The 57,671-nt window shown below is 62.2% G+C and carries 50 protein-coding genes (2 of these 50 cut by a window edge); 19 read left to right on the plus strand and 31 right to left on the minus strand.

Annotation, left to right across the window (positions count from 1 at the left end):
- Window positions 1–362 carry the final stretch of a pseudouridine synthase gene (locus tag BW33_RS15370; protein ID WP_047599867.1) on the plus strand. 529 nt of this gene lie to the left of the window's left edge, so the window shows 362 of its 891 coding nt (coding positions 530–891); its start codon lies off the left edge, out of view; it ends in the stop codon at window positions 360–362.
- Window positions 363–438: 76 nt separating this feature from the next.
- Here BW33_RS15370 and BW33_RS15375 read toward each other — a convergent pair whose 3' ends face one another.
- Together BW33_RS15375 and mobA are read right to left on the minus strand one after the other, a co-directional pair.
- On the minus strand, window positions 439–660 hold the full coding sequence (locus tag BW33_RS15375) for a YgdI/YgdR family lipoprotein (RefSeq protein WP_007908660.1): 222 nt from the start codon (window positions 658–660) through the stop codon (window positions 439–441).
- Between the two features lie 78 nt (window positions 661–738).
- A complete protein-coding gene (gene mobA, locus BW33_RS15380) occupies window positions 739–1,341 on the minus strand; it encodes a molybdenum cofactor guanylyltransferase MobA (RefSeq protein WP_047599868.1) in 603 nt (200 codons plus the stop codon).
- A gap of 82 nt (window positions 1,342–1,423) precedes the next feature.
- Between mobA and moaB the strand changes: the two genes are divergently transcribed.
- Both moaB and BW33_RS15390 read left to right on the plus strand, forming a co-directional pair.
- Window positions 1,424–1,963: a molybdenum cofactor biosynthesis protein B gene (gene moaB, locus BW33_RS15385; RefSeq protein WP_047599869.1), complete on the plus strand. Its 540-nt coding sequence runs from the start codon at window positions 1,424–1,426 to the stop codon at window positions 1,961–1,963.
- A 22-nt stretch (window positions 1,964–1,985) separates the two neighbouring features.
- Entirely contained in the window at window positions 1,986–3,173 is a 1,188-nt protein-coding gene (locus BW33_RS15390) for a molybdopterin molybdotransferase MoeA (protein ID WP_177327493.1), read from the plus strand.
- A gap of 57 nt (window positions 3,174–3,230) precedes the next feature.
- Here the strand turns inward: BW33_RS15390 and BW33_RS30005 are convergent, their stop codons facing one another.
- Window positions 3,231–3,539, minus strand: coding sequence for a hypothetical protein (locus BW33_RS30005; RefSeq protein WP_177327492.1), 309 nt, complete (start codon window positions 3,537–3,539; stop codon window positions 3,231–3,233).
- A gap of 318 nt (window positions 3,540–3,857) precedes the next feature.
- On the opposite strand from BW33_RS30005, the gene yegS reads away from it, so the two are divergent.
- Window positions 3,858–4,775, plus strand: coding sequence for a lipid kinase YegS (yegS, locus tag BW33_RS15400; RefSeq protein WP_047599871.1), 918 nt, complete (start codon window positions 3,858–3,860; stop codon window positions 4,773–4,775).
- Here the strand turns inward: yegS and BW33_RS15405 are convergent.
- The 3 genes from BW33_RS15405 to BW33_RS15415 form a co-directional block, all read right to left on the minus strand.
- Window positions 4,759–5,418, minus strand: coding sequence for a response regulator (locus BW33_RS15405; RefSeq protein WP_007969079.1), 660 nt, complete (start codon window positions 5,416–5,418; stop codon window positions 4,759–4,761). The two genes, yegS and BW33_RS15405, sit on opposite strands and share 17 nt — an antisense overlap.
- Window positions 5,415–6,308, minus strand: a complete 894-nt coding sequence (locus tag BW33_RS15410) for a sensor histidine kinase (RefSeq protein WP_047599872.1) — start codon at window positions 6,306–6,308, stop codon at window positions 5,415–5,417. Before BW33_RS15410 ends, BW33_RS15405 begins: the two co-directional genes overlap by 4 nt.
- A gap of 492 nt (window positions 6,309–6,800) precedes the next feature.
- Entirely contained in the window at window positions 6,801–7,271 is a 471-nt protein-coding gene (locus BW33_RS15415; protein ID WP_047599873.1) for a hypothetical protein, read from the minus strand.
- A 454-nt stretch (window positions 7,272–7,725) separates the two neighbouring features.
- On the opposite strand from BW33_RS15415, the gene BW33_RS15420 reads away from it, so the two are divergent.
- The gene (locus BW33_RS15420) at window positions 7,726–8,661 is read left to right on the plus strand and encodes a chemotaxis protein CheV (RefSeq protein WP_003226705.1); all 936 of its coding nucleotides are present in this window, start codon (window positions 7,726–7,728) and stop codon (window positions 8,659–8,661) included.
- A gap of 192 nt (window positions 8,662–8,853) precedes the next feature.
- Window positions 8,854–9,660, plus strand: a complete 807-nt coding sequence (locus tag BW33_RS15425; RefSeq protein WP_047599874.1) for an MOSC domain-containing protein — start codon at window positions 8,854–8,856, stop codon at window positions 9,658–9,660.
- 72 nt (window positions 9,661–9,732) lie between these two features.
- Here BW33_RS15425 and ppnP read toward each other — a convergent pair whose 3' ends face one another.
- The 8 genes from ppnP to BW33_RS15465 all read right to left on the minus strand — a co-directional run bounded on the left by ppnP (window position 9,733) and on the right by BW33_RS15465 (window position 19,099).
- Entirely contained in the window at window positions 9,733–10,017 is a 285-nt protein-coding gene (gene ppnP, locus BW33_RS15430) for a pyrimidine/purine nucleoside phosphorylase (RefSeq protein ID WP_003226701.1), read from the minus strand.
- Window positions 10,018–10,131: 114 nt separating this feature from the next.
- Window positions 10,132–10,674: an exonuclease domain-containing protein gene (locus BW33_RS15435; RefSeq protein WP_047599875.1), complete on the minus strand. Its 543-nt coding sequence runs from the start codon at window positions 10,672–10,674 to the stop codon at window positions 10,132–10,134.
- 70 nt (window positions 10,675–10,744) lie between these two features.
- Entirely contained in the window at window positions 10,745–12,706 is a 1,962-nt protein-coding gene (locus tag BW33_RS15440) for an acetyl/propionyl/methylcrotonyl-CoA carboxylase subunit alpha (RefSeq protein ID WP_047599876.1), read from the minus strand.
- Between the two features lie 118 nt (window positions 12,707–12,824).
- Window positions 12,825–13,622, minus strand: coding sequence for an enoyl-CoA hydratase/isomerase family protein (locus BW33_RS15445; protein ID WP_047599877.1), 798 nt, complete (start codon window positions 13,620–13,622; stop codon window positions 12,825–12,827).
- Window positions 13,619–14,776 (minus strand): citronellyl-CoA dehydrogenase, encoded by a 1,158-nt coding sequence (gene atuD, locus BW33_RS15450; protein WP_027613409.1) that lies wholly within the window; start codon window positions 14,774–14,776, stop codon window positions 13,619–13,621. Before atuD ends, BW33_RS15445 begins: the two co-directional genes overlap by 4 nt.
- 30 nt (window positions 14,777–14,806) lie before the next feature.
- The gene (atuC, locus tag BW33_RS15455; RefSeq protein ID WP_047599878.1) at window positions 14,807–16,423 is read right to left on the minus strand and encodes a geranyl-CoA carboxylase subunit beta; all 1,617 of its coding nucleotides are present in this window, start codon (window positions 16,421–16,423) and stop codon (window positions 14,807–14,809) included.
- 3 nt (window positions 16,424–16,426) lie between these two features.
- The gene (locus BW33_RS15460) at window positions 16,427–17,296 is read right to left on the minus strand and encodes an SDR family oxidoreductase (protein WP_047599879.1); all 870 of its coding nucleotides are present in this window, start codon (window positions 17,294–17,296) and stop codon (window positions 16,427–16,429) included.
- A 12-nt stretch (window positions 17,297–17,308) separates the two neighbouring features.
- Window positions 17,309–19,099, minus strand: coding sequence for an acyclic terpene utilization AtuA family protein (locus tag BW33_RS15465; RefSeq protein WP_047599880.1), 1,791 nt, complete (start codon window positions 19,097–19,099; stop codon window positions 17,309–17,311).
- A gap of 183 nt (window positions 19,100–19,282) precedes the next feature.
- On the opposite strand from BW33_RS15465, the gene BW33_RS15470 reads away from it, so the two are divergent.
- The 3 genes from BW33_RS15470 to BW33_RS15480 all read left to right on the plus strand — a co-directional run bounded on the left by BW33_RS15470 (window position 19,283) and on the right by BW33_RS15480 (window position 21,889).
- A complete protein-coding gene (locus BW33_RS15470) occupies window positions 19,283–19,906 on the plus strand; it encodes a TetR/AcrR family transcriptional regulator (protein ID WP_047599881.1) in 624 nt (207 codons plus the stop codon).
- Window positions 19,907–19,998: 92 nt separating this feature from the next.
- Entirely contained in the window at window positions 19,999–20,796 is a 798-nt protein-coding gene (locus BW33_RS15475) for a substrate-binding periplasmic protein (protein ID WP_047599882.1), read from the plus strand.
- A 79-nt stretch (window positions 20,797–20,875) separates the two neighbouring features.
- Window positions 20,876–21,889, plus strand: a complete 1,014-nt coding sequence (locus BW33_RS15480) for a GNAT family N-acetyltransferase (protein ID WP_047599883.1) — start codon at window positions 20,876–20,878, stop codon at window positions 21,887–21,889.
- A 133-nt stretch (window positions 21,890–22,022) separates the two neighbouring features.
- Here BW33_RS15480 and BW33_RS15485 read toward each other — a convergent pair whose 3' ends face one another.
- Window positions 22,023–22,577 (minus strand): RNA polymerase factor sigma-70, encoded by a 555-nt coding sequence (locus BW33_RS15485; RefSeq protein ID WP_047599884.1) that lies wholly within the window; start codon window positions 22,575–22,577, stop codon window positions 22,023–22,025.
- A 367-nt stretch (window positions 22,578–22,944) separates the two neighbouring features.
- On the opposite strand from BW33_RS15485, the gene BW33_RS15490 reads away from it, so the two are divergent.
- A complete protein-coding gene (locus tag BW33_RS15490) occupies window positions 22,945–35,943 on the plus strand; it encodes a non-ribosomal peptide synthetase (protein WP_047599885.1) in 12,999 nt (4,332 codons plus the stop codon).
- 191 nt (window positions 35,944–36,134) lie between these two features.
- Window positions 36,135–36,947, plus strand: coding sequence for an alpha/beta fold hydrolase (locus BW33_RS15495; RefSeq protein ID WP_047599886.1), 813 nt, complete (start codon window positions 36,135–36,137; stop codon window positions 36,945–36,947).
- An 83-nt stretch (window positions 36,948–37,030) separates the two neighbouring features.
- Here BW33_RS15495 and dsbG read toward each other — a convergent pair whose 3' ends face one another.
- From dsbG to dsbD, 3 genes are read right to left on the minus strand one after another with little or no spacing between them, the layout of a single operon-like run.
- Window positions 37,031–37,801: a thiol:disulfide interchange protein DsbG gene (gene dsbG, locus BW33_RS15500; protein WP_047599887.1), complete on the minus strand. Its 771-nt coding sequence runs from the start codon at window positions 37,799–37,801 to the stop codon at window positions 37,031–37,033.
- The gene (locus tag BW33_RS15505) at window positions 37,777–38,646 is read right to left on the minus strand and encodes a TlpA disulfide reductase family protein (RefSeq protein WP_047599888.1); all 870 of its coding nucleotides are present in this window, start codon (window positions 38,644–38,646) and stop codon (window positions 37,777–37,779) included. The genes dsbG and BW33_RS15505 overlap by 25 nt, the downstream gene beginning before the upstream one ends.
- The gene (gene dsbD, locus BW33_RS15510; RefSeq protein WP_047599889.1) at window positions 38,647–40,380 is read right to left on the minus strand and encodes a protein-disulfide reductase DsbD; all 1,734 of its coding nucleotides are present in this window, start codon (window positions 40,378–40,380) and stop codon (window positions 38,647–38,649) included. It abuts the gene before it with no gap.
- Window positions 40,381–40,533: 153 nt separating this feature from the next.
- Between dsbD and BW33_RS15515 the strand changes: the two genes are divergently transcribed.
- The 5 genes from BW33_RS15515 to BW33_RS15535 all read left to right on the plus strand — a co-directional run bounded on the left by BW33_RS15515 (window position 40,534) and on the right by BW33_RS15535 (window position 45,000).
- The gene (locus tag BW33_RS15515) at window positions 40,534–41,214 is read left to right on the plus strand and encodes a response regulator (RefSeq protein ID WP_007969056.1); all 681 of its coding nucleotides are present in this window, start codon (window positions 40,534–40,536) and stop codon (window positions 41,212–41,214) included.
- Window positions 41,214–42,536: an ATP-binding protein gene (locus tag BW33_RS15520; RefSeq protein ID WP_047599890.1), complete on the plus strand. Its 1,323-nt coding sequence runs from the start codon at window positions 41,214–41,216 to the stop codon at window positions 42,534–42,536. Before BW33_RS15515 ends, BW33_RS15520 begins: the two co-directional genes overlap by 1 nt.
- A 114-nt stretch (window positions 42,537–42,650) precedes the next feature.
- Entirely contained in the window at window positions 42,651–43,136 is a 486-nt protein-coding gene (locus BW33_RS15525; RefSeq protein WP_047599891.1) for a GNAT family N-acetyltransferase, read from the plus strand.
- Window positions 43,137–43,279: 143 nt separating this feature from the next.
- The gene (locus BW33_RS15530; RefSeq protein ID WP_047599892.1) at window positions 43,280–44,692 is read left to right on the plus strand and encodes an aspartate aminotransferase family protein; all 1,413 of its coding nucleotides are present in this window, start codon (window positions 43,280–43,282) and stop codon (window positions 44,690–44,692) included.
- 83 nt (window positions 44,693–44,775) lie between these two features.
- Window positions 44,776–45,000, plus strand: coding sequence for an MbtH family protein (locus tag BW33_RS15535; RefSeq protein WP_003226665.1), 225 nt, complete (start codon window positions 44,776–44,778; stop codon window positions 44,998–45,000).
- 141 nt (window positions 45,001–45,141) lie between these two features.
- Here the strand turns inward: BW33_RS15535 and BW33_RS15540 are convergent, their stop codons facing one another.
- The 8 genes from BW33_RS15540 to BW33_RS15575 are packed head-to-tail and all read right to left on the minus strand — an operon-like array spanning window position 45,142 to window position 51,402.
- On the minus strand, window positions 45,142–46,056 hold the full coding sequence (locus BW33_RS15540) for a metal ABC transporter substrate-binding protein (RefSeq protein WP_047599893.1): 915 nt from the start codon (window positions 46,054–46,056) through the stop codon (window positions 45,142–45,144).
- Window positions 46,057–46,956: a metal ABC transporter permease gene (locus tag BW33_RS15545; RefSeq protein ID WP_047599894.1), complete on the minus strand. Its 900-nt coding sequence runs from the start codon at window positions 46,954–46,956 to the stop codon at window positions 46,057–46,059. It abuts the gene before it with no gap.
- Window positions 46,956–47,801, minus strand: coding sequence for a metal ABC transporter ATP-binding protein (locus BW33_RS15550; RefSeq protein ID WP_047599895.1), 846 nt, complete (start codon window positions 47,799–47,801; stop codon window positions 46,956–46,958). The genes BW33_RS15545 and BW33_RS15550 overlap by 1 nt, the downstream gene beginning before the upstream one ends.
- Window positions 47,798–48,727: a metal ABC transporter substrate-binding protein gene (locus BW33_RS15555; RefSeq protein ID WP_047599896.1), complete on the minus strand. Its 930-nt coding sequence runs from the start codon at window positions 48,725–48,727 to the stop codon at window positions 47,798–47,800. The genes BW33_RS15550 and BW33_RS15555 overlap by 4 nt, the downstream gene beginning before the upstream one ends.
- A gap of 35 nt (window positions 48,728–48,762) precedes the next feature.
- Entirely contained in the window at window positions 48,763–49,338 is a 576-nt protein-coding gene (locus BW33_RS15560) for a DUF6162 family protein (protein ID WP_047599897.1), read from the minus strand.
- Window positions 49,335–49,676 (minus strand): hypothetical protein, encoded by a 342-nt coding sequence (locus tag BW33_RS15565; protein ID WP_047599898.1) that lies wholly within the window; start codon window positions 49,674–49,676, stop codon window positions 49,335–49,337. The genes BW33_RS15560 and BW33_RS15565 overlap by 4 nt, the downstream gene beginning before the upstream one ends.
- Window positions 49,673–50,215 carry a hypothetical protein gene (locus BW33_RS15570; protein ID WP_047599899.1) on the minus strand — a complete coding sequence of 181 codons (543 nt, stop codon included), beginning with the start codon at window positions 50,213–50,215 and terminating at the stop codon, window positions 49,673–49,675. The genes BW33_RS15565 and BW33_RS15570 overlap by 4 nt, the downstream gene beginning before the upstream one ends.
- Window positions 50,212–51,402 carry a PepSY-associated TM helix domain-containing protein gene (locus BW33_RS15575; protein WP_047599900.1) on the minus strand — a complete coding sequence of 397 codons (1,191 nt, stop codon included), beginning with the start codon at window positions 51,400–51,402 and terminating at the stop codon, window positions 50,212–50,214. The genes BW33_RS15570 and BW33_RS15575 overlap by 4 nt, the downstream gene beginning before the upstream one ends.
- A 407-nt stretch (window positions 51,403–51,809) precedes the next feature.
- On the opposite strand from BW33_RS15575, the gene leuC reads away from it, so the two are divergent.
- The gene (leuC, locus tag BW33_RS15580; protein ID WP_047599901.1) at window positions 51,810–53,228 is read left to right on the plus strand and encodes a 3-isopropylmalate dehydratase large subunit; all 1,419 of its coding nucleotides are present in this window, start codon (window positions 51,810–51,812) and stop codon (window positions 53,226–53,228) included.
- The gene (gene leuD, locus BW33_RS15585; RefSeq protein WP_047599902.1) at window positions 53,225–53,839 is read left to right on the plus strand and encodes a 3-isopropylmalate dehydratase small subunit; all 615 of its coding nucleotides are present in this window, start codon (window positions 53,225–53,227) and stop codon (window positions 53,837–53,839) included. The genes leuC and leuD overlap by 4 nt, the downstream gene beginning before the upstream one ends.
- A gap of 114 nt (window positions 53,840–53,953) precedes the next feature.
- Here leuD and BW33_RS15590 read toward each other — a convergent pair whose 3' ends face one another.
- The 4 genes from BW33_RS15590 to soxR all read right to left on the minus strand — a co-directional run bounded on the left by BW33_RS15590 (window position 53,954) and on the right by soxR (window position 57,024).
- A complete protein-coding gene (locus BW33_RS15590; RefSeq protein ID WP_047599903.1) occupies window positions 53,954–54,904 on the minus strand; it encodes a LysR substrate-binding domain-containing protein in 951 nt (316 codons plus the stop codon).
- A gap of 24 nt (window positions 54,905–54,928) precedes the next feature.
- Window positions 54,929–55,804 (minus strand): alpha/beta fold hydrolase, encoded by an 876-nt coding sequence (locus BW33_RS15595; protein ID WP_047599904.1) that lies wholly within the window; start codon window positions 55,802–55,804, stop codon window positions 54,929–54,931.
- Between the two features lie 208 nt (window positions 55,805–56,012).
- Window positions 56,013–56,471, minus strand: a complete 459-nt coding sequence (locus BW33_RS15600; protein ID WP_047599905.1) for a VOC family protein — start codon at window positions 56,469–56,471, stop codon at window positions 56,013–56,015.
- A 103-nt stretch (window positions 56,472–56,574) separates the two neighbouring features.
- Entirely contained in the window at window positions 56,575–57,024 is a 450-nt protein-coding gene (soxR, locus tag BW33_RS15605; protein ID WP_047599906.1) for a redox-sensitive transcriptional activator SoxR, read from the minus strand.
- Window positions 57,025–57,119: 95 nt separating this feature from the next.
- Between soxR and BW33_RS15610 the strand changes: the two genes are divergently transcribed.
- Window positions 57,120–57,485 carry an antibiotic biosynthesis monooxygenase gene (locus BW33_RS15610; RefSeq protein ID WP_047599907.1) on the plus strand — a complete coding sequence of 122 codons (366 nt, stop codon included), beginning with the start codon at window positions 57,120–57,122 and terminating at the stop codon, window positions 57,483–57,485.
- Here BW33_RS15610 and BW33_RS15615 read toward each other — a convergent pair.
- Window positions 57,482–57,671, minus strand: the 3' portion of a protein-coding gene (locus BW33_RS15615) for a sigma-54 interaction domain-containing protein (protein ID WP_047599908.1). 914 nt of this gene lie beyond the right edge of the window; 190 of the gene's 1,104 nt are visible here — the last part of the coding sequence; its start codon lies off the right edge, out of view — the gene reads right to left on this strand; its stop codon occupies window positions 57,482–57,484. The genes BW33_RS15610 and BW33_RS15615 overlap by 4 nt on opposite strands.

The raw sequence follows: 57,671 nt of genomic DNA on the forward strand, positions 1-57,671 counted from the left end.
TGCCGGAACTGGAGTTTCCCCTTGTGCACAAAAGTCGCCTGATCGATGGCGAACCGTTCTTCCGCATGCAGGAAGGTCCGGGTGTCGCCAATACTGAAACGGCGGTGGAAGTCCGGGAAAAGAACGGTGATCTGTGGCGCTACGGCCTGTATCCGGTGACTGGCAAGAAGCATCAGCTACGGGTACACATGACCGCGCTGGGGGCGAGTATCTGCAACGATCCGTTCTACCCGGATGTGTTGAAAGACGTTGAGGATGATTACGCCAATCCGCTCAAGCTGCTGGCGCAGGGTTTGCGGTTTATCGACCCGGTGACCGGCGAGGAGCGCGAGTTCGAGAGCCGGATCACCTTGCAATGGTGACGCCACTCACTATCCAGCGCCCATGAAAAAGCCCGCATCAATGCGGGCTTTTCTGTATCCGGCGTCGACGTAAAGATTACAGCTCTTTAACGGTACGAACCTGATCCTTGTTGATGCGGGTCTCTTTGCCGTCCAGTTGCTTGAACTCGTAGAAGCCCGAATCGTCATCGTATTTCGGGGTGTCGACGGCCTGGATTTCGCGACCGTCATTCAAGGTGATCACTGTTGGCGAGGAGCAACCAGCGAGCGTTGCCAGGCCCAGTGCGAGCATGAAAGTGGCGAGGGTCCGTTGAGTCATGAGTGTGTCTCCGAATGGGAATACTTTTGGTTACTGAGCTTGAGACGTATACAAGGCGTGAGAGTTCCTTGAATGCTGTCAGTCTGACACAGTGTTATGCGCATTTAACAGTTCGGGGGTGTTCAGGTTGGCCAGTCGCGGGTCATTGTCCGGGCATGGCAGGGCTGTCGCGCCAAGGTTGCGCATGACCCGGCCGGGGCTGCGTTCACCGGCGTTCCAGGCGGTTTCGAATGCGGGCAGAAGGGCTGCCGGGATCACACACAGCAGCGGTTCCCAATGGTCGTCGTGACGCAACATTAAAGGTTTTTCAGGAAACCGGCCGGCGGTTTCACGCATGTCCTGCAACAGCGCGGCATCGATTCGCGGCACATCGCAAGGCAAGACCAGCAGGTGCGGGCGGCGGGCGGCCTTGAGTCCGGCAAGGATACCGGCCAGGGGGCCGGGAAAATCGCCCTCCTCATCGCTGACCAATTGATCGGCGTAGGCGGCATAACGCTCGCGATTGCGATTGCAGGAGATGATCAAGTCGTCAGTCAGCGGTCGCACCTTGCGCTGCAGATGGGCAATCAGCGGCTCACCCTGCCATTCGACCAGCCCTTTGTCTTGGCCGCCCATGCGCTGGCCGCGTCCGCCTGCCAGGAGCAGAATGGAGCAAGGGGGCAATGGCGTATTCGAGGTCATGGCAGCTCTCCAGCGGGGCGGCGAAAAATTCAGGCGCTGTGATATAACACCGGGCTGTTTCTCCTACAACTGGACGAGCCTAATGAAAGCCAAGGCCGATGTACCTTTTGCGCCGCTGAACATTGCGGTGCTGACTGTCAGCGATACCCGAACCCTGGAAACCGACACCTCAGGCCAGGTCTTCGTCGACCGTCTGACTGCTGCCGGTCACTACCTGGCCGAGCGGGTCCTGCTCAAAGATGACCTGTACAAGATCCGTGCGCAAGTTGCCCACTGGATTGCCGAGGACGTGGTGCAGGTGGTGTTGATTACCGGCGGCACCGGTTTCACCGGGCGCGACAGCACGCCTGAAGCCGTGGCTTGTCTGCTCGACAAGCAGGTTGACGGCTTCGGTGAACTGTTCCGCCAGATCTCGGTGGCCGATATCGGTACCTCGACCGTGCAGTCGCGGGCACTGGCCGGTCTGGCCAATGGCACGCTGGTGTGCTGCCTGCCAGGTTCGACCAATGCGGTGCGCACCGGTTGGGACGGCATTCTCGCCGAACAACTGGATTCGCGGCATCGCCCTTGCAACTTCGTCCCTCACCTGAAACAGGCGGCGCCTTGTGAATCCCGTGGGTAAGCCGGGCAAGACCGGCAGCCTGATGCCTGTCGAGGAAGCGCTGGCCCGCCTGTTGCAAATGGCCGAGGCCACGCCGATTGTCGAGCGCGAGTTTCTGCCATTGGCTGAGGTGGAAGGGCGGGTGCTCGCCGAAGACCTGGTTTCGACTCTGGATCTGCCGCCCTGGCCAAACAGCGCCATGGATGGTTATGCCCTGAACCTGGCTGACTGGACCGGCGAACCGCTGCCGGTCAGCCAGAAAGTCTTTGCCGGGCAGGCGCCTGAGCCCTTGAAGCCCGGCACCTGTGCGCGGATCTTCACCGGTGCGCCAGTGCCTGCCGGGGCAGATTGTGTGGAAATGCAGGAGAACGCCGAAGTTCAAGCCGACGGCAGTGTGCGTTTCATCGAAACCATGAGCGTCGGCCAGAACATTCGTCCGCAGGGCCAGGAAACCACCGTGGGTGAGTTGATTCTGGCGGCAGGTACGCGACTGGGGCCGATCGAGCAAGGTCTGGCGGCGTCGTTGGGTTGTGCCGGGCTGAATGTGGTGCGCAAGGTCCGAGTGGCGGTGCTGTCCACGGGCGATGAGCTGGTCGAGCCGGGTCAGCCGTTGGGAGCGGGGCAGATTTACAACAGCAACCGGGTGGTGTTGTGCAGTTGGTTGCAGCGCCTGGGTTGTGAAGTGATTGATGCCGGTATTCTTCCGGACGATCTGGCGACCACGCGGGCACGTCTGGGCGACTTGCAGGGTGTCGACCTGATTCTCTCGACCGGAGGCGTGTCGGTCGGCGAAGCGGATTTTCTTGGCATTGCGTTGAGGGAAGAGGGCGAGCTGGCGCTGTGGAAACTGGCAATCAAACCAGGTAAACCGCTGACATTCGGCCATTTCCGCAAGGTGCCGGTCATCGGTTTGCCGGGTAACCCCGCCTCGACACTGGTGACCTTTGCTCTGCTCACGCGGCCTTACTTGTTGCGGCGTCAGGGTGTACAGGATGTCGAACCTCTGAAGTTTACGGTTCCGGCAGATTTTGTCTGGCCTGTGGCCGGCAATCGTCGCGAATATCTGCGCGGTCGTCTCGAGCAGGGACGGGCAATCATCTACCGCAATCAAAGCTCCGGTGTGCTGCGCAGTGCGGCTTGGGCGGATGGCCTGGTAGAAGTGCTGGAAGGTCGTACGCTGGTAGAGGGCGAAGAGGTCGGGTTCATTCCACTGAGCGATCTGCTCGGCTGATCCGCGCCGGGTGACGGCAGGCTCGACCGATACTGCGTCGATGCCTGCATTTCTCTTTCAATGGCTCATCAGTGTGACCAACTGATCGAACCGGCTATTGGCAACCCATCCCAGCAGTCCCAACACCACTGCCGTTGCACCTGCCGAATAGGCGAGACGGTGCTTGATGGTCTTTACATCCCCACGCACTTCGTCCATATCGCGACGAATGTATTTGAGGTGGGTTTCCAGTTCGGTCACACGCGGTTCCATATCAACTTCTCCAGCGCTTCTGGCGTTTTTTTTGAAATCGGATTTGTGACTGGTGCGACTTTCGTTGAGAGGGGCGACCGGGCTGGTGTGAACTCTGGCTTCATGGTTTGGCATCGGAATGTCCATCGGCTATTGCAAATGTAAGCGCGTCGGCCTTCCTGTCCTTCCAGCTGTCACCAGCTCCGAGGGTGTATCCACTCATTACCTGCACATCCTTGTGTTGTTAAATCGAAAATTGATACCGCCTGCACACGGTGAATCAATGAGCGGGCCCGGTCAATTGAGCCGATTCCTCACATGTTGTAAGAAAAAATACCGCCGTGTAGGACGCGAGAGATCAGTCGCTTGAATTAAATGGAAGTATTGCGGCTTTTTTGCGTGCGCCAGTGGTCAAGATGTTTCATACCGATTCAATCGTGGGGAGTAACCGTTATGAGTGAACGCAGGGCGCTGTTGATTCTGCATGGCAAGCAGGCACTCAATGAGGCGGTTCGCGCCGCCGTCGAAGCAAAACGCGAGCAAGGCTGGGAGCTGGCGGTACGTCTGACCTGGGAGGCCGGTGACGCTCAGCGTCTGGTGGAGGAGGCGTTGGCGGATGGCTACCGGCAGATCATCGCCGGGGGCGGTGATGGCACATTGCGCGATATCGCTGAAGCCCTTGCCGCGCATGCGCACAAGGCCAGTCTGGTGCTGTTGCCACTGGGCACGGCCAACGATTTTTCCCGTGCGGCGGGGATCCCGCTGGAGCCGGCAGAGGCGCTTGAGCTTCTGGATGTACCGCCGCGTGACATTGATCTTGGCGCCGTCGGCGGGCAGATTTTCCTCAACATGGCGACCGGCGGTTTCGGTAGCCAGGTCACGGCCAATACGTCGGAGGATCTGAAAAAAGTGCTGGGCGGGGCTGCCTATCTGTTCACCGGTTTATCGCGCTTCAGCGAGTTGCACGCGGCCTACGGCGAGCTGCAGGGGCCGGACTTTCACTGGAGTGGCGAGCTGCTGGCGCTGGGGATCGGCAACGGCCGTCAGGCGGGTGGCGGACATGACTTGTGTCCGCAGGCACTGGTCGATGATGGCCTGCTGGACATCAGCATCCTGCCGGCACCGCAGGAGTTGGTGGGCACACTCAAGACCCTGCTCAGCGACGGTTTCGGCCTCGACAATATGTTTGTGCGAGCCCGCTTGCCCTGGGTCGAAATCAAGGTCGCCGAAGGCCTGAGCATCAATCTTGACGGCGAGCCGCTGGAGGGCGAAAGCCTGCGCTTCGAGGTGCGCCCGGGAGCCTTGCGGGTGCACTTGCCCGAGCATTCGCCGCTGTTGGGCGGTGGCCGGTTGATCAATCGTCCAGGCTGATGATCTGCTCGCGCACCGCGAACAGCACCAGGCCCGCCACATCGTAGATCTGCAGGCGCTTCATGATCTGCGAGCGGTGGGTTTCGACGGTCTTGATGCTCAACCCCAGGCCGTTGGCGATCTCCCGGGTGGATTTGCCGCGAACGATCAACCGCAGGATTTCCAGCTGGCGTGCCGTCAGATTGTGCGAATCGGCCACTTCCGGCTGGTTTTTCTGCGTACGGGTCAGCGCCTGATTGATCACAGTGTGGGCGATCGCCGGGCTCAGGTAGCGCTCGTTGTTGCGCAGGGCTTCGAGGGCGTGTTCAAGCTCGGTGGCGGTGGTGTCCTTGAGCAGGTAACCGTGCGCGCCGGACTCCAGCGCCTGCATGATGAGCGCCGGATCGGTGTGCATCGACAGAATCAGCACCTTGCTTTGCGGGCGCACCCGCTTGAGCCGTTGCAGGGCTTCCAGGCCACCGGTTTCCTTCATCGAGATATCCAGCAGCACGATGTCGGGCGCCAGTTGCTCAACCATTTCGAGCAGCTGCGAGCCATCGCTGGCTTCGCCAACGACCGCGTAACCGGGAATGTCGAGCACCAGAGCGCGCACGCCGGCCCTGATCAGCGAGTGGTCATCCACCAGAAGTAAGTTACAAGTCAACGCATAACCTTATTCGTACTGGCCCGCTCGAGTGCACGGGGCGCCCAGGGGAATAGTGCTTCGATTTGAGTGCCTTTGCCCGGCTCGCTGATGACGCTCAGCGTGCCGCCCAACTGTTCGATCCTTTCCGCCATCCCAGCCATTCCGCGCTGTCCTTCCCGACCCGGATCCGCGGCTGGCGCAAAGCCTTGGCCATCGTCACTGATCAGCAGTGTCAGGCCTTTTGGCAGGCGTTGCACGCGGATCAGCAGGTTGCTGGCCTGTGCGTGGCGCAGAATGTTGGTGACCGCTTCCTGGGCAATGCGAAAGGCGGCGACCGCCATTTCTTCCGGAATACCGTTGAGCCGCTGCTGGCAATCGAGGCTCCAGTGCACCGACGTGTTCGCCAGGGTCTTGAGCAGGTGCGCTCGCAGACTGGCCTCCAGCCCGAGGCTGGTCAGTTGGCGCGGATTGAGAATGGCGGAAACGTCGCGCACCTTGTTGAGGGTTTCTTCAAGGGTGTCGCAGAGTGTCGAGCACTGCTCTTGCAAGTCGGGTGGCAGGCGTCTTTTCAGCCATTCGCTTTGCAGCTTGGCCGCTGTCAGTAACTGACCGATGTCGTCGTGCAGTTCCCGGCTGAGACGGTGGCGTTCGTTTTCCTGGACTTCCAGCAAACGGTCGGCGAGTTCCTGAGGCTGGAACTTGATCGATTTGCGCGACAGTCGATATTGCACCCAGACGCAACCGGTGGCGGCGATATTCAGCAGCAACAGCCCCAGTGAAAGTGGTGCCGAAAAACCATAGGTCAGCAGGCAGCCGACGGTGGCGATGACACACAATACGAGTGTGAACCGGCGTGCATTTTCCCGGGACGGTGGCCATGTGGTGATTGACTTGAGGCTGGCGTACATAACGGATGGAGCCAATGGATGTTCGCTGCGGGTAGACCGGCCGGTGGCGGGCGGATCTCTGTCTGAAAATGCTGTCAATTATGTTATTGGTTTTAACCAGGTTCAGTGAACGCTGTTTGACCGCCAACTTCGGTGGATGACTGTCAGTGAATCACTGTGCCATTAATTGAAAGCAACTAATGGCCGGCATAATAGCACTTAAGATACCGTTGGTCGCGCTTGCCATATATGTCCAGTGAGTCAGGAAAGACGCCATGTTGGACGTGTGTTCCATAATGGAAAAAAGTCGCTTTACTGTGTTCGATAGATACCGATATTGCTCGAAGTTGATCGTTACTCGGACACAGGCAAACCCTGAGGCCGCGGGAAAATTTCCGCTGGTTTCAGGTGTGATTATTTAATTCGAATGGTCGCTGGCAGGTATGAACTATTCATTTACGACATTCAGGGCTTCGGATCAGTTACCTCGATGTGTGCATTGTCAGCACTGAATCAGGCCTGACGTTCCGAATAGGACATGAGTGGTAGCGTTCGAGTCGCAAGTGGCGGCTGAAATTCGCTTTGACCGACCTGGAACGCGAAGGCTTCGATCAGGGATGTCTGTTCGCTGGTATCCAGGCTTAACTGGCCGGTGTTGTGATCGACCAGTTCGATCTGCCAGGCCATCAGGGTGAAGCAGTCTTTGAGCGCACCCAGTGCCTGTGCGTGCAGATCGATAGGAGCCGGCGCGTGGTCGAGCAGGCTGTGAATATGCAGGGAAAACTCGGAGATCGCCTCCAGTGCCAACGCTTCAGCCCGACTCGCAAGTTTGAGCAGGGTGCTGCGCATGCAGTCGATGGCGTCCTTGTCGTTGCTGATCAGTTGCAGGTGGCTCAGGCATTCTTCGGACTTGGCCAGGAGCGTTTCAGCTTCGACGAGAAATTCGGGAAAGCGTTGTGCCCAGTCTTTACGGTCGATTGGCATGCTTATCTCCACAGCGTCATGTCTGATGAGGGAATGCCGTGTGTGTCGACGATCATGCACCGTCGGGAGATCGCGCCCCACCGTGCAAGTGCACTGGCTGAGGTTTTCCAGAGGGTGGGGTTCCACTGACCTGCGATCGCACACAATAGCCTGACTCCGTTCATGCAATGAGAATGGCGTCACATTAATGGCTATTGGATATTGCGAATATCAGGTTGGGCCTGATTGTTACTAGGGGATTCCCTTACGCGCGGGAACCTGTGACGCAAACCGTGGTCGCGCCAGAAGAGAATGTAGCAGATGAAAATACCGGGCCAGTAAACCATGATGTTAATGTGACATCAATGCCCGTGTATGGCATTTTGATGGTGAATTTTTTGGGGATCAAGAATCGCCATAAACAGCCGATAACCCCTCATTAGTGAATTCATCAGAACAAGCCCAGGAGTCATAGATGGCCGGCATTCTCGACACGGTAGACCAACGCACGCAACTGGTGGGTGAGAATCGCCTGGAAATTCTCATGTTTCGCCTGGCCGGACGCCAATTGTTCGCGATCAACGTGTTCAAGGTTCAGGAAGTGCTGCAGTTACCGAAGCTGACCCTGATGCCGCAGCGTCATCCGTTTGTCTGTGGCGTGGTCAACCTGCGCGGCCAGACGCTGCCGGTGATCGACCTGTCCCAGGCGATCGGCATGCGTCCGCTGGTGCCGGGCCCGAACAGCACCATCATCGTCACCGAGTACAACCGTTCGGTGCAGGCTTTCCTCGTCGGTGGCGTGGATCGCATCGTCAACATGAACTGGGAAGCCATTCTGCCGCCGCCGACCAGCGCCGGACGCCAGCATTACCTGACCGCGATCAGCAAGGTCGACGATCAACTGGTGGAAATCATCGACGTCGAGAAAGTCCTCGCCGAAATCGTCCCGTACAACGCCAAGGTCTCGCGTGACAAGCTCGACGACCCGGTGCTGGAGCGTGCCCGTGGCCGCGAAGTGCTGCTGGTGGACGACTCCAACGTGGCGCTTTCGCAATTGCGCGATACCCTTGGCCAGCTCGGGGTGAAAATGCACATCGCCAGCGATGGTCTGAAGGCGCTGAACATGCTCAAGGCCTGGGCGGATACCGGCGTGAACATGACCGACAAACTGCTGATGGTGTTCACCGACGCGGAGATGCCGGAAATGGACGGCTATCGCCTGACCACCGAAATACGCAACGACCCGCGCCTGCGTGGCCTGTACGTGGTGCTGCACACCTCGCTGTCCGGCAGTTTCAACGACTCGATGGTGAAAAAGGTCGGCTGCGACAACTTCCTCTCCAAGTTCCAGCCGGACAAACTGGTCGATGTGGTGCGTCAGCGTTTGATGCTCGATGAAGTGCCAGCCTGATCACACCACCACACAGCTCCTGCAGGAGCTGTCGAGTGAAACGAGGCTGCGATCTTTTGATCTTTTAAAGTCAAAGTCAAAAGATCGCAGCGTGCCGCAGCTCCTACATTGTCGTGCAGTGCTCGAACGCAGGCTTTGATTCACGGATAAAGCTCGTATAGGGTGGCATTTTTGCCCATCAGGAAGCTGGACATGCTGCGTCTGAGTGCGCTTTATCGTTACCCGTTGAAATCCGGCAAGCCCGAGATTCTGCAATCGATTGGCCTGGACAAACTCGGCCTTGAAGGTGACCGACGCTGGATGCTGGTGGACGAGGCGAGCGGCCGCTTCCTGACACAAAGGGCCGAGGCGAAAATGAGCCAGCTGTCAGCGCTGTGGAACGCGCAGGGCGGTCTGACCCTCAGTGCGCCCGACCACGCGGCGCTGGATATCCCGTTGCCGGAGGACGATGCCGAGTTGCGTGGCGTGACCATCTGGCGTGACACCCTGCGCGTACCGGATGCCGGTGACGAGGCGGCCCGCTGGGTCAGCGAGTTCATTGGCAAACCCACGCGGCTGGTGCAGGTGCCACTTGATCGCGCCCGTATGACGCAGGCCGGCTACGGTCGTGAAGACGACCGGGTGGCATTCGCCGATGGTTTCCCGCTGCTGCTGATTGGCGAGGCGTCATTGCAGGATCTGGAGCAAAAGGTCGGACGGCCGCTGGAGATGTTGCGGTTCCGGCCGAATCTGGTGATCGAAGGCAGTACGGCGTTCGCCGAAGATGGCTGGAAGCGCATTCGCATCGGCGATGTCGAGTTCCGGGTGGTCAAGCCTTGCTCGCGCTGCATCCTGACCACCATCGATCCTCAGACCGGTGAACGCAGTGCCGATCGAGAACCGCTGGCGACCTTGCAGAAATACCGTGCGCAGGCCGATGGCGCAATGTTCGGGCAGAACCTGGTCAACGACAGCAATGGTCGTCTGGAAGTCGGTATGCCGGTGGAAATCCTCGAATAACCCAGGCCAGAAATGAAAAATGCCCGTGTCCATGGACACGGGCATTTTTTTGCACCGCGAAAAAACGTGGGCTTAGCCGCGGTATTCGCAGAGGTAAGCGGTATCAACGGCGACTTTCAGCTGGAACTTGCTGTTGGCCGGAACGTTGAACTGGCTGCCGGCGGCGAAGGTTTCCCAGTCGCTGCTGTCCGGCAGTTTGACGGTCAGCGCACCGGAGACCACGTGCATGATCTCGCGCTGAGCGGTGCCGAATTCGTATTCGCCCGGGGCCATGACGCCGATGGTCGCCGGACCTTCAGCGGTGCCAAAAGCGATCGACTTGACGGTGCCGTCGAAGTACTCGTTGACTTTGAACATGGGCGATTCCTCTCGAAAAGGGCAAAAAAGGGTTAAAAAAGGCTGGCCAGTATGCACAACGCTCCCGGCGCCGTCACCTGCCCGGGGCGTGTCCGGCAAGTTCTCGCCCTGACTTCAGAGTGGCAAGACCAGCGGCAGCAACCGCGCGGTATTGCGCGCATCTTCCAGGGCCCGGTGCTGTTGCCCGCTGAACTGCATGCCGGCCAGCTGCAAGGCACCGTTCAGGCCCAATGGTCGTTCCAGGCGCCGGGCCTTGGCAAAGCGCTGTTTGAGGTTCATGTGCGGCACCCGGCTGAGCAGGCTGTCGAGTTGCAGGCGCTGCCATTCCTGGAGCAATTGTTTGCGGTCGTAATCGCCCCAACTGGCCCAGCCTTCGAGGCGCGGCTGGTGTTGCCCGAGCCAGCGCTCGAATGCCGGCCAGACCTCGCTCAACGGCTGTGCGGCGTCGATGTTGGCCTGGCTGATGTGCGTGAGCTCACGGCAGAACGGCGTCAGCAACGGCCGCCGGGTCGGTTTGACGAAACGCTGAAAGTGATCCTGCTCGCGACCGGCACGATCAACCAGCGTCGCGCCGATTTCGATGATTTCCATGTCCGTTACCGGCCAGCCACCTTCATCTGTGGTGGCTTCCAGATCAATGACCAGCCAATGGGGCATCGCAGGTTTCCTGATTTACGCGTCCTGATAGATCAGAGCGTAGTCAAACCTTGCGTTTGCGCCTGGCGACTCACTCGACCTGCAACAGAACCTGACGATTTTTTACCTGATCGCCGACCTTGACCTGCACCCGCTTGAGCACGCCGTCGATGCCGGCCTTGAGCGGATGCTCCATTTTCATTGCTTCCAGCACCACCAGCAACTGACCTTTGCTGACCGGGCTGCCTTCGCTGACCAGCACGTCGACGATGGCACCGTCCATCGGCGCTTTCAGTGTCCCGGAGCTGACGCTGCTCTGACTGCTGATCTGCGCATGAGTTCGATCCTCCAGGCGCAGGTTGCCCGGGTGGGTGAACAGCCAGAGTTCTTCGCCATCAATCCGGTAGGCGTGACGCTGGCGCAGGCCGTCGACTTCCAGCGTCACCGCGCGCTCGTCGCAATTGATGACGCTCAGTGCCAGTGCGCGCTGCATCACGTTCACGGTGAAGCGGCCATCGCTGCCAGCAAGCAGTTGCAAGGTCCAGTCCTGCTGTTCCAGCCCGAGGCGGTAATCGAGCGGCGCGCCGACATTGTTGCGCCAGCCCTTGAGCGGTGCACGATGCGCCTGCGCGCCGGCCTGATAAAACAGCACGGCGGCGATGGCCAGCTCCTCCGCGGTGGGGGCGTAAGTCTGCAGGCAAGGATGGTCAGTGAAGCGCTGAGCAATGAACGCGGTGCTGAATTCGCCGCTGATGAACTGCGGATGCTGCAGCAGGCTGACCAGCAAACGCTGGTTGCTCTGAACGCCGAGCAGCACGCTGTCCTGCACCGCGCGCAACAGCTTGCGGCGCGCCTCTTCGCGGGTGGCGCCGTGGGCGATCAGTTTGCCGAGCATCGGATCATAGAACGGGCTGACCCACTGACCTTCACGCAAGCCGTGATCGATCCGCGCGCCCGGACTCACTGCCGGTTCCCAGGCCTGCACACGACCGGTCTGTGGGAGGAAATTCTGCGTCGGATCTTCGGCATACAACCGCACTTCCATGGCGTGGCCGTTCAGCGTGACCTGATCCTGAGTCAGTGGCAGCGGCTGGCCTTCGGCGACGGCCAGTTGCCAGGCGACCAGATCCTGCCCGGTGATCAACTCGGTCACCGGATGCTCGACCTGCAGACGGGTGTTCATTTCCAGAAAGTAGAACTGCCCACGGGCATCGAGCAGAAACTCGACGGTGCCGGCACCGAGGTAATTCACCGCGCGGCCAGCCTTCAATGCCGCTTCGCCCATGGCCTGGCGCAACTCGCGGGTCATCACCGGGCAGGGTGCTTCCTCGACGACTTTCTGATGGCGGCGCTGCACCGAGCAGTCGCGCTCGCCGAGGTAGATCAGGTTGCCGTGACAGTCGCCGAACAGTTGCACCTCGACGTGTCGTGGTTCGATCAGCGCCTGTTCGAGGATCAGTTCATCACTGCCGAAACCGTTCAGCGCTTCGGAGCGTGCGGTGCGCAGTTGCGCTGGCAACTCGTCGCTGCTGCGCACCAGACGCATGCCGCGTCCACCGCCGCCAGCGCTGGCCTTGATCATCAGTGGATAGCCGATGCGCTCGGCTTCGCGCAGCAACGTGGCGTCATCCTGCGCGGCGCCTTGATAGCCGGCGATGCAGGGAACGCCGGCGTCGAGCATGGCGATTTTCGACAGGCGCTTGCTGCCCATCAGCTCGATGGCCTCGGCGCTGGGGCCGATGAAGGTCAGGTTGGCCGCTGCGCAGGCGCGGGCGAACTCGGCGTTTTCCGAGAGAAAGCCGTAGCCTGGGTGGATCGCGTCGGCACCGCTGCGGCGCGCGGCGTCGAGGATCGCCGGGATGTTCAGGTAGGACTGCTGCACCGGTGCGGCGCCGATGTTCACCGCTTGATCGGCCATCTGCACGTGCAGGGCATCGGCGTCGGCATCGCTGAATACGGCGACGGTGCGATAGCCGAGGGCCTGGGCGGTGCGCTGAATGCGGCAGGCGATTTCACCGCGGTTGGCGATCAGGATTTTGTGGATGACGGGCATGTTGATCTTCCTGAGTATTTGGCGGTGGGTTGGCTGGCCTCTTCGCGAGCAGGCTCACTCCCACAAGGAATTTGCATCGTTCACAAAACCTGTGGGAGCGAGCCTGCTCGCGAAGCTTTTAAAGGGCCCATCGCGGTTTGCGCTTTTGCACGAAAGCCAGGGTGCCCTCGATCCCTTCGGCCCCGGTCACCGCTTCGCTGAACCATTGCGCTGCCTCATCCAGCAGTTCATTCGAGGGCTGCCCGGCACTGGCGAGCAGCAATTTTTTGGTCGCCGCATTCGCTTCGGGCGCGCAGTACAGAACGTGGTCGAGCACTTCGTCGAGTCGTTCTGCCAGTGCCTGCGGATCCTGCTCAACGAAGTGCACCAGTCCCAGCCGCCGCGCCTGATGGCCGTCGAAACGTGCCGCGGTCAGCGCCAGACGGCGAGTCTCGGTCAGGCCGATGCGCTGCACCACGAACGGAGCGATCTGCGCCGGCAGCAAACCCAGGCTGGTTTCCGGCAGGCCGAACTGCGCCTGATGATCGGCCATGGCTATGTCGCTGACGCAAGCCAGCCCGAATCCGCCGCCCAGCACTGCGCCTTGCAACACTGTGATCAGCACTTGCGGTGCGTGCTGCGCTTCTTGCAGCAGCGCACCGAAAGCGCGGTTCAGTTCGCGATAGGCATCGGCGCCCTGGGCGCGGGCGCCGGCCATGTCCTTGATGTCGCCACCGGCGCAGAAATGCCCGCCGGCACCGCTGAGCACTAGAGCACGAACACCACGGTCATCACGCACTGCCGTCAGCACCGCACGCAATTCGCTGACCATCTGCAGGCTCATCGCATTGCGGCTGTCCGGGCGATTGAGGGTGATGTGCAGCACACCGCCATGCAGTTCCAGCAACAGCGTCTGGCATTCCGGCAGACTGCTCATTTCTTTTTCCCCGGCAGGATGCCCATCAGTTTGCAGATGATCCCCAGCATGATTTCGTCGGCACCGCCGCCGATCGATACCAGCCGCACATCGCGATAGGCGCGGGCCACCGGGTTGTCCCACATGAAGCCCATGCCGCCCCAATATTGCAGGCAGCTGTCGCTGACCTCACGGCCGAGGCGCCCGGCCTTGAGCTTGGCCATCGACGCCAGACGCGTGACGTCCTGACCCTTCACATATTGCTCCGTGGCCTGATAGACCAGCGCCCGCAAGCATTCGATTTCGGTCTGCAATTCGGCGAGGCGGAAATGGATCACCTGATTGTCGATCAGCGCATTACCGAAGGTCTTGCGTTCCTTGCAGTACTCGATGGTGCTGTCGACGCAATATTCCAGACCCTTGATCATGTTCGCCGCGCCGAACAGGCGTTCTTCCTGGAACTGCAGCATCTGCATCATGAACCCGGCGCCTTCGTGGCCGATGCGGTTGCGCTGCGGCACACGCACGTTGTCGAAAAACACCTGGGCGGTTTCCGAACTGCGCATGCCGAGCTTGTCCAGGTGCGAGCTGAGGCTGATCCCCGGGGTGTTCATCGGCACCATGATCAGCGACTTGTTGATGTGCGGCTTGTCGTCCGAGGTGTTGGCCAGCAGGCAGATGAAGTCGGCGCTGGGCGAGTTGGTGATCCACATCTTGCTGCCGTTGATCACGTAATCGTCGCCGTCCTTGCGCGCACTGGTCTTGAGCCCGGCGACGTCGGAGCCGGCACCGACTTCCGAGACCCCGATGCAACCGACCTGCTCGCCGGTAATCGCCGGGCGGAGAAATTCGTCGCGCAATTCGTCGGAGCCGAAGCGGGCCAGCGCCGGGGTGCACATGTCGGTCTGCACGCCGATCGACATCGGAATGCCGCCACAATGAATGGTGCCGAACTCTTCGGCTGCGACAATCGAATAGCTGTAGTCGAGGCCCATGCCGCCAAATTTTTCCGGTTTGGAAATCCCCAGCAGACCGAGGTCGCCGGCCTTGCGGAAAATCTCGTGGATCGGAAAGCGTCCGGCCTTTTCCCATTCATCGACGTGCGGGTTGATCTCGTGCTCGACGAATTGGCGGACGGTGCGGCGCAGTGCTTCGTGTTCCGGGGTGAAGATCATTTTTATTGTTCTCCTGGGGATCCGTGGCAGTCAGAAGCGGCTGACGCCGAAGCTGTTGGGTTGCAACATGCGGATGTCGGCTTCGTGGCAGATATCCAGCAGGTAACCGAGCAGGGTGCGCGTATCGCGTGGGTCGATCAGGCCGTCGTCCCACAGATTGGCGCTGCCGTAGAGCGCGGTGGACTGGCTGTCGAGTTTCTGCGCGGTGACCTGTTCGAGCATGTCGAGCATTTTCGGATCCGGCACCAGGCCCTCCTTGAGCTGTTTGGCCTCGGTGACGATGCGCAACACCTTGCCGGCCTGCGCGCCGCCCATCACTGCGGTGCGGCTGTTGGGCCAGGCAAAAATGAAGCGTGGATCGAGACCGCGCCCGCACATCGCATAGTTGCCGGCACCGTAGGAGCCACCGACGACAATCGTCAGCTTAGGCACTCGGGCATTGGCCACCGCTTGAATCAGCTTCGAGCCGTGTTTGATCACGCCTTGCTGCTCGGACTCGGTGCCGACCATGAACCCGGTGGTGTTGTGGAAAAACAGCAGCGGTGTCTGGCTCTGATCGCACAGTTGAATGAACTGCGCGGCCTTACTCGCGCCGGCCGGCGTTATCGGGCCGTTGTTGCCGATCAAGCCGCAGGCACGGCCCTGGATTTTCAACTGGCCGCAGATGGTTTGCTGATCGAACTCGCCCTTGAATTCGAGAAACTCCGATTCATCGGCAATCCGCGCAATGATTTCGCGCACGTCGTAGGGCTTCTTCGGGTCGTCGGGGATCAGCCCGAGCAACTCGTCGATCGGGTACAGCGGCGCCTTGTATTGCGGTTCCGGCAGCCACGGCAGTTGCTCGTTCCACGGCAGCATGCGCAGGATCTCGCGCACCAGGCGCACGCCGTCGGCATCGTTCTCGGCCAGGTATTCGGCGGTGCCGGCGACCTGGGCGTGCATCTCGGCGCCACCCAGTTGTTCATCGGTGGCGACCTCGCCCGTTGCGGCCTTGAGCAGTGGCGGCCCGGCAAGAAACAGCTTGGCCTTGCCGCGCACCACCACCACGTAATCCGACAGCCCCGGTTGATAGGCGCCGCCCGCCGTGGCCGAGCCGTGCACCACGGTAATTTGCGGCAGACCCATGGCCGACATCCGCGCCTGATTGGCGAAGCTGCGTGCGCCTTCGACGAAAATTTCCGCCGCATAATTGAGGTTGGCGCCGCCGCTTTCGGCCAGAGTGATCACCGGCAGTTTGTTGTCCTGGGCGATCTGTTGCAGGCGCAGGGATTTTTTCAGGCCGGTGGGGGAAATGGTGCCACCCTTGATCGCGCTGTTGTTGGCCACCACCATCGCCCGTATGCCGGACACGTAACCGATGCCGGCGATCAAGCCACCACCGGCAGCGCTGCCGTCCTTGTCGTCGTGCAACTTGTAGCCCGCCAGGCTTGCCAGTTCGAGGAATGGTGCACCGGGGTCGAGCAGCAGATTCAGGCGTTCGCGGGGCAGCAGTTGTCCGCGCTTGTCGAATTTGGCCTTGGCTTCGGCAGCCTTGTTCAACAGGTTCTGTTCCAGTTGCTGAACTTGCTCGATCGCTGTGAGCATCGCCGCGCGGTTGCGGGCGAAAGTTTCACTGTGCGGATCGAGTTGGGACTGGATCTGCGGCATGGCTTACTCCTTGTCCTTGAGGACGTCGGGCAGGTACGCCCGATGGAAACCGTTGAACGACTCGCTGTGGCTCGCCTTGTGCAGCGGCCATGCGCGGCTGCCGAGACTGGCCGCGCCATCGATTTTCAAGGTGCTGCCGCTGATGAACGCCGCCGCCGGACTGAGCAGGAAAACAATCGCCGCACTGACTTCCGATTCGGTGCCGATGCGCTTGAGCGGTACGTGTTCGCGCAGGGTCGGGATCACGGCTTTGAACGCACCCTCATAAGTGTCCATTCCGCTGGACGCGATCCAGCCCGGCGCTACCGCATTGACCCGCACCCCGGCGTAACCCCACTCGAACGCGGCGGTCTTGGTGAAGTTGTCCATCCCCGAACGTGCTGCGCCGGAATGGCCCATGCCCGGCATGCCGCCCCACATGTCGGCGAGCATGTTGACGATGTTGCCGCCGTGCTTGCTCATCGACTGGTTGAACACTTCACGGGCCATCAGGAAGCCGCCGACCAGATTGGTGCGCAGCACGGTTTCGAAGCCTTTCTGATTGATCGAGGCCAGTGGCGACGGGTACTGGCCGCCGGCATTGTTGACCAGACCGTGGATCGGCCCGTGTTCGGCGATCAACTCGGCGACCCGTTGCTTCACCGCGTCTTCGTCACGGATGTCGCAGGCCTGCCAGTGCGCGCGGCCGCCGTCTTCGCTGATTTCGCCGGCGACCTTTTGCAGCTTCTCCGGCTTGCGCCCGACCAGCAGCACAGTGGCGCCGAGCGCCGCCAGTTCATGCGCGGTGCAACGGCCGATGCCGCTGCCACCACCGGTGACGATGATGGTCTGGCCGCTGAACAGATCGGCTTTGAAAATCGATGCGTAAGCCATGGAGCCCAACCTCTAGTCGAGTTGTTCGGCGATGCTCTGCGGCACCGGGATCTGGATTTCCAGCAATTGCTGGGCGAAGGCCTTGCCCTGGGGATCGATGCGCAGACTCGCCACGCCACCGCCGCCAAGCGCGTTCTCCAGCAGAAAATTCAGGCTGTGAGTGCCGGGCAGGTACCAGCGTTCGACCCTGCCGTGGATCGGGTCGAGCACGTGGCGCATCCAGTCGACGATCACCGCCGGCGTCAGCGCTTCGGCGATCCACGGCAGGTATTCGGGGCGGCGCGGCAGGACGCCGATGTTGCTGTGATTGCCCTTGTCGCCGGAGCGCGCCACCGCCAGTTTCACCAGCGGCACACTGGCGTCGGCGCGGCCCTGGGGTTTGGGTGGCTGGTCGGGGGTTGGCAGATCGTGGCTGTCGAGTGGTGTTTGTGCGGGCAGGGCGCAGGGATGCTGATCGCCGGCCATGTCGACGTGCAGGGTGCAGGCTGTTTTGTCGATCAGGAACGAGAACAGACGGATCAACGGATAAACCGTCGGCCGTCCACCGACGATACCGGTCAGTCCCGGTGCCATGCCGGTGGCGGCCTGGGCGATTTCCCGGGAGAACAGAATCAGTGCCGGTTTCAGTGGATGGCGCACCGCGAGTTTGATCACCACCTCGCGGCTGTCCCGACGCTGACCGTGCGGGCCGTAAGTGGCTTCGCTGCCGAGCAGTTCGATGTCGACTTCGCTGTACGGTGGCCAGCCGCGCTGGCTGAACATTTCGGCAGTCTTGGCGATGATTGCCTGACTGACGCGGCGGGCCTTGTCCACCGCATCGATGCCGGCGATCAGGCAACTGGCGGTGCAGCGGAAACCGTCCGGCCAGGTCGCGCTGACCTTGTATTTATCGCTGGGCGGCAGGCCTTTGGCTCCGTGGACATGCACGGCGTTTTTGCCTTGTTGCTGCAGTTTCACCTGAGTGAAATCACAGACCACATCCGGCAACAGATAGGCCTGTGGATCACCGATTTCATAGAGCATCTGCTCGCCAACCGTCAGCGGCGTCACCAACCCGCCGGAGCCCTCGGGTTTGCTGACGATGAACTGCCCGTCGGCGCTGACTTCGACGATGGGAAAACCGATGTGTTCGTAATCCGGCACGTCGCGCCAGTCGGTGAAATTGCCCCCCGTGCATTGCGCGCCGCATTCGATGATGTGCCCGGCCAGCGCGGCCTGGGCCAGTTTGTCGTAGTCGTGCCAGGCCCAGCCGAACTCATGCACCAGCGCCGCGCTGACCACCGCGCTGTCGACCACGCGCCCGGTGATGACGATGTCGGCGCCCAGGCGCAGAGCCTCGACGATGCCCGGCGCGCCGAGGTAGGCGTTGGTTGATACGCACATCGGCGGCAGCGGCGCGCCGTTGAACATTTCGTGGATGCCTTGGGCGGCGAGTTGCTTGAATTGCGGTTGCAGATCGTCGCCGAGCAGCACGGCGATTTTCAGACTGACCCCGGCCTTGTCGCAGGCAGCCTGCAGGGCGGCGGCGCAGGCTTTCGGATTGATCCCGCCGGCGTTGCTGATCACGCGGATCTTCTGTTCGGCCAGTTGCGGCAGCAGCGGCGCGAGCACCTCGACGAAGTCCCCGGCGAACCCGGCCTGAGGGTCCTTCATGCGCGCGCCGGCCATGATCGACAGGGTGATTTCGGCCAGGTAATCGAACACCAGATAATCCAGCTGCCCGCCGGCCACAAGCTGTGCGGCGGCGGTACTGGTGTCACCCCAGAATGCGCTGGCGCATCCGATCCGAACGGTGGTTGGCATGGTTATCTCCGACTCAGGAACCTGCGACAGAAGTGTCTGGAGGCTACCAAGCAAGCGCTTGGTTTGTAAACAGCTGAAATATCTTCTGCCCAAGCGCTTGCTTGGTCGCGGCCCGCGGCTTAAATTGCGCGCAACCCTGCGTGTTCAGGGGGCAACAGACTGATCGACTGTAGGAGAGAACGGGTGGACGAGCAAAAAGCCCTGAGGGTCATGCGCGAACTGGTCGACCAAGGCCAGTTGACCGACCCTGACAGCGCCCGCGGCAAACTGCTGCAAGTGGCCGCTCACCTGTTCCGCAACAAAGGCTACGAGCGCACCACGGTGCGTGACCTGGCGGGGGCGGTGGGGATCCAGTCCGGGAGCATTTTTCATCACTTCAAAAGCAAGGATGAAATCCTTCGGGCGGTGATGGAAGAAACCATCCGCTACAACACCGCGCTGATGCGCGCCGCGCTGGCCGAAGCCAGCAACGTGCGCGAGCGGGTGCTGGCGCTGATTCGCTGCGAGTTGCAGTCGATCATGGGCGGCAGCGGCGAAGCCATGGCGGTGCTGGTCTACGAATGGCGTTCGTTGTCCGAAGACGGTCAGGCCCGTGTGCTGGCCCTGCGCGATGTCTACGAAGACATCTGGCTGCAGGTGCTGGGCGAAGCCAAGGACGCCGGTTTCATCCGAGGCGATGTATTTGTTACCCGACGTTTTCTTACCGGTGCGCTGTCCTGGACCACCACCTGGTTCCGTGCCGGCGGCAGCCTGAGCCTCGATCAGTTGGCCGATGAAGCGCTGATTCTGGTGCTCGAAGAGCGTTAACCCACGTTCCAACAGGTCAGGAAACTGGCTAACTGGGCGAAACCGCCTAGCTTGAATGCATTGATCGGTATTTTTTCGGGGAGTGGGGTGTTTTGAAGTCTTCGCCAATTCGGACGACCGCAGGGCTTTTGCTCGTAGCGCTGGCGGTATTTTGGGTGTTGCCCGCGCAGGCAGCGCAACTGGTTCGGGTGGGCGCGGCGCATTTTCCGCCTTACACCATACGTCCGGAAAACGGTGCCGACACCGGACTGTTGCCGGAACTGGTCGCCGCGTTGAACAACCTGCAGAGCGACTATCACTTTGAACTTGTTCCGACCTCCATTCCTCGGCGATTCGGTGACCTGAAGGAAGGGCGCACCGACATGGCGATTTTCGAGAACCCGGACTGGGGCTGGAAGGAGATTCCACACACCACGGTCGATATGGGCCTGGAAGATGCCGAGATTTTCGTCGCGCAACGCGAAGAGGGTCGGCAGCAGGATTACTTCTCGAACCTCAAGGGCAAGCGGCTGGCGCTGTACAGCGGCTATCACTACGAGTTCGCCAATTTCAACGCCGACCCCAAGTTTCTCGCGGATACGTTCAAGGCCACGTTGACCTATTCCCATGACAGCAACCTGTTGATGGTGCTGCGCGGGCGCGCGGATATTGCGCTGGTTACACGTTCCTATCTGAGTGATTACCTGCTGCGTAACGAAAAGGTGCGCGAGGCGTTGCTGGTATCGCAGCGCATCGATCAGGTCTATCACCACTACGCCATTCTTCGTCCGACCGCGCCGATCAGCGGCGAAGCGTTCGGCAAATTGCTGCAAGGTTTGCGCGACAACGGCGAGATGCTGAAGATTTTCGAACCCTACAAGATCGCTCTGGTACCGGTACCGCAACACTGATTTCACCCCGCCGGCTAAATTTCCCCGCTCGGCTCACGTCCCATCGTTGAACTGTCGACGATTATCGTGAGCCCGACCCATGTCCAATCTGAATGACCTGACTGCCCTGGCCTTGCCTTCGGGCCGTGAACTGGTAGCCGATGCCACCGAAAGCCGTCTGAGCCTGAGCCTGGACGGACAACCGCTGATTCGCTTGCGTCTGGACCGTGACGGCAACGGCCCGATCCAGCTCGATGAGCGTTTCGCTCTGCCGCCCGGCCTGGCATTGTGGGCTGCCTGTTACTGGTTGTTTGCCCGTGAGCCGGAGCGTCAGCAATTGCTCTGGCAACTGGATCAGCCGCCCACCGAAGCCTTGCTCAGCGGCTTGCTGATCAGCACCGAAGTGGCCGGCGAATACCGTTGCGAACGCACCTTGTTCTGGCAACTGCCGCAACCATGGCTCGGAACATCGCTGAGTGGCAGCTACCCGCAACAAATGGTGATCAGCCAGGGCAAGCGCCATCCGCTGCGTCCGGTCAAGCCGCGCGGTGAAGTCTATCGCCGCTTCGATGCGCGCCTCGGGGCGTGGATTTCCCTGCGCACGCTGGAGATCGAGCAGGATCTGGCGCGATTCAATCGCTGGCAGAACAGTCCGCGAGTCGCCAGTTTCTGGCAGGAGGAGGGCAGTCTTGAACAGCATCGCGAATACCTCGGCAAGCTCGACGCCGATCCGCACACCCTGACCCTGATCGGCTGTTTCGATGATCAACCGTTTGCCTATTTCGAAGCCTACTGGGCCAAGGAAGATCGTATCGCGCCGTTCTACGACGCGGACAATTACGACCGTGGCATTCACATGCTGGTGGGGGAAGAGAATCACCGTGGCCCGCACAAGGTCGCGAGCTGGTTGTCGGCGCTGGTGCACTATCTGTTTCTGGATGATCCGCGTACCCAGCGCGTGGTCGCCGAGCCGCGTGCCGACAACGCGAAGATGATCGGCCACATGCAGAACCAGTGCTTCCATTGCGAGAAGGAATTCGACTTTCCGCACAAGCGTGCGGCGTTGATGATTCTGGGGCGTGAGCGGTTTTTTGATCGGTGCAAGCTGGCCTGAGGTTCAGGCCTCAAGATCACGTAGATCTTGAGGCCGCATTCGCGAGCAGGCTCGCTCCCACACAGGTTCTGCATACACAGGACAAATGTGGGAGCGAGCCTGCTCGCGAATGGGGTTACCACGATTTCGCTGATTAACGACGCCCCATCGAGGCCGCGTCCCCACGACTGCCCGACACCTTGCGGCAGTGCACCAGCGCATCACGAATCATGAAGTTGACCAGGGTCGGCGAAACGCCGAGTTCCTTGGCGATGTCCTTTTGCGGCACCCCGTGCAGGCGGTACATCTCGAAGGCGTAGCGGGTGCGGCTGGGCAGTTCGGTCAGCGCGTCGGCGATGTGTTCCAGCGTCGAGAAATTGATGTGCGAGGTTTCCGGCGATGCGCCCTGAATGACCACGTTCAACCCTTCCTCTTCCGGGCCTGCGTATTTCTGCTCCAGCGCCTGTTTGCGGTAGTGATCGATGGCGAGGTTGCGCACGATCTGGAACAGATAACTCAATTGCGCCTTGATCGACGACGTGATCGGCGGGGCCGACTGCAAGCGGAAGAACGCATCTTGAACCACGTCTTCGGCGCGCGAACGGCAGCCAGTAATGCGCGATGCGATCTTGACCAGAATCAGTCGATTGTCGACGAAGGCCTGAAGTAGCGGTGAATCGCACCTGCTTGTGGATACTTGTTCCGTCATGGAAATCACCTTGCTGCCAATAGGTTAGTGGGACGCCAGGGGACGAGGCCGTCCTACACATCGAGCGACAAATTATGTTGAATGATAATGATTGTCAATTGAGAAAGAGAACTAATGCTCCGTAAAGGTGCGAATCGAGAACTGCGACACACCGCCACACCCCCGCCCCATTGGCGATCCCGCCTGTCGACTAATTATTTCAAGACGTCATCCGTTCTCATTGGTGAATGGTTCCGGGTACCGAGCCCCGACCAGACAGCATTCCGCAGCCTCGCGCGGTCGGCACAGACCGCGCCCTGCACGCCCTCGACCGGCGTGACGCAGCAACCCGATTCCACTAGCAAGCCGAATTCAGGCAGGAAACCTCATGACCGACGCGTTCGAACTCCCCAGCACTCTGGTCCAAGCCCTCCAGCGCCGTGCGGCACAGACGCCGGATCGCCTGGCCCTGCGCTTTCTCGCCGAAACCGAGGAGCAGGGCGTGGTGCTCAGTTACCGCGAACTGGATCAACGCGCGCGCGCCATTGCTGGCGCATTGCAGGCCCAGGCTGAGTTCGGTGATCGCGCGGTGCTGCTGTTTCCCAGCGGCGCGGATTACGTCGCGGCGTTTTTCGGTTGCCTGTATGCCGGGGTGATCGCGGTACCGGCCTATCCGCCGGAGTCCGCCCGTCGGCATCATCAGGAACGCCTGCTGTCGATCATTGCCGACGCCGAACCGCGTCTGTTGCTGACCAGTGCCGACCTGCGCGATGCCCTGCAGCAAATCGACGGCGCGCCGCCGTTGCTGTGCGTCGATACCCTCGACAACACCCTGGCCGAGCGCTGGGTCGAACCGAATTTGCCCGCAGACCATATCGCCTTCCTGCAATACACCTCCGGCTCCACTGCTCTGCCCAAAGGCGTGCAGGTCAGCCACGGCAATCTGGTGGCCAACGAGCTGCTGATTCGCCACGGTTTCGGCATCGACGTGAACCCCGACGACGTGATCGTCAGCTGGCTGCCGCTGTACCACGACATGGGTCTGATCGGTGGATTGCTGCAGCCGATTTTCAGCGGTGTGCCGTGCATCCTGATGTCGCCCGCATACTTCCTTGGTCGCCCGTTGCGCTGGCTCGAAGCTATCAGCCAATACGGCGGCACCATCAGTGGCGGGCCGGATTTCGCCTACCGTCTGTGCAGCGAGCGAGTCAGCGAATCAGCACTGGAGCGCCTCGACCTGAGCCGCTGGCGCGTGGCCTATTCCGGCTCAGAACCGATCCGTCTCGACACCCTTGAGCGCTTCGCCGAGAAGTTCACCCCGTGCGGCTTCAGCGAAGACAGCTTCATGGCGTCCTATGGTCTGGCCGAGGCGACCCTGTTCGTCGCCGGCACGCCGCGTGGCACCGGCATTCCCGCACTGCGCGTCGACGATCAGGCGCTGGCGCAAAACCGCGCCGAACCGGGCGCCGGCAGCCCGATCATGAGTTGCGGCATCAGCCAGCCGGAACATGCGGTGCTGATCGTCGATCCGGTCACGCTGAACGAACTGGCTGACAACCTCGTCGGTGAAGTCTGGGCCGCTGGCCCGAGCATCGCTCACGGCTACTGGCGCAACCCCGAGGCCAGCGCCAAGACCTTCGTCCAGCACGCCGGTCGCACCTGGCTGCGCACGGGTGACCTGGGCTTTATCCGCGACGGTGAACTGTTCATCACCGGACGCCTGAAAGACATGCTCATCGTGCGTGGCCACAACCTGTATCCGCAGGACATCGAGAAGACCGTCGAGAACGAAGTGGAGGTGGTGCGCAAAGGTCGCGTTGCGGCATTCGCGGTCACTCAGGACGGTGAAGAAGGCATTGGCATCGCGGCGGAAATCAGCCGCAGCGTGCAAAAAATCCTGCCGCCCGAAGCACTGATCAAAGCCATTCGCCAGGCAGTGGCCGAGTCCTATCAGGAAGCACCGAGCGTGGTGGTGCTGCTCAACCCGGGCGCATTGCCGAAGACGTCCAGCGGCAAGCTGCAACGCTCGGCGTGCCGCAATCGTCTGGCCGATGGCGGCCTCGACAGCTACGCGGTGTTCCCGTCCGCCGAGCTGCACAATACCGAATCGACCCTGGCGGCTTCCGAGCTGGAAGCGCTGATCGGCAAGATCTGGGCCGAGCAACTCAATGTCAGACAGGTCAACGCCGACGACCACTTCTTCCTGCTCGGCGGCAACTCGATTGCCGCCACGCAAGTGATCGCCCGGGTGCGTGAAGAGCTGGCGCTGGAGTTGAATCTGCGTCTGTTGTTCGAAGCGCCGACCCTGTCCGCGTTCGCCGCTGCGGTCGCGCAGCAGCAACAGGATGGCGGCAACGCCCAAGGCGCAATCAACTCCTTGTCGCGCAGCGAAGCGCTGCCGCAATCGCTGGCGCAGAACCGACTGTGGATCACCTGGCAACTCGATCCGCACAGCAGCGCCTACAACATCCCCGGCGCCCTGCGTCTGCGTGGCGAGCTGGACGAAGAGGCGTTGCGCGCCAGCTTCCAGCAACTGATCGAACGCCACGAATCGCTGCGCACACGCTTCTTCGAACGCGACGGCGTAGGGCTGCAACAAGTCGACGCCGCGCCGGAATTCAACCTGCAACTGATTGACATCAGCGACCTGCCCGCGCACGAGCGTGAAGCCCGCGCGCAACAGATCCGCGAAGACGAGGCGCGTACTCAATTCGATCTGGAAAAAGGCCCGCTGCTGTGGGTGACGCTGGTACGCCTCGACGACGAAGATCACCAGTTGCTGGTGACGCTGCACCACATCATCGCTGATGGCTGGTCGCTGAATGTGCTGATCGACGAGTTCTCGCGCCTGTACGCTGCGGCATCCCAAGGCCAGCGCGCCGAACTCGCGCCACTGCCCACCCAATACGCCGACTACGGCAGTTGGCAGCGCCAATGGCTGGCGCAAGGCGAGGGCGAGCGGCAAATGGCGTACTGGAAGGCCCGGTTGGGCGACGAGCACCCGGTGCTGGAGCTGGCCACCGATCATCCGCGTTCGGCCAGACAATTGCACAGCGCCGCGCGCCACAGCGTGCGCCTCGGCGTCAGCCTCAGCGACGCGGTCAAGCAGACTGCGCAGGCGTATCAATCGACGCCATTCATGCTGTTGCTCTCGGCGTTCCAGAGCCTGCTGCACCGCTACAGCGGTCAGCGCGATATCCGCATCGGCATCCCCAACGCCAACCGTCCGCGCCTGGAAACCCAGGGCCTGATCGGCTTCTTCATCAACACCCAGGTGCTGCGTGCCGAGGTTGATTCGCGGCTGTCGTTTGTCGAGTTGCTGGCGCAGACCCGCGACGCTGCACTGGGTGCGCAGGCCAATCAGGATCTGCCATTCGAACAACTGCTCGAAGCGTTCCCGCAGGCCCGTGAACAGGGTCTGTTCCAGGTCATGTTCAACCACCAGCAGCGCGACTTGAGTGCGCTCAAGCGCTTGCCGGGGTTGCTCGCTGAAGAACTGCCGTGGCACAGCCGCGAGGCCAAGTTCGACCTGCAACTGCACAGTGAAGAAGATCGCAACGGGCGCCTGACCCTGTCCTTCGACTACGCCGATGAACTGTTCGATGCGGCGACCATCGAGCGTCTGGCCGAACACTTCAGCAATCTGCTGCGCGCCGTCTGCGAGCAACCGCAGCAGGCGATCAGCGACCTGCCCTTGCTCACTCCGTGCGAGCAGGAACAGCAACAAGCGTGGAGCGTCGCCCCGTGTACCCCGGCGCAACACTGGCTGCCGGAACTGCTCAACGAACAGGCGCGGCAGACCCCGGAGCGCACCGCGCTGGTGTGGGACGGCGGCAGTCTCGATTTCGCCGAATTGCACGCCCAGGCCAACCGCCTCGCGCACTATCTGCGCGATAAAGGCGTCGGCCCGGACGTGTGTGTGGCGATTGCCGCCGAGCGTTCGCCGCAACTGCTGATCGGCCTGCTGGCGATCATCAAGGCCGGTGGCGCTTATGTGCCGCTCGATCCGGATTATCCGGCCGACCGCTTGGCTTACATGCTCAGCGACAGCGGCGTCGAACTGCTGCTGACCCAGACAGCATTGCTCGACCGCTTGCCGGCCAGCGATGGCGTCAGCGTGATCGCCATGGATGCGTTGCACCTGGAAAACTGGCCGAGCCAGGCACCAGGCCTGCACCTGCACGGCGACAACCTCGCCTATGTGATTTACACCTCCGGCTCCACCGGGCAACCGAAAGGCGTCGGTAACACCCACGCCGCATTGGCCGAGCGGCTGCAGTGGATGCAGAACAGCTATCGCCTGAACGACAGCGACGTGCTGATGCAAAAGGCGCCGATCAGTTTCGACGTGTCGGTGTGGGAGTGCTTCTGGCCGCTGATCACTGGCGCGCGTCTGTTGATGGCCGCCCCCGGTGAACACCGCGACCCGCATCGCATCGCGCAACTGGTGCAGGAATACGGTGTGACCACGCTGCACTTTGTGCCGCCGCTGCTCGCGCTGTTCATCGACGAGCCGCTGAGTGCCGAATGCACCAGCCTGCGCCGGGTGTTCTCCGGCGGCGAAGCGCTGCCGGCGGAACTGCGCAACCGCGTGTTGACGCAACTGCCGGCGGTGCAACTGCACAACCGTTACGGTCCGACCGAAACCGCGATCAACGTCACCCACTGGCATTGCACCACGGCCGACGGCGAGCGTTCGCCAATTGGCCGGCCGTTGGGCAATGTGATTTGCCGCGTGCTCGACGCCGATCTCAATCCCGTGCCGGCCGGTGTTCCGGGTGAACTGTGCATCAGCGGCATCGGTCTGGCTCGGGGTTACCTCGGTCGCCCGGCGCTGACGGCCGAGCGCTTTGTGGTCGACCCGTTGGGCGAGCAGGGCGCACGTTTGTACCGCACCGGTGACCGTGCACGCTGGACCTCGGACGGCGTGATCGAATACCTCGGGCGCCTTGATCAGCAGGTCAAACTGCGTGGTTTCCGCGTTGAGCCGGAAGAAATCGAAGCGCGGCTGCTGGCTCAGAACGGCGTCGCCCAAGCCGTGGTTCTGGTACGGGAAACCGCAGCCGGCGCGCAACTGATCGGCTACTTCAGCGCTTTCGATGCCAGCGAAGATCAGGACGTGCAGATCGCCCGCCTGAAAACCGCGCTGGCCGGCGAACTGCCGGAATACATGGTCCCGGCGCAACTGATGCGCCTGGACGCAATGCCCCTGAGCCCGAGCGGCAAGCTCGACCGTCGCGCCTTGCCGGAGCCGCAGTGGCAAGTGCGCGAACACGTCGAACCCGCCACCGAGCTGGAGCAACAGATCGCCGCGATCTGGCGCGAAGTGCTGGGTCTGCCACGGATCGGTCTGCGTGACGACTTCTTTGCCCTCGGCGGACACTCGTTGCTGGCCACGCAAATCATCTCGCGCAGTCGTCAGGCCTGTGACGTCGAGTTGCCGTTGCGCGCCTTGTTCGAGCACAGCGAACTCGGCGATTTCGCTGAGCAGATCCGGCTGATCCAGGCCAGCGGCCAGACCAACAAACAGCCGCCGATTGCCAAAGTCGACCGCCGCCAAGCGGTGCCGCTGTCCTATTCGCAACAGCGCATGTGGTTCCTCTGGCAGATGGAGCCGGACAGCCCGGCGTACAACGTCGGCGGCATGGCGCGCCTGCGCGGCGTGTTACACGTCGAGCATTTCGAGGCGGCCTTGCAGGCGTTGATCCTGCGCCACGAAACCCTGCGCACCACGTTCCCGAGCGTCGATGGCGTGGCCCGTCAACAGGTGCATGCCGAGACCGGCGTGCGCATGGGCTGGAAGGATTTCTCGAAACTGCCGGCTGACCAGCGTGAACAGAAAGTCCAGCATTTGGCCGATGAAGAAGCGCATCTGCCGTTCGACCTGGAAAGCGGCCCGCTGCTGCGCGCCTGTCTGGTGAAGACCGCCGAGCACGAGCATTACTTCGTCCTGACCCTGCACCACATCGTCACCGAAGGCTGGGCGATGGATATTTTTGCCCGTGAGCTCAGTGCGCTGTACGAAGCCTTCGTCGATGAGCGCGACTCGCCGCTCGAAGCGTTGCCGGTGCAGTACCTCGATTACAGCGTCTGGCAGCGGCAATGGCTGGAGTCCGGTGAGCGTCAGCGCCAGCTCGACTACTGGACTGCACAACTCGGTCGCGAACATCCGTTGCTGGAACTGCCTGGCGACCGTCCGCGTCCGCCGGTGCAAAGCCATCAAGGTGAACTGTTCCGTTTCGACTTGAGCGACGATCTCGCTGCCCGCGTCCGGGCGTTCAATGCGCAAAACGGTCTGACCCTGTTCATGACCATGACCGCTGCGCTCGCCACCTTGCTCTACCGCTACAGCGGCCAGACCGACCTGCGCATCGGCGCGCCGGTGGCCAACCGGATTCGCCCGGAAAGCGAAGGGTTGATCGGTGCATTCCTCAACACCCAGGTGCTGCGTTGCCAGCTCGACGGGCAGATGTCGGTGGGTGAGTTGTTCGAGCAAGTGCGTCACACGGTGATTGAAGGCCAGTCGCATCAGGATCTGCCGTTCGATCATCTGGTCGAAGCGCTGCAACCGCCACGCAGTGCGGCGTACAACCCGCTGTTCCAGGTGATGTGCAACGTGCAGCGCTGGGAATTCCAGCAGAGCCGCATGCTCGCCGGGATGACCGTCGAGTACCTGGCCAACGATGCGCGGGCGACCAAGTTCGACCTCAACCTGGAAGTCACCGACCTCGACCATCGCCTCGGTTGCTGCCTGACATACAGCACCGATCTGTTCGATGAACCGACCATTGCACGCATGGCCAAACATTGGCGCAACCTGCTGGAAGCGTTGATCGCCGATCCGCAACAGCGTCTGAGCCAATTGCCGCTGCTCGACCCGGCTGAACAACAGCAGTTGCTCAATAGCCTCGGCGTTGAACCGGGCGAACGTCGTCTCGACCAGTGCATCCATCACCTGTTCGCCGAGCAGGCGCTGGCGCGCAAAGACGCTCCGGCCCTGACTTTCGCCGGGCAGACCCTGAGCTACGCCGAACTCGACGCCCGCGCCAATCGCCTGGCCTGGGCCCTGCGCGAGCGTGGGGTCGGCCCGCAGGTGCGGGTCGGTCTGGCGCTGGAGCGCTCGCTGGAAATGGTCGTCGGCCTGCTGGCGATTCTCAAGGCCGGCGGCGCTTACGTGCCGCTGGATCCTGAATACCCGCTCGACCGTCTGCATTACATGATCGAAGACAGCCGCATCGGTCTGCTGCTCAGTGACCGCGCGATGTTCACCGCCCTCGGTGATTTGCCGTCGAGCGTGGCGCGCTGGTGCCTGGAAGATGACAGTGCGGCGCTGGTTGATTACCCGGTCAGTGAGCTGCCATTCATCAGCCTGCCGCAGCATCAGGCCTATCTGATCTACACCTCGGGTTCCACCGGCAAGCCGAAAGGTGTGGTGGTGTCCCACGGTGAAATCGCCATGCATTGCCAGGCCGTGATCGAACGTTTCGGCATGCGCCCGGACGACTGCGAACTGCACTTCTATTCGATCAACTTCGACGCCGCCACCGAGCGTCTGCTGGTGCCGCTGCTCAGCGGCGCGCAAGTGGTGTTGCGGGCGCAAGGGCAGTGGGACGCGGAAGAGATCTGCAACTTGATCCGCACCCACCGGATCAATGTGCTCGGCTTCACCCCGAGCTATGGCAGCCAGTTGGCGCAATTCCTCGCCACGCAAAGCGACACTCTACCGGTGCGGATGATCATCACCGGCGGCGAAGCGTTGACCGGCGAGCACCTGCAACGGATTCGCGCCGCGTTCAAACCGAGCCTGTTCTTCAACGCCTACGGCCCGACTGAAACCGTGGTCATGCCGCTCGCCAGTCTGGCACCGCAGGTGCTGGAAGAGGGTGCCGGCAGCGTGCCGATCGGCAGCGTGATCGGTGACCGCGTGGCGTACATTCTCGATGCCGATCTGGCGTTGGTGCCACAAGGCGCGACCGGTGAGTTGTTCGTCGGTGGTGCCGGTCTGGCGCAGGGGTATCACGACCGTCCGGGCATCAGCGCCGAGCGCTTCGTGGCTGACCCGTTTGCCGCCGATGGCGGGCGCATGTACCGCACCGGCGATCTGGTGCGCCAGCGTGCCGATGGGCTGGTGGAGTATCTGGGGCGGATCGACCATCAGGTGAAAATCCGTGGTTTCCGTATCGAGCTGGGTGAGATCGAAACCCGTCTGCTCGATCACGCTTCGATCCGCGAAGCGGTGGTGCTGGCGCTGGATGCGCCGAGCGGCAAGCAACTGGTGGGCTACCTGGTCAGCGACGTCGCCGGGCAGGGCGAAGCGCAACAGGCCGAACTGCGCGAAGCACTGAAGTCGCACCTCAAGGCGCAACTGCCGGACTACATGGTGCCGACGCACCTGATCCTGCTGGCGAGCATGCCGCTGACCGCCAACGGTAAACTCGACCGCCGCGCCTTGCCGGCGCCGGATCCCGAGTTGAACCGTCAGGACTATGTCGCCCCGAGCAACGAACTCGAACAGACCCTGGCGCAGGTCTGGTGCGAAGTGCTTAACGTTGAGCTGGTCGGTCTCAACGACAACTTCTTCGAACTCGGTGGCGACTCGATTCTGTCGATTCAAGTGGTCAGCCGGGCGCGGCAGCAAGGCATTCATTTCAGTCCACGGGATCTGTTCCAGCATCAGACCGTGCAGACCCTGGCCGCTGTCGCCAGCCACAGTGAGCAAGTCACTGCCGAGCAGGGACTGGTGGTCGGCGAGTCGGCCATGACGCCGATCCAGCACTGGTTCTTCGACACGGAAATCCCTGAGCGTCAGCACTGGAACCAGGCGCTGCTGCTGGAGCCGAGCGTGGCGCTGGAACCGCATCGTCTGGAGCAGGCGCTGCTGGCCGTGATCGAGCAGCACGATGCCCTGCGTCTGCGCTTCACCCAGGTCAACGATCAATGGCAGGCCACGCATCAACCGGTGTCCGACGCCGAGGTGTTGTGGCAGGTGCGGGTGGCGGCGATGGACAAGTGCGCAGCGCTGTTCCTCGATGCCCAGCGCAGCCTCGACCTGCAAAACGGCCCGCTGCTGCGCGCCTTGCTGGTCGATGGTCCCGAAGGGCAGCAACGCTTGTTCATTGCGATCCATCACTTGGTGGTCGACGGTGTGTCGTGGCGCGTGCTGCTCGACGATCTGCAAACCGTGTATCGCCAACTCGATACCGGGCAGGCGGTAAAACTGCCGGCGAAAACCAGTGCGTTCAAGGACTGGGCGGCACGTTTGCAAGCCTATGCCGGCAGCGAATCGTTGCGTGAAGAGTTGAACTGGTGGCAAACCCAACTGGCCGGACCGAACGCCGATCTGCCGTGCGAAAACCCGCAGGGCGGACAACAGAATCGTCACGCGCAAACCGTCAGCGTGCGTCTGGATGCCGAGCGTACCCAACAACTGCTGCAACAGGCACCGCGCGCCTACCGCACACAGGTCAACGATCTGCTGCTGACCGCGCTGGCCCGCGTCTTGTGCCGCTGGAGCGGGCAGCCATCGGCACTGATTCAACTGGAAGGCCACGGCCGCGAAACCCTGTTCGACGAGATCGACCTGACTCGCACCGTCGGCTGGTTCACCAGCGCCTATCCATTACGCCTGACCCCGCACAACATCGAAGAAGCTGCCGGACAGGGCGCTTCGATCAAGGCGATCAAGGAGCAACTGCGCGCGGTACCGCACAAAGGCCTCGGTTATGGCGTGTTGCGTTATCTGGCCGATGACCTCAGCCAGCGCAGCATGGCGGCGCTGCCGAATGCCCCGGTGACCTTCAACTACCTCGGCCAGTTCGACCAGAGTTTCGCCAGTGATGCGCTGTTCCGTCCGTTGGACGAGCCGGTCGGTGCAGCCCACGATCCGCAGGCGCCGTTGCCCAACGAGTTGAGCATCGACAGTCAGGTGTACGGCGGCGAATTGCTGCTGCGCTGGACTTTCAGTGCCGAGCGCTACGAGGCGCAAACCATCAACGATCTGGCCGACGCCTACCTCGGCGAGCTGCAAAGCCTGATCGAACATTGCCTGCAAGACACCGCCGTTGGCCTGACGCCGTCGGACTTCCCGCTGGCGAAACTGACCCAGGCGCAACTCGATGCATTGCCGGTGCCGGCGGCGCAGATCGAAGACGTCTATCCGCTGACGCCGATGCAGGAAGGCATGTTGCTGCACACCTTGCTCGAACCGGGCACCGGTCTGTATTACATGCAGGATCGCTATCGCATCAACAGCGAGCTCGACGCCGAGCGTTTCGCCCAGGCCTGGCAAGCGGTGGTCGCCCGTCACGAAGCGCTGCGTGCGTCGTTCTGCTGGAACGTCGGCGAGGACATGCTGCAAGTGATCCACAGCCCGGGTCGCACGCCGATCGAGTACCTGGACTGGAGCGCCATCAGCGATGCCGAGCAAGAACCGAAGCTGCAGGCGCTGCTGAAGAGCGAGCGCGAGGCCGGGTTCGATCTGCTCAATCAGGCACCGTTCCATTTGCGTTTGATCAAGGTCGGCGCGGCGCGTTACTGGTTCATGATGAGCAACCACCACATCCTGATCGATGCCTGGTGCCGCTCGCTGCTGATGAACGATTTCTTCGAGATCTACACCGCCCTCGGTGAGGGGCGCGAAGCACAGTTGTCGGTGCCGCCGCGTTACCGCGACTACATCGGCTGGCTGCAACGCCAGAGCCTGGCCGAGGCGCGCCAGTGGTGGCAGCAGAACCTGCAAGGGTTCGAACGCACCACACCGATCCCGAGTGACCGACCGTTCCTGCGCGAACATGCAGGTGAAAGCGGCGGCATGATTGTCGGTGACCGCTACACCCGTCTCGACGTTGAAGATGGCGCCCGTCTGCGTGAGTTGGCCCAGGCCCATCAACTGACCATCAACACCTTTGCTCAAGCCGCGTGGGCCTTGGTGCTGCGCCGCCTGAGCGGTGATCGTGACGTGTTGTTCGGCGTCACCGTGGCCGGGCGCCCGGTTGACATGCCGGAGATGCAACGCACCGTCGGCCTGTTCATCAACAGCATTGCGCTGCGGGTGCAGATCCCGGCGGACGATCAGCGTGCCAGTGTGCGCCAGTGGTTGAGCGCTCTGCTCGACAGCAACATGCAACTGCGCGAGTACGAATACCTGCCGCTGGTGAACATTCAGGAGCAGAGCGAACTGCCGAAAGGCCAGCCGCTGTTTGACAGCCTGTTCGTGTTCGAGAACGCGCCGGTGGAAGTCTCGGTGCTGGACCGTGCGCAGAGTCTCAACGCGACTTCGGACTCCGGCCGTACCCACACCAACTTCCCGCTGACGGCGGTGTGCTACCCGGGCGATGACCTCGGTCTGCACCTGTCGTATGACCAGCGTTACTTCGACGAGTCGACGATCGAGCGCATGCTCGGCGAGTTCAAGCGCCTGCTGCTGGCGCTGGTCGATGGTTTCCACGGTGACATGGCCGACCTGCCGCTGCTGGGGGCCGAGGAGCAGGACTTCCTGCTGCACGGCTGCAACCAGAGCGCCCACGATTATCCGCTGGAGCAGAGCTACGTGGCGTTGTTCGAAGCGCAGGTCGCGGCGCATCCGCAGCGCATCGCCGCCACTTGCCTCGATCAGCAACTGAGCTATGCCGCGCTCAACCACAACGCCAACCGCCTCGGTCATGCGCTGGTTGCGGCCGGGGTGCAGATGGATCAACCGGTGGCGCTGCTGGCCGAGCGTAATCTCGATCTGCTGGGGATGATCATCGGCAGCTTCAAGGCCGGTGCCGGTTACCTGCCGCTGGACCCGGGCCTGCCGAGCCAGCGTCTGCAGCGGATCATCGAGCTGAGCCGCACGCCGGTGCTGGTGTGCAGCGAAGCCTGCCGCGAACAGGCGCAGACTTTGCTCGATGAGTTCAGCTGCGCCAACCGTCCACGGCTGTTGGTCTGGGAAGAAGTGCAGGCGCTGGCGACATCGCTGCAGAACCCGGGAATCTACAGTGCCCCGGACAACCTGGCCTACGTGATCTACACCTCGGGTTCGACCGGTCTGCCGAAAGGCGTGATGGTCGAGCAACGCGGTATGCTCAATAACCAGTTGAGCAAGGTGCCGTACCTGAAACTGACGGACGCCGATGTGATTGCGCAGACCGCTTCGCAAAGCTTCGATATTTCGGTCTGGCAGTTCCTCGCCGCGCCGTTGTTCGGTGCGCGGGTGGACATTGTGCCGAACACCATTGCCCACGATCCGCAAGGCTTGCTGATGCATGTACAGAAGCAGGGCATCACCGTGCTGGAGAGCGTGCCGTCGCTGATTCAGGGTATGCTCGCCTCCGAGCGCCTGAGCCTCGACGGCCTGCGCTGGATGCTGCCGACCGGTGAAGCGATGCCGCCGGAACTGGCGCACCAGTGGCTGCTGCGTTATCCGCAGATCGGGCTGGTCAACGCTTATGGCCCGGCGGAATGCTCCGATGACGTGGCGTTCTTCCGCGTCGATCTGGCCTCGACTCGCGGCAGCTATTTGCCGATCGGTACGCCGACCGACAACAACTTGCTGTACCTGGTCGATGGCGCGCTGGAACTGGTGCCGTTGGGTGCGGTGGGCGAGTTGTGCGTGGCCGGGACCGGTGTCGGGCGCGGTTACGTCAGCGATCCGCTGCGCACCGTGCCGGTGTTTGTGCCGAACCCGTTCGGCGCGCCGGGCGAGCGCTTGTATCGCACCGGTGACCTCGCACGGCGGCGCAGCGATGGTGTGCTGGAGTACGTTGGCCGGGTTGACCATCAGGTGAAGATTCGCGGTTACCGGATCGAACTGGGTGAAATCGAGGCGCGTCTGCACGAACAGCCGGAAGTCCGCGATGCGGCGGTTGGCGTGCAGGAAGGCGTGAATGGCAAGCACTTGGTCGGCTATCTGGTCGCGGCGGATTCGGCGCTCAACCCGAGCGAACGTCTGGAGCGGATCAAGCAACGCCTGCGCAGCGAACTGCCGGAATACATGGTGCCGCTGCACTGGTTGTGGCTCGACCAGCTGCCGCACAACGCCAATGGCAAACTCGACCGCAAGGCCCTGCCGGCGCTGGAGATCGGCCAGATGCAGAGCGATGATTACCTGGCCCCGCGCAACGAACTGGAGCAGACCCTGGCCGACATCTGGGCCGAGGTGCTCAAAGTCGACAAGGTCGGCGTGCGCGACAACTTCTTCGAGTTGGGCGGGCATTCGTTGCTGGCCACGCAGATCGCCTCGCGGGTGCAGAAAACCCTGCAACGCGATGTGCCGTTGCGGGCGATGTTCGAGTGCAGCACGGTGCAGGAACTGGCCAAGTACATCGAAGGCCTGGCGGCCAGTGAGATGACCGAGGACAAGGTGGATCGCTTGAATGATCTGATGGCGGAGCTTGAAGGCTTGTAATCTTCGGTGTCTGTACCGGCCCCTTCGCGAGCAGGCTCGCTCCCATATGGGTTCTGTGTCGATCACAGATCCCCTGTAGGAGTGAGCCTGCTCGCGATTGGGAGCGGCACATTTTCAGACATTTACACGGTTGACGATCAACAACCGGCAGCTCAGTCTGCCGGTTCTCTTTTTTGTCTCGGGGGTGGTCGATGCCTTTCTTCACGATTGACGGACAAGCGCTGCACTACATTGATCAAGGCACCGGCCCGGCCGTGTTGCTGGCGGGCAGTTATCTGTGGGACACGGCCATGTGGGCGCCGCAGATCGCTGCGCTGTCGCCGCACTACCGGGTGATTGCGCTGGACCTGTGGGGCCACGGCGAATCCGGGCGTTTGCCTCAAGGCACCACCTCGCTGGATGACATTGCGCGGCAGGCCGAGGCCTTGCTCGATCATCTGCAGATCGAACGGATCACGCTGGCGGGGCTGTCGGTCGGCGGCATGTGGGGCGTGCGTCTGGCGTTGTCGGCACCGCAGCGGATCAACGGTCTGGTGTTGCTCGACACCTACGTCGGCGTGGAGCCTGAGCCAACCCGTCAGTATTACTTCTCGCTGTTCAAGCAGATCGAGGAAAGCGGCGAGATCTCCGAACAATTGCTCGATATCGTTGTACCGATTTTCTTTCGCCCGGGCATTGATCCGCAGTCGGCGCTGTATCAGGACTTCCGCGCAAAACTCGCGGCGTACACCGCGGATCGCCTGCGCGAAAGCATCGTGCCCATGGGGCGTATCACCTTCAGTCGGGATGACCTGTTGCCGCGTCTGGGCGAATTGAATGCCGCAACCACCCTGGTGCTCTGCGGCGATCAGGACAAACCGCGACCGCCGTCAGAGGCAAAGGAAATGGCCGAACTGATTGGATGCCCGTGGGTGTTGGTGCCGGAGGCGGGGCATATCTCCAGTCTGGAGAACCCGCAGTTTGTCACTGAGGTGTTGTTCGCCTTCCTGGCTGAGCACCATTGAAAAAGATCGCAGCCTGCGGCAGCGCCCACAGAAAACGCGTTCCCCTGTAGGAGCTGCCGCAGGCTGCGATCTTTTGCTCCGGCTTATTTCGGCCCGAGAATCTTCGCCAACTTGTCCGGCGAAGGCGCGCCTTGCTGCTGTTGCAGCTCACCCTTGTCATCCATGTAGAAAATCGCCGGCGTCGCCTGCAGTTCCAGGTCTTCCATCAACTGCATGTTGGCGGCCAGTTTGGTCTGCACCGCTTTTGGAATGTCTTTCAATGGCTTGAGGGTGCTGGCCTTGCCGGCCTTCTCGTGATCTTCCAGGGCCTTGGCCGGATCTTTCGCCGCCAGCAGTGCGGCGGATTTCGCCGGGCTGTCTTCGCGGATGATCCCGACCATGATATGCCGCAACTGCACTTTGCCGGCCTTGACCCATGGTCGCGCCTGTTCCCAGAACATGTTGCAGTACGGGCAGTTCGGATCGCTGAACAGGTACACGGTGCGCGGTGCGTCCTTGTTGCCGTCCTGAATCCAGTTGCTGGCTTCGAACTTGCCCCAGATTTCCTTGGCCATCGGCGCATAGACCAGTTTCTGCAACGGCTCGCTGCTCAGATCCTTGCCGTCGGCGTCGTACAGATTGCCGAGCAACACGTGTTTCCCGTCCGGCGTCAGGTACAACGCCATGCCACGGTTCTGGTACTGCGCCGCATAACCGCGCAAGCCGTCCGGGGCGTCGAACTGGCCGACGATTTTTGCGCCCTTGGCTTCGATCTGCTTGATCGCGGCGGGCAATTCTTCGGCGGCCTGCACCGACGGCAGGTGCAGCAGGGCGGTGCCCAGAGTCAGCGTCAGCAGGTGGCGGAGGCGGGGCATGGCAGTTTCCTTGCAGAGGTCGCCGGTGCGGCGGTTGGATTCGGGATGTCGAAGTTTTCCAGGGCGCGGGCCAGACTGGCGTTCGACAGTTCGCCCAGATGGCTGCTCAACAAGCGACCGTCAGGGCTATAGAACAGCGTAGTCGGCAGCGCCATGGAACCCACTGCCTGACCCAATCGACCGCTGCGGTCGAACAGCACGTTGTTCAGGCTCAGGCCCTGGGTTTCTAGAAATGTGGCAACGCTTTGCATGCTTTCGGCCTGATTGACGAACAGAAAGGTCAGGTCCGGGCGTTGTTGTTGAGCGTTTTCCAGCACCGGCATCTCGCGCCGGCACGGCGGGCACCAGGTTGCCCAGAGGTTGATCACCAGTGGACCGCCCTGATAATCGCTGAGCTGGATGGTCTCGCCTGCGGCGTTGCGCAGGGTGATTTCCGGCAGGCGCGTGCCTTGTTCGTAGATGTTCAGTGACAGGGTCGCCAACAACCAGAACAGCACGCCGCTGGCCACACCAAAACCCAGTGGCCGACGCAGGCCGGGGCGGCGCCAGCCGCGATAGAGAGCGGCGAGCAGCAGCACGATCACCCCCGGCCAGGCGAGGAATCCGCCATCGCGCAGGTCGATGACCTGCCACGGATCGTTACGATAGTGGCCCCAATACAGGGCGACAAACGCCACGCGCGCCGCAAGCATGCCCAGCAAAAACAGGCTGAACAGCGCCGACTCGGGGTTATCGCCGCCGCGCTTGGCCACCCGCCAGCCGACAAAGGTTGCCAGCGCCAGGGCACTGATCAGCAGCAGATGGTTAAGCGCGATGGCAAAGGTGCCGAGGGTGAACGTCAGCATTTAATTGGCGTCTCGGGTAGTGGCCCAGCGTTGCAGGAACGTCTCGGCATCCACCTCACCGGTGATGCGCTGGCTACGTCGTTCTTCGCCGTCGGTGCCGATCCAGACAAAACTCGGTGGCCCCGGGACTTTGTAGCGGCCGAGCAGCTCGCGGCTGGCGGCATTGTCGGCAGTGACGTCGAGGCGCAGCAGGCGTACATCGCTCAGCGCCTGCATGACCTTGTCCTTGCCGAACACCTGTTTTTCCATGACTTTGCACGACACACACCAGTCGGCGTAGTAATCGAGCAACACCCACTGGCCCTGGGCTTTGGCGCTATCCAGTTCGCGCTGCAGGGCTGCCGGATCCTTGATCGTGGTGAACGCGTCATGCCCGCTCGGCGTGGTGCTGGCGACCCGGCCGGCGCTGTACACCTGCAACGGTTGATACGGGTCGTCACTGCCACCGGCAGCACCGATCAGCAACAGGCTGCCCCACAGACCGAGCAACAGCGAACTGGCGCCGAACACCTGGGCAACCCGGCCGAAACCTTCCGATTGCTTCCAGGCACAGAACGCGGCGATCAGCAGCAACGCGCCACACAGGCCCAGCCACAGCGACGAGTCCAGCACCGGGCGCAGCATCAGCAGCGCGGTCGCGAGGAACAGGAAACCGAAGATGCCCTTGAGCAGGTTCATCCATGCGCCAGGCTTTGGCAGAAAGCGATTACCGACGGTCACCAGCAGCAACAGCGGCATCCCGATACCGATGCCCAACGCAAACAGAATCAAGCCACCGTGCAGCGCATTGCCGCTCTGCGCGATATACAACAAGGCGCCGGCCAGCGGTGCGGTCATGCACGGGCCGACGAGCAGACCGGACAACGCGCCGAGCACCCCGGCACCGATCAGGCTGCCGCCATTGCGGCTACGCGAAGCGTGTTCAAGGCGATCACGCAAGGCCACCGGCAGTTGCAATTCGAAGAAGCCAAACATCGGCAACGCCAGCACCACGAACACGGCGGCAAAGGCACCCAGCAGCCACGGATTTTGCAGCCATGCCTGCAGGTTGGCGCCGAGCAGCGCAGCGATCACCCCCATCGCCGCATACACCAGCGCCATGCAGATCACATAGCTGCTGGCCAGGGCGAAACCACGACGCGGGGTGGCGCCGCTGCCGACAATCATGCCTGCCAGAATCGGCAGCATCGGCAACGAACACGGGGTGAACGCCAGCAACAGGCCGAGGCCGAAGAACACCAGCAGGCTCCAGCCCAGCGCCCGTTGTTGCAGGCTGCTGGCCAAGGCTTGATCCGGCGCTTCAGCACTGGCCGTTGGCGTTGCTTGACCGCCCAGATCGATGACTCGGGTTTGCGGCGGGTAACACAGGCCGGCATCGGCGCAGCCCTGGTAACTGACCTTGATCTGACCGCTCGCCGAGGCCGGAACTTTCACCTCCAGCCCTTGGCGATACACCGGTTGTTCACCGAAAAACTCGTCACTGTGCGACTCGCCCTCGGGCAACGCCGGCTGTTGCTCGGCCGGCAAACCGTCGAATTTCAGGCGTTTCTGGTACAGGTAATAGCCGTCGGTGATTTGCCAGAACAGCTGGGTTTCCCCGGATTCAAGGCGTTCGGAGGTGAGCACGAAGGCTTTGTCGACCGGCAGGAACTCCGGTTTGGTCTCGAATGGATTGTTCCCGGCCTGGGCCAGGCCGGAGATCAGCAGTGCAAACAAAAGAAAAAAATGACGCATGGAGGAGCCTTGTCCCTGTGCAAGTGTGGGCACAATGGTGGATGGCGATTAACCGATGATTAACCGTCACGCCCTTGTCGCTGTGGCGTTGAGCGCCATAATGTCAGCTTAATCGGCCAACGGCCTAATCGGCTTTTTTATACGGGACTGATCATGCACGTACTGGTTTGCGAAGACGATGAACTGATCGCCAGCGGTATCGTTGCCGGTCTCACGGCGCAGGGCCTGACGGTCGAGCACGTCAACACCGCCTCGAAAGCGCGGGCGATGCTCAAGGTTGCCGAATTCGACGTGATGGTGCTCGATCTCGGCCTGCCCGACGAAGATGGCCTCAAGTTGCTGCAACAATTGCGTCAGCAGGGCCTGGAAATTCCGGTGCTGATCCTGACCGCACGCGACTCGGTGACCGACCGGGTCGATGGCCTGCAGGCCGGGGCTGACGATTACCTGCTCAAACCCTTCGATCTGCGTGAGTTGTTCGCGCGTCTGCAAACCCTGCTACGCCGGGTCGCCGGGCGCAGCGTCAACCTGATCGAACACGGCGCGCTGACCTACGATCCAAGCAGCCGCGAAACCACGTTGGCCGGGCAACCCGTGGACTTGTCGCGTCGCGAGCAATCACTGTTGCAGGCGCTGCTGCACAACCGTGGTCGAGTGCTCTCCACTGAGCAGTTGAAGGACAGCGTCTACGGCTTCAACGACGAGTTGGAGAGCAACGCCCTCAACGTGCACATCCATCACCTGCGCAGCAAACTCGGCAAGGGCATCGTCGAAACCGTGCGCGGTCTGGGTTATCGCCTCGGGCCGGCCGATGGTGGAGAACAACAGAAGTGATGAGTCTGCGTCTGCGCCTGAGTCTGACCCTCGGCGCCGCGTTCGCCCTGATCTGGGCGCTGGCCGCGGCCTGGATGCTCAGCGACTTGCGCAATCAGATGATGTTTTCCCTCGACCAACGGCTGGTGGCCTCGGCGCGCATGGTCGCCGGGCTGCTGGAGCAATTGCCGGCTTTGCCGAGCAAGGGCGAGGGCACCCATTTCAGCGCTGAACAATTGAACATTCCCGGTGGCATGGCCTGTCAGGTCAGTTCGCTGCGCGGGGAGATATTGGCCCGAAGTCACAGCAGTCCCGAGCAAACCCTGGAAGCGGAAAAGATGGGCTTCCACGACCAGATGATCGACGGTGCGCCGTGGCGCAGTTTCACCCTGGCCCGGGGCGATGTGCGGATCACCACTGCCGATCGGCAGATCGAGCGCGAAGCGCTGAACATGTCGATCCTGCTGGCGGCCTCGGTGCCGGTCGGCGTGGCGTTGCTTGGTTGTCTGTGCCTGTTGTGGCTGGGCATCGGTCAGGGCCTGGCGCCGCTCAATCGACTGCGTGAGGCGCTGATGCGACGTAATGCCGACTCGCTTGAGCCGCTGCAATTGCAGTCGTTTCCCAGCGAATTGAAACCGTTGCTCGATACGCAGAACCAGCTGTTCCAGCGCATCGGCAAGACCATCGAACGTGAACGCCGCCTGACCGGTGACGCCGCTCACGAACTGCGCAGCCCGCTGACAGCGATCAAGACCCACCTGCAAGTGGCACGCATGACCGAAGGCAGTGCCCGCGATCAGTCGCTGGCACGGGCCGAAGAGGGCGCCGACCGCATGCACCGCACCCTTGAGCAACTGTTGTTGCTGGCGCGCGTCGAGGGCAGTCTGTCGTTCGATGACGGCGTGCAGTGCAGCGCCGAGCAGGTGGCGAAACTGGCGATGCAGGATGCGGCCGGCGGCGAGCGCCAGCGCATCAAGCTGCAACTGCCCAAGCAGCTCTCCAGTGCGCCGGTGCAAATGCCGGCGGTGCTGTCGATTGCCGCGTTGCGCAATCTGCTCGACAACGCTCTGCGACATACCCCGGCGGACGCTGAGGTGGAGCTGAGTCTGGAAACTGTCGGTCAGCGCGCCCGCTTTGTGGTGCGCGACCACGGCCCGGGGATTGCGGCTGAAGATCTGCAGCACCTGACCCAACGCTTCTGGCGCAACGGTCAGAGCACCGGTTGCGGCCTCGGCCTGGCCATCGTCCAGGCCATCGTCCAGCGCTGCGCCTGCACCCTGCATTTCGACAGCCGCGCGGATGGGCTGCGCGTCGAGCTGACCATGCCGCTGCAATCCCTCTGACCCCCCACTATCCCTGTAGGTCCACATCAAATGTAACGTCTGTGCGTTGGTGATTTGGCAATGGCGGCGTTAAGGTCGGGGCTGCTCTGACTCAATGGATTGAGGGAACGCGCCATGGAAGCATCGATCTGCATTCGTCCAGCCAGACCGGCGGACGCCGGCCTCATCAGTCGCATCATCGAGCGTTCGATTCGCGTCGGTTGTGTGCTCGATCATCGCAACGATCCGCAGCAGGTCAGCCACTGGATCGGCCGGCAATCTGCCGACGTCATCAGTGCGCACCTTGCCGACGCGCATTGCTACCTGAATATCGCCTTGTTGCAGGACAAACCGGTGGGTGTCGGCATGGTCACGACCAGCGGCGACATCGGCTTTTGCCATGTGCAGCCGGAATGGTTTCGCCGTGGTGCAGGGCGCGCCCTGATGACCGACCTTGAAGGCTGGCTGCGGATTCGTGGTGTGGCGCAGGCGTGCATCGCCAGCACCCGTAGCGGCGCGGCTTTTTATCGGCATCTGGGTTACCGCGAGGCGGCGCCAGCCTTCAGCGATCAAGGCCTGCACCGCGTTGCACTGCACAAGGCATTGGTGGTGCCCGACTGACATCTCGATCAAGGGTCTAAATCCTCGCCCCGCTTAAGCGTTTCCAGAACAGGAAAACCTGCATGTGCGCCCCGCGACCGGAACGCGCACCTGTGCGGTGTGCTGTTTTGGTCACTATCCATAGCGTATTGAGGGGTCGAGAGATGTCAGTCGCCACCAGCCTTATCGAAGAGTCGTCGGCCCGGATCTCCGCCGCGCCGGCCGAAGTTCTGTATCAGTTCAACGAATCACCGCTGCTGGCCCGGCAGAGTCAACAGGAATCCAATGCCCGCAGCTACCCGCGGCGCATTCCGCTGGCCCTCAAGCGTGCCAAAGGCCTGTATGTCGAGGACGTTGAAGGTCGTACGTTTATCGACTGCCTGGCTGGCGCCGGCACTCTCGCGCTGGGGCACAACCACCCGGTGGTGATTGAGGCGATTCAGCAAGTGCTGGCGGATGAGCTGCCGCTGCACACCCTCGACCTGACCACGCCGGTCAAGGATCAGTTCGTCCAGGACCTGTTCGGTTTGCTCCCGCCGGCATTGGCGGCCGAGGCGAAAATCCAGTTCTGCGGCCCGACCGGCACCGACGCGGTGGAAGCCGCGCTGAAACTGGTGCGCACCGCTACCGGGCGCAGCACCGTGCTGTCGTTCTCCGGCGGCTATCACGGCATGAGCCAGGGCGCCTTGAGCCTGATGGGCAGCCTGGGGCCGAAAAAGCCGCTGGGCGCGTTGCTCAGCAACGGTGTGCAATTCATGCCGTTCCCTTACGACTACCGTTGCCCGTTCGGTCTCGGCGGCGCGGCCGGGGTCAAAGCCAACCTGAGTTACCTGGAAAACCTGCTCAACGATCCTGAGGCCGGCGTGCAGTTGCCGGCAGCGGTGATCGTCGAAGCGGTGCAGGGCGAGGGCGGGGTGATCCCGGCTGATATCGAGTGGCTGCGCGGCTTGCGTCGGATCACCGAGAAGGCCGGTGTGGCGCTGATCGTCGACGAGATCCAGAGCGGTTTCGCGCGTACCGGCAAAATGTTTGCCTTCGAGCACGCCGGTATCGTCCCCGACGTGGTGGTGTTGTCCAAAGCCATCGGCGGCAGCCTGCCGCTGGCGGTGGTGGTCTATCGCGACTGGCTCGACACCTGGCAACCGGGCGCGCATGCCGGCACGTTCCGTGGCAACCAGATGGCGATGGCCGCCGGTTCCGCGGTGATGCGTTATCTGCTCGAACACAAGGTCTGCGAACACGCCGCCGCCATGGGCGAACGCCTGAGCGAACATCTGCGCATCCTGCAACGCGACTTCCCGCAACTGGGCGACATCCGCGGTCGTGGCTTGATGCTCGGCGTCGAACTGGTTGACCCGGACGGCACGCCGGACGCCCTCGGTCATCCACCCGCGTTCGCGCGTCTGGCACCGCTGGTGCAGCGGGAATGCCTCAAGCGTGGGCTGATTCTTGAGCTGGGCGGCCGACACGGCGCGGTGGTGCGCTTCCTGCCGCCGCTGGTGATCACCGCCGCCGAAATCGACCGCGTCGCGGAGATCTTCGGCCGGGCTTTGGCCGCCGCCACCGCCGCCGAGTAAATTTTTCGCAGCGCCGAACGTTCTATCTACATACCCGGCTGCACCCCAGGTGCAGCCCACCCTGACAACGATGGAGAACCAGTATGACGTCAGTATTCGACCGCGAGGACATCCTCTTTCAGGTCGTGGTCAACCACGAAGAGCAATACTCGATCTGGCCGGATTACAAAGCCGTGCCGGAAGGCTGGCGCACTGTGGGCAAGAGCGGCCTGAAGAAGGAATGCCTGGCCTATATCGAAGAAGTCTGGACCGACATGCGTCCGCTGAGCTTGCGCCAGAAGATGGAAGGGCAGGCGGCTGCTCAGTAATCTGACAGACAAGACAAACCCGCTGGACTGGTGACAGTCAGCGGGTTTTTTATGGGCTTCAAAAGATCGCAGCCTTCGGCAGCTCCTACATGGGGATACTTACACCTTGTAGGAGCTGCCGCAGGCTGCGATCTTTTGATCTTAGGCCGAAGGCCCGCCGCTCAAACCCTTGAGCAGCAAATCGACATTCCCCTCCAGCTCCGCCACCGGATCCGCCGCGTCGGTGCTCAACACCAGCAATCGACTCCCCGACTCGGCAATCGCCGCTCTCACCGCTTCCGACGGCTGACGATGATGCAGCACCAGCGCCACGTCGTTGTCCTTGAGCGTCGCCGTGAGTTGCTTCAGCTCTTGCGGCGTCCACTCGCTATCAGGCCGTGGATCCTGGCCGACCAGCTCCAGATTCAGGCTGCCGATCAGGTAAGCGAAGTGATCGCTGAGGCTCAGCACACTGAGGTTGTCGGCTTCAGCCAGACGCGCTTCGCTGTCGGCGCTAAGCTTGAGCAGGCGCTGTTTCAACGCTGCCAGATTGGCGTCGATCTTCGGTTTGGCCGACGGCGCCAGACGCACCAGATCCGCTGCGATCACGTCAGCCATGCGCCCCATGTTGTTGCTCGCCAGCCATGGCTGACTGTTCAAGCCATCGACCTTCAGCCCCGGCTGCACGGCGATCCCCGGCAGGGCGCCATCGACCGGGCGCGCCGCGTCGACTTCGACAATGCGAATGTTGCTGCGCCGCGCGATCGGGTACAGCGGATCGTCCGCCCACAGCGAACGTACGCCGATCACCGCATCGGCAGCGGTTGCCAGTTTGCCCAGCGCCGGCGCGCCGCGACCGGTGAAGTACGCGGTCTGACGGCTGCCCGGCAGATTGGCCGGGGCCGCGCGTTCCAGGCTGACGTCGGTGCCTTTGAGCAGCACTTCACCTAGGCCATAGGTGATGGGCAACGAGGCCAGTACGCGCAGCGGTTGAGGGTTTTCAGCCGCCAGCAACGGGCTGCCGACCACGCCGCACAGGGCCATGGCCAGGGTCAGTTTTCGCAGTGAGAAAATCATTTATCCAAGGTTCCCTTTCAGGCTCGGGACAACCCCGCGCGCAACGGCGGCGAGGGCGAAGGCAATGCCGGCGACCAGAATGATCGCGGCGCCGGACGGGATCGGCAGGTCGAAGACGATCGGCGCGAGGATCCCGCACAGCGTGCTGACGGTGGCAATCAGCACCGAGCACCAGAAGAAGCCCTTGAGCGACTGGCTGAGCAAACGCGCTGCCGCCGCCGGAATCACCAGCAACGCGCCGACCAGAATCGCGCCGATGACCTTCACCGCCGCGACGGTGATCAGCGTCACCAGAATCACGAACAGGTAATCCAGCGTCTTCACCGCGACGCCGCGCACCGCCGCCAGTTGCGGGTTGAAACTGGCGAGCATGATCCGGTTGTACAGCGGCAACGCCAGGGCCATGACCAGCGAACCGACGATGGCCAGCACCAGCAGGTCATTGCCGTTGACGGTGAGCACCGAACCGAACAGCACGTTCTCCAGAATGTGCACGTTGATCTTGCCGGCCAGAATCAACAGCAAGCTTGCGCCGAGGGCCAGCGACACGGAGAGGAACACGCCGATCAGCGTATCCGGCGCCAGGCCGGTGCGGTTACGCAGGTAGTTGAGCAGGATGCCGAACAACAGGCAGTAACCGAACAGGCTGCCGTACGGCCCGGTGTAGGGTTCGCCGAGCAGAATGCCGATGGCCACGCCGGTCAGTGCTGCGTGCCCGACCGCTTCGGAGAAAAACGCAAAGCGCTTGACCACCACCAGCGTGCCGAGGCCGCCGAGCACCGGGCCGATCAACAAGCCGGCGAGCAATGCGTTGACTACAAATCCGTAGGCCAGCGCTTCCGGCAGGTAACCGGACGACGCCCAGCCCTGGACCATCAGCCGAAAGGCTTCGTAACTCATCAGACCGCGCTCCGTGGATGGGTGGAAAACAGACTCAGCAGACGGTCCGGGGTCAGCGCCTGTTGCGGCGTAGCGTCGAACAGCACGCGGCGATTGAGACCGGTAACCCGATCGGCCAGACGCTTGACCGCTTCCAGATCGTGCTCGATCCACAGCACGGTGATGCCGGCGGCACGCCAGTCGCCGAGCAGGCGTTCGAACACCTGGATCCCGGCTTCGTCGAGGGCTGACATCGGCTCATCCAGCACCAGCAATTGCGGAGCCGGGATCAAGCCTTGAGCGAGCAACACGCGCTGCCGTTCGCCACCGGATAACGCGCCCATGCGCCGCTTGCGTTTGTCCTGCATGCCGACCCGTTCCAGCGCCTCGCCGATGGCCTTGGCGTAGTGCTTGCTCAGGCCGAGAAACGCCGGACGGCGCTGACACATGGCGGCCATGAAATCGTCGACGGTCATCGGCAGGCCGCGATCGAACTCCAGCGCCTGCGGCACGTAGCCGATGGTGCCGGGTTGGCCGGGCCAGTGCAGGCTCAACTGGCCTTGATGCGGCATCTGCCCGAGCAGGGTCTTGATCAGCGAACTCTTGCCACCGCCGTTGGGGCCGACCAGAGCGTGCACGTGGCCGGGTTGCACCTGGAAGGTGACGTTGTCGAGGATCGTGGTACGCCCGAGGGTCAGAGAGACTTCCGCAAAATCCAGAGTCGGCCCCAATCCTTGTGGGAGCGAGCCTGCTCGCGAATGCGGTGTGTCATTCGATAAAGATGTTGGCTGACCCGGCGCTTTCGCGAGCAGGCTCACTCCTACAGGGGAGGTGGAGTCATCTGAGAGGGTTTCTTTTGCTGTCATGCCCCGGACTCCTGAATCGCCCGCACCACGGTGTCGAGGTTGCCGGTCATTTCCTTTTCGTACTTGTCGGCGCTGTATTCGCCATAGGAAATGTGCGACAGCGGGTACAGCTTCACCCCGGACTCACGCTGGATGGTCTCGACGTAGGTCGAAGGGAAATCCATCTCCGAGAAGATCACCTTCACGTCGAGCTCGCGCAGCTGGTCGATGGTCTTTTTCAACTGGCTCGGGCTCGGTTCGATGCCGTGGGCCGGCTCGACCACGGCCGTCACTTCCAGGCCGAATTCGCGCAGCAGATAATCGTACGCGGCATGCACCGTGGCCACGCGCAGTTCGGCGTTGGGCGCCTGGGTCAGTTTGGCCAGCGCGTCGGCGCGCATCTGCCGCAGGCGTTTGCCATAGGCGCGGGCGTTCTGGGTATAGGTCCTGGCGTTGTCCGGATCGAGTTTGCCCAGCTCGCGAGCGATGTTGTTGACTTGGGCAATCGAGGCGCTGATCGACAGGAAGGTGTGCGGGTTGACCACTTTGCCGGCGCCGCGCGCCGCGGTACCGGTGGCGGCCAGCAGCGGCACGTTTTCGTTGGCTTCGATGGTCTTGATGTTCGGCGTTTCGCTGGCGGCGATCATGCGGTCGGCGAAGTCGTCATGGCCAACACCGTTGAGCACGATCACATCCAGGCCGCCGATGCGCTTGATGTCTTCGGCGCGTGGCTCGTAGGCGTGCGGGTTGAAACCGGCGGGAATCAGTGGCACCACCTCGGCCTTGTCGCCAACGATGTTCGCCACATAGCTGTAATACGGGTGCAGGGTGATACCGATGCGCAGGCGTTTGCCCGGATCGGCGCTGGCCAGCGGGCTCAGCAGGCACGCGCACAGGCCTAACAGCAGGGTGCGCAGGAGGGGACGGCGAGTCAGTGAAGTAAGCATGGGCAAGCGGTCTTCTCTCGGGTGAAGGCGAAGGATCAGTGGCGATGCTCGCGGGTCACGCCGGCATCGAACTGCGCGACGATCTGTTTCCAGCCAGCGGCGGAAAGCGCTGCATCGGTGAGTTCGGCGGGCGTCTGCAGATCGGCGGCGCGGTTGAGCCAGATGTCCGGCGCGGCAGTGGCGTCGGCGCTCAGCCGCATCACGAACGAACCGGCGACGGCGGGCGCCTGGCTGTGGCCGAAATAGGCCGTGTCCGCCAGCAATTGCCAGGCATGCCCGCCACGGCTGACCGAACTGGCGTCCTGGGCGAACGGGGCGAAACCTTCATCAGCCAGGGTCTGTGGCGTCGGCAGGCTTTGCTGTTCTGCACGCAGCAGGCGGATTTCGTCGAGGGTCACCCGCAGGTCGGCATAGATGCCTTGCTCGGCGGCGCTGAGGTCGCGCCGCGCATCGAGCTGATGGCTGGCGACCGGTTCCGGTTCATGGGACACCCCACGCCATGCCACCACCGAGCCGGCGACCGCGAGGATCAGCAAACACAACAGCAGAACGTTAAGGGTTTCATGCCCGGCACCGGCCGGGCGGACGACTTGGGTGGTGGGCGTGCTCATGGGGCCTCGATGTCCGCTTGGTCGATTTCCACGACGTGGCCGGGGCCGGCGTCGAATAGCACATAAAACTCGGCCGCCGGTTTCTTGAAGGTCAGGCTTGAGTCGGCGCCGAGCTTGCCCGGCAGCAGGATGGTTTCGTCGTAACCGATCACATCGAGGGTCACCCCCGGCGCGCCGCTGCCGTCGGAGAAGCCGCCGGTGCATTTGATCTGCTCGGCATCGACGGCTTTGCATTCGCACATCGGGTTATGGGCCAGGGCGCCGGCGCTGAAACCTGCGCACAGCATCAGCAACGCGGCGCGCAACCGCAGACGGGAAGGGCGTTGAACGCGGTTCATGGTTTGGCTCCTTGTTGGTTCAGCCAGGCGAGGGTCGCGGGGGAGGCCTGGCTCAGGGGAATCGACGCCTGGTGCATGCTGCCGTCCCAGCCTTCCATGGTGATCCACAGTTCGGCATCGGCCGTGGTCTTTTCCGCCACCGGCAATTGCGCGCCCATGCGATACGGCGTGCCGAAGAAAATCACCCCGGCGGCGCGCAGGCTGCGCGGTTTGCCGATGCGCAGGTAGGTGGCCTTGACCTGTTCGACACAGGCGTCACAGAGGGCGGCGTTGAAGTCCTTCATGTAGCCGGCGGGGCCGCTCAGGCGCGGTGCTTCGTTGCGCAGTTCGGCCAGGCGCAGGCTCCACGGGCCGACCTGGATTTCGCCGACCTCATGTTCACCGAGGCCGACGTCACCGCGAAACAGCGCGGCATCGGCGAAATACTTGGGCATGAAGCCCAACGGAATCAGCAGCAACAAGGCGTTCAGGTGAAAGCGCCATTTGCGCCAGAAGCGGCGCAGGGTGGACGGTGGGGCAGTGCGGTTGGACGGGCTCACAGGCTGACCTCCGCCGGTTCACGGCTGACGCGGGGGCTGCGGGCCTTTTTATTCTCGCGCTTGAGGGCGTTGGCGGTGGCCAGCGCGGTGCGCTTGGTCCAGATCAACAGGCCGCTGAGGACCATCATGCTCAGCAGCAGGCCGAAGAAGAACCAGATCAGTTTGATCCACAGACCGCCGAAATCACCGGTGTGCAGCGGGCGCATCGACTCGGTGACGAACTCCAGCGAGGAACGGTCGGTCAGCAGTCGCGTGGCGGCCATGTCGCCGTTGTACGGGTTGAGCGTGGCGGTCTGGAACATCAGCGGATACCAGCCGCGCCCGCCAAGGCTCAAGTGGCTGTAGGCATTGCCCGGCAGGCTGACGAAGCTGACTTCCAGCCCGGGGATGTGCTGTTCGGCGATCTGCACCGCGCGATCGAGGCTGATCCGTGGTGGAGGACTGGCGTCGCTCGACATCGGTACGCTTTCCCGGGACATGGCGGGAATGATCGGCTCGCTGCTGATGGACACCTGGTTGTCGGCCAGAATGGCCTGGATCAAAAACCAGGTGCCAGTGATAGAGATCACCGCGATGAACCAGATCGACCAGATGCCGCTCAGTCGATGGAAGTCGCCCCAGAAGATCCGCGCGCCGTGGCGAAAACGCAGGGTGGGTTTGAAGAAGCCTTTCCAGAAGCGCTTGTACACCACCAGCCCGGTGACCAGCGAAGCGAGCATCGGCAGGCCGAGGAACGACACCAGGTACCAGCCCCAGCTGAAACCGTTGGTGAACGGCACCAGCCACCAGCCGTGCAGGGCGCGGGTGAACGCCTTGAAGTTGAAGTCCGGCGCCGGGCCTTGAATCACGCCCGTGTACGGGTTGACGTAGACCGTCTGCGAGCGGCCGTCGGGGTAGCTGACCTCGACGTCGAGGGCGAAGTGCGACTCGTCGGGACGGCTGATGCTTTCCACCAGCGTCTGCGGTTCGGCCTGTTTGATCGCGGCCAGCACCTGATCGTAACTGAGCAGCGGCGCGTCATCCGATGGCTGGCTGGCGCGCATCTGCGGGTTGGCCAGCCAGACGATTTCCTGGCTGACCACCGCCAGCGTGCCGGTGACACAGACGATCAGGACAAAAAACCAGATCGGCAGCGCGAGCCAGCTATGCACCAGGAACCATAGTTTGGAGCGGGATTTCTTCGACATGATTGCGCGTCTTGATTTCGATGAAAGGACACGCGGCTACGGGCTTCGCAGCGCGGGTGTCCGCAAAAGGCGCGGTCGTGGCTGTTGCCTGTGCGAACGGCCTGCATCTTTATAGGACGGATGAGCCGGACAAATCCCGAAAGGTGATATGAAAGCAAATGTTTCGCAATTCGCAGGGGGCAACGAGATCCCCCTGTAGGAGTTGCAGCACGCTGCGATCTTTTGATCTGATCTGTAAAAACAGGATCAAAGGATCGCAGCCTCGTTGCACTCGGCAGCTCCTACAGGATTTTTGCGCGCAGGCGATCAAACACGATTCATGAATGTGGCACTCACTGTCAGGCAATTGATGGCAAGTTCGCGCTCTCTATGATGGAAAGCACCGCATTCCCTGAGTGAGCGCCCTGATGAGCCCGAGAACCCTCTACGACAAACACATCGATTCGCACACCGTGTGCCGCCTCGACGATCAGGGCCATGTGCTGCTGTATATCGATCGCCAGGTGATCAACGAATACACCAGCCCTCAGGCGTTCAGCGGTCTGCGCGCCGCCGGGCGCAAGGTCTGGCGGCCGGGTACGGCGTTGGCGGTGGTCGATCACGTCAACCCGACCACGCCCAAACGGGTGGCGGCGATGCCTGATGCCGGCGGTGCGCGGCAGGTGTCGTATCTGGCGGAAAACTGCCGGGACTTCGGCATCGAACTGCTGGATATCCTCGATAAACGCCAGGGCATCGAACATGTGATCGCCCCGGAGCAGGGCTTCATTCTGCCGGGCATGGTCATCGCTGCCGGCGACAGCCACACCACCACGTACGGTGCGCTGGGGGCGTTCGGCTTTGGCATTGGCACCTCGGAAATCGAGCACCTGCTGGCCTCGCAAACGCTGGTCTACAAACGCCTGAAAAGCATGCGCGTGACGGTGGATGGCGAGTTGGCGGCGGGGCTGACGTCCAAGGACGCGATCATGGCGCTGATCGGCCGCATCGGTGCGTCGGGCGCTACTGGCTATGCGATCGAGTTCTGCGGTTCGACCATCGATGCCCTCAGCGTCGAAGCGCGGATGACCATTTGCAACATGGCGGTCGAAGCCGGCGCACGCGGTGCGTTCATGGCGCCGGACGAAAAAGTCTTTGCTTATCTCAACGGCAAACCCCGCGCTCCGCAAGGCGAACGGTGGGCGCGCGGCGTGGAAAAATGGCGTGAATTGCGCAGCGATCCCGGGGCGGTGTTCGACCGCGAAATCCACCTCGACGCCAGCCTGCTGGAACCGATGGTCACCTGGGGCACCAGCCCCGATCAGGCGGCGCCGATCGGCGCGCAGGTGCCGGATCCGCAGGCTATCGACGATCCGAGCCTGCGTCAGGACATGCGCCGCGCCCTTCAATACATGGGCCTGGAGGCGGGGATGGCGCTGCGCGATATCGTCATCAGCCACGCTTTTATCGGCTCGTGCACCAATGCGCGGATCGAGGATTTGCGTGACGCTGCCAGCGTCGTGCGCGGGCGGCGGGTGGCCGGGCATGTGCGGGCGATGATCGTGCCCGGTTCCAGCGCAGTACGGGCCCAGGCCGAGGCTGAAGGGCTGGCGCAGATCTTCATCGACGCCGGGTTCGAATGGCGTCAGTCCGGCTGCTCGATGTGCCTGGCGATGAACGATGACGTGCTCGCGCCCGGCGACCGTTGCGCCTCCAGCACCAACCGCAATTTCGAAGGCCGCCAGGGCGCCGGGGCGCGTACGCACCTGATGAGCCCGGCGATGGTGGCTGCCGCGGCGATCAGCGGCCACCTCACCGACATCCGCCACTTTGGAGAACGCCCATGAGCCTGCAACCTTTCACGCAAGTCAGCGGCCAGGCCGCGCCGCTACTGGCGGCCAACGTCGACACCGACGTGATCATGCCCAAGCAGTTTCTCAAGGGTATCGACCGTCAGGGGCTGGATCGTGGGCTGTTTTTCGATCTGCGCTTTCTTGCCGACGGTACGCCCAACCCTGAATTCGTGCTGAACCAGCCAGCCTGGCAGGGCGCGAGTTTCCTGGTGGTCGGGGCGAATTTCGGCTGCGGTTCCAGCCGCGAACATGCAGTGTGGGGGTTGCAGCAAATGGGCATTCGCGCGCTGATCGGCAGCAGTTTTGCCGGAATTTTCTACGACAACTGTCAGCGCAACGGGGTGTTGCTGATCACGCTGGATGAAGCGCAGGTGCAGCGCATTGGCCGGTTGGCGAGTCAGCCTGAAACGGCCCGGATCAATGTGGATCTGGAGGCGCAGCAGATTCGTCTGGCGGACGGTGAAATTGTGGATTTCCAGATTGATGGCTTGCGCAAGACCGCACTGTTGCTGGGGCTGGATGCGATTGGCAGTACCTTGCAGCGGCGTGAGCAGATCGAGGCGTTCGAATGCGAACACCTTGCCGCCAACCCATGGCTGACCTGACACGCCTTTTACCCTGTGGGAGCGAGCCTGCTCGCGAAGGCGTCGTCTCAGCCAGCACTCAATTGTCTGACCCGACGCTTTCGCGAGCAGGCTCGCTCCCACAGGAGGCTGTGTTTACAGTGACAGTGCTTTGAAATGCCCCTGCAAAAACTCCACACACGCCCGCAGCTTCCCGGAGTTGGCCAGCCGCGTCGGGTACACCGCCCAGACATTGGCGCTCTGGCTGTAATCGGCCAGCACCGGCAGCAGTCGGCCCTGTTCCAGCAACGGTTTCACGTCCCACAATGAACGTAGCAACACGCCGCGTCCGTCGAGCGCCCATTGCAGGACGATCTCGCCGTTGTTGGACGATAACGGCCCACTGACCCGCACGCTTTCCTGCGTGCCGTCACGATCCAGATGCCAGACACCGAAGGCGTTGTCGCGCTCCTTGATCACCAGGCAGTCATGTTGTTGCAGGTCGTCCAGAGTCTGCGGTGTACCTCGGCGTTCAAGGTATCCGGGCGCAGCGCACAGCACCCGGCGGTTGCTCACCAGTTGCCGGCCGATGTGCTGACCGGGCAGGTCGTCGCCGACGCGGATTTCCAGATCGAACCCCTCGTTGACGATGTCCACCGCGCGGTCGAACAGGTCCAGGCGAATCTGCAATTGCGGGTGCTGTTCGGCCAGCCGCGAAACCGCAGGCGCCACATGGTTGCGGCCGAAACCGAAGCTGCTGCAGATGTGCAGGCGCCCGCGTGGGCTGTCGTGGGCGTCGGCCAGATCGTCGTGCAGTTGCTGGAAATCATCGAGAATGCGCAAGGCCCAGCGCTGCACCCGTTCACCGTCCTCGGTCAACGACACGCGGCGACTGGTGCGGTGCAGCAGGCGGGTGCCGAGGGTCGACTCGAGAATCTGGATGCGTTTGCTGACGTAGGCCGGGGACAGGCCCAGTTCATCAGCGGCGGCCGCAAAACCATTCTTGCGGATCACGGTCAGCAGCACACGCAGGTCTTCGGGCAGGGGCACGGGGTTTTGGTTCTGGGACATGTGGGAACGAGCACTGGCGGCACAAGTCGCCAGCATAGCATCGGTCGTACAGCGCTCGATTCAGCGCAAAAAATCCAGCGCTTCGGCGAGCAACAGTTCGGGCACTTCTTCGGCCAGATAATGCCCGGCCGGCAGCGCCTTGCCACTGACGTTGGTCGCCACTTGCCGCCACTCCTTGAGCGGGTCGAAGCAACGTCCGACCGTGCCTTGCGCGCCCCACAACACCCGCAACGGTAGATCAAGATGATGGCCGGCAGCGATGTCGGCCCGGTCATGTTCCAGGTCGAGGCTGGCGCTGGCGCGGTAGTCCTCGCAAATGCCGCGGGCGCTGCCGGGACGCTGCAGGCAACGCAGGTATTCGCCGAACGCTGGCTCGGTGAACGGCGTAAGCCCGGCGCTGCGGCTGCCCATCACACTGCGCAGATAGGCTCCGGGATCGGCCTCGATCAGGGTTTCCGGCAACGGCGCCGGGCGGATCAGGAAGAACCAGTGCCAATAGGCGCGGGCAAAGGCTTCGTTGGTCTGTGTGTACATCGCCAGGGTCGGGGCGATGTCCAGCAGCATCATCCGTTGCACCGCCGCGCGGTGGTCGAGGGCCAGGCGATGGCCGACCCGGGCGCCACGGTCGTGGGCCAGCACCGAAAACTGTTCGAAGCCCAGCGCTTGCATCAACTCGAGGTTGTCCCTGGCCATTTCGCGTTTTGAGTAATTACGATGTTGTTCATCGGCAGCCGGTCGGACGCTGTCGCCGTAGCCGCGCAGGTCGGCGGCGACCACGGTGAAATGCTCGGCCAGTTGTTCGGCAATCTTGTGCCAGATCACGTGGGTCTGCGGGTGTCCATGCAGCAGCAACAACCCCGGGCCGCTGCCGCCGAGGCGATAGGCGATGTCGACGCCGTTGACGTGGCGCTGGTCTTTGACGAATCCGGCAAACATCGGGCTGATCCTTGTTCAGGTGCGGGTGGGATGCATCCTGAAAGTGTTCGGCCTTCGGGGCAAGGGTTGAAGTGTGGTGTGCTGGTTCATGAAGTGTGATGTATCCGCACTGGCCTCATCGCGAGCAGGCTCACTCCTACAGTTGAAATGCGTTCCAATTGCAGGAGTGAGCCTGCTCGCGACAGGGCCAGCCCAAACCCTGAAAATCTCAACCCTGCTGAAACATCTCCATCGCCCGTTGCCTGATCTGCTCCTCGGTCAGATCCTCCTTGCGCGTCGCCAGAAACCACAGGTGACCATAGGGATCCTTCAGCGTCCCGCTGCGATCACCATAAAACTGATCCTTGACCTCCGACACCGCACTCGCCCCGGCATCCAGCGCCCGCTGAAAAGACTTGTCGACATCGGTGACATACAGATGCAGACCGACCGACACGGCATGGTCCGGACCACTCAACGGCCCTTGATCGCACGGTGTGCCGAGCATGATCGCGCTGTCGCCAATGCGCAGTTCGGCGTGGCCTACGCGCCCGTCGGGCATGTCCAGGCGCATGACCTGAGTCGCGCCGAAGGCTTTCTTGTAGAACTCGATGGCTTCGGCAGCCTTGAGGATGCCGAGGTACGGGGTAATGCTGTGATACCCCTCGGGAATGGGTTTGACGCTCATGACGTTCTCCCTGTTTTTGTTTTGCGAGGTATGGTTCCACCGGATTTGTGGAAGATTCACTATAGAACCGTCCGCGCGGCCAGCATTTTTCCCCGACGAGCAGTCAGCCGAGGAAATGCGCCCCCGGCCCCTGATCACCGAGCACATCGCCCTGATTGCGCAACGGGCAGGCCTCCATCGACAGACACCCGCAACCGATGCAACCGGTGAGCCGGTCGCGCAACAAGGTCAATTGATTGATTCGCTCGTCCAGTTCGCGGCGCCATTGTTCGGACAGGACTTTCCAGTCTGCCGCGCTCGGAGCGCGGTCGTCCGGGAGGATTTTCAGTGCCTCGCCGATTTCCGCCAGCGGAATGCCCAGGCGTTGTGCAACCTTGATCAACGCCACCCGGCGCAAGACTGCCCGTGGGTAACGGCGCTGATTGCCGGCATTGCGCTGGCTGGTGATCAGGCCTTTCGATTCATAAAAGTGCAGGGCAGTCACCGCCACACCGCTGCGCGCGGCGACTTCGCCGACGGTGAGCTGTTTGTGCAGGTTTTCCTGGGTGATCATTTTGCAAAAGGGCTCTTGACCTTGACTTAACTAGAGGTTTTACCCTGCAGGCCTTCGAGTCGCAAGACTCGGCTTACGATGAATGGGGACTTCTCATGCAAACCTCAGCGAAAAATCGCAGTTTTACCCAATTGATCGAATTCGAGATCGAGCCGCGTCAGCAGCCGGCATTGGTTTCGGCGCTGTCGCAGCAGAGCGAACATCTGGCGCAGCGCTACGCAGGCTTTGTCAGCGCCAGCGTCCAGGTCAGCGACGACGGTCGGCGGGTACTGAGCTTGCTGCAGTGGCAGAGCCGCGAGGCCGGGGAGGCGGCGTTCTGTCGCTTTGAAAGCGGCGAGCAGGATTTCTGGCAGTTGATCCGCGCCCATCAGGCGAGAACCGTGACCTTCAATTCATTTCAAGTGTTGAGCAGCATCGCCCGCAGTCATGACGATGCGCTGCACTGCAACCTGGTCGGCTAGATCGACAACTGAATCAGGCGTTCGCCTTGCAGATTCTCCGTGAGTCGCCGCTTGTTCACCGCCAGTTCGCCGATCTTGATCAGCCGCGTGCGGGTGACGTTGCGGCTCAGACCGAGCAGCGCGGCGGTGTGCACCTGGTTGTAATGACAGAAGCGATAGGCGGCGCGCAGCAGGGCGTCTTCGACC

Source organism: Pseudomonas sp. RIT288 (assembly GCF_000631985.1).
GTDB lineage: Bacteria > Pseudomonadota > Gammaproteobacteria > Pseudomonadales > Pseudomonadaceae > Aquipseudomonas.

Coding starts and splice junctions, on each gene's coding strand:
- dsbG (WP_047599887.1), bottom strand. CDS start 37,801: ATGCCCCGCCTCCGCCACCTGCTGACGCTGACTCTGGGCACCGCCCTG.
- dsbD (WP_047599889.1), bottom strand. CDS start 40,380: ATGCGTCATTTTTTTCTTTTGTTTGCACTGCTGATCTCCGGCCTGGCC.
- BW33_RS15375 (WP_007908660.1), bottom strand. CDS start 660: ATGACTCAACGGACCCTCGCCACTTTCATGCTCGCACTGGGCCTGGCA.
- BW33_RS15390 (WP_177327493.1), top strand. CDS start 1,986: ATGCCTGTCGAGGAAGCGCTGGCCCGCCTGTTGCAAATGGCCGAGGCC.
- BW33_RS15495 (WP_047599886.1), top strand. CDS start 36,135: ATGCCTTTCTTCACGATTGACGGACAAGCGCTGCACTACATTGATCAA.
- BW33_RS15545 (WP_047599894.1), bottom strand. CDS start 46,956: ATGAGTTACGAAGCCTTTCGGCTGATGGTCCAGGGCTGGGCGTCGTCC.
- atuC (WP_047599878.1), bottom strand. CDS start 16,423: ATGCCGCAGATCCAGTCCCAACTCGATCCGCACAGTGAAACTTTCGCC.
- BW33_RS15540 (WP_047599893.1), bottom strand. CDS start 46,056: ATGATTTTCTCACTGCGAAAACTGACCCTGGCCATGGCCCTGTGCGGC.
- BW33_RS15445 (WP_047599877.1), bottom strand. CDS start 13,622: ATGAGCAGTCTGCCGGAATGCCAGACGCTGTTGCTGGAACTGCATGGC.
- leuC (WP_047599901.1), top strand. CDS start 51,810: ATGAGCCCGAGAACCCTCTACGACAAACACATCGATTCGCACACCGTG.
- BW33_RS15460 (WP_047599879.1), bottom strand. CDS start 17,296: ATGGCTTACGCATCGATTTTCAAAGCCGATCTGTTCAGCGGCCAGACC.
- moaB (WP_047599869.1), top strand. CDS start 1,424: ATGAAAGCCAAGGCCGATGTACCTTTTGCGCCGCTGAACATTGCGGTG.
- atuD (WP_027613409.1), bottom strand. CDS start 14,776: ATGATCTTCACCCCGGAACACGAAGCACTGCGCCGCACCGTCCGCCAA.
- BW33_RS15410 (WP_047599872.1), bottom strand. CDS start 6,308: ATGTACGCCAGCCTCAAGTCAATCACCACATGGCCACCGTCCCGGGAA.
- mobA (WP_047599868.1), bottom strand. CDS start 1,341: ATGACCTCGAATACGCCATTGCCCCCTTGCTCCATTCTGCTCCTGGCA.
- BW33_RS15525 (WP_047599891.1), top strand. CDS start 42,651: ATGGAAGCATCGATCTGCATTCGTCCAGCCAGACCGGCGGACGCCGGC.
- ppnP (WP_003226701.1), bottom strand. CDS start 10,017: ATGTTCAAAGTCAACGAGTACTTCGACGGCACCGTCAAGTCGATCGCT.
- BW33_RS15590 (WP_047599903.1), bottom strand. CDS start 54,904: ATGCTGGCGACTTGTGCCGCCAGTGCTCGTTCCCACATGTCCCAGAAC.
- BW33_RS15555 (WP_047599896.1), bottom strand. CDS start 48,727: ATGCTTACTTCACTGACTCGCCGTCCCCTCCTGCGCACCCTGCTGTTA.
- BW33_RS15435 (WP_047599875.1), bottom strand. CDS start 10,674: ATGCCCCATTGGCTGGTCATTGATCTGGAAGCCACCACAGATGAAGGT.
- soxR (WP_047599906.1), bottom strand. CDS start 57,024: ATGATCACCCAGGAAAACCTGCACAAACAGCTCACCGTCGGCGAAGTC.
- leuD (WP_047599902.1), top strand. CDS start 53,225: ATGAGCCTGCAACCTTTCACGCAAGTCAGCGGCCAGGCCGCGCCGCTA.
- BW33_RS15550 (WP_047599895.1), bottom strand. CDS start 47,801: ATGACAGCAAAAGAAACCCTCTCAGATGACTCCACCTCCCCTGTAGGA.
- BW33_RS15485 (WP_047599884.1), bottom strand. CDS start 22,577: ATGACGGAACAAGTATCCACAAGCAGGTGCGATTCACCGCTACTTCAG.
- BW33_RS15610 (WP_047599907.1), top strand. CDS start 57,120: ATGCAAACCTCAGCGAAAAATCGCAGTTTTACCCAATTGATCGAATTC.
- BW33_RS15600 (WP_047599905.1), bottom strand. CDS start 56,471: ATGAGCGTCAAACCCATTCCCGAGGGGTATCACAGCATTACCCCGTAC.
- BW33_RS15530 (WP_047599892.1), top strand. CDS start 43,280: ATGTCAGTCGCCACCAGCCTTATCGAAGAGTCGTCGGCCCGGATCTCC.
- BW33_RS15465 (WP_047599880.1), bottom strand. CDS start 19,099: ATGCCAACCACCGTTCGGATCGGATGCGCCAGCGCATTCTGGGGTGAC.
- BW33_RS15515 (WP_007969056.1), top strand. CDS start 40,534: ATGCACGTACTGGTTTGCGAAGACGATGAACTGATCGCCAGCGGTATC.
- BW33_RS15420 (WP_003226705.1), top strand. CDS start 7,726: ATGGCCGGCATTCTCGACACGGTAGACCAACGCACGCAACTGGTGGGT.
- BW33_RS15415 (WP_047599873.1), bottom strand. CDS start 7,271: ATGCCAATCGACCGTAAAGACTGGGCACAACGCTTTCCCGAATTTCTC.
- BW33_RS15440 (WP_047599876.1), bottom strand. CDS start 12,706: ATGCCCGTCATCCACAAAATCCTGATCGCCAACCGCGGTGAAATCGCC.
- BW33_RS15535 (WP_003226665.1), top strand. CDS start 44,776: ATGACGTCAGTATTCGACCGCGAGGACATCCTCTTTCAGGTCGTGGTC.
- BW33_RS15560 (WP_047599897.1), bottom strand. CDS start 49,338: ATGAGCACGCCCACCACCCAAGTCGTCCGCCCGGCCGGTGCCGGGCAT.
- BW33_RS15595 (WP_047599904.1), bottom strand. CDS start 55,804: ATGTTTGCCGGATTCGTCAAAGACCAGCGCCACGTCAACGGCGTCGAC.
- BW33_RS15425 (WP_047599874.1), top strand. CDS start 8,854: ATGCTGCGTCTGAGTGCGCTTTATCGTTACCCGTTGAAATCCGGCAAG.
- BW33_RS15575 (WP_047599900.1), bottom strand. CDS start 51,402: ATGTCGAAGAAATCCCGCTCCAAACTATGGTTCCTGGTGCATAGCTGG.
- BW33_RS15480 (WP_047599883.1), top strand. CDS start 20,876: ATGTCCAATCTGAATGACCTGACTGCCCTGGCCTTGCCTTCGGGCCGT.
- BW33_RS15565 (WP_047599898.1), bottom strand. CDS start 49,676: ATGAACCGCGTTCAACGCCCTTCCCGTCTGCGGTTGCGCGCCGCGTTG.
- BW33_RS30005 (WP_177327492.1), bottom strand. CDS start 3,539: ATGCCAAACCATGAAGCCAGAGTTCACACCAGCCCGGTCGCCCCTCTC.
- BW33_RS15505 (WP_047599888.1), bottom strand. CDS start 38,646: ATGCTGACGTTCACCCTCGGCACCTTTGCCATCGCGCTTAACCATCTG.
- BW33_RS15520 (WP_047599890.1), top strand. CDS start 41,214: ATGAGTCTGCGTCTGCGCCTGAGTCTGACCCTCGGCGCCGCGTTCGCC.
- BW33_RS15490 (WP_047599885.1), top strand. CDS start 22,945: ATGACCGACGCGTTCGAACTCCCCAGCACTCTGGTCCAAGCCCTCCAG.
- yegS (WP_047599871.1), top strand. CDS start 3,858: ATGAGTGAACGCAGGGCGCTGTTGATTCTGCATGGCAAGCAGGCACTC.